The organism is Streptomyces sp. NBC_00287 (assembly GCF_036173105.1).
In the GTDB taxonomy this organism is placed as follows: Bacteria; Actinomycetota; Actinomycetes; order Streptomycetales; family Streptomycetaceae; genus Streptomyces.
In genome coordinates, this window is sequence record NZ_CP108053.1 from 4,162,331 (window position 1) to 4,220,001 (window position 57,671).

The 57,671-nt window shown below is 70.8% G+C and carries 44 protein-coding genes and 2 tRNA genes (1 of these 46 cut by a window edge); 22 read left to right on the forward strand and 24 right to left on the reverse strand.

Annotated elements, in window-relative coordinates; all coding sequences use genetic code 11:
* From OHT76_RS18810 to galU, 10 genes are all read right to left on the reverse strand, one after another.
* Positions 1–192: the 5' portion of an acyl carrier protein gene (locus tag OHT76_RS18810; protein ID WP_328872000.1), read on the reverse strand. It extends 78 nt beyond the left edge of the window; only the first 192 of its 270 coding nucleotides appear in the window; its start codon is at positions 190–192; its stop codon lies beyond the left edge, outside the window.
* 142 nt (positions 193–334) lie between these two features.
* Positions 335–1,366, reverse strand: coding sequence for a LuxR C-terminal-related transcriptional regulator (locus OHT76_RS18815; protein WP_328872001.1), 1,032 nt, complete (start codon positions 1,364–1,366; stop codon positions 335–337).
* Between the two features lie 174 nt (positions 1,367–1,540).
* Positions 1,541–1,717, reverse strand: a complete 177-nt coding sequence (locus OHT76_RS18820; RefSeq protein WP_328872002.1) for a hypothetical protein — start codon at positions 1,715–1,717, stop codon at positions 1,541–1,543.
* A 410-nt stretch (positions 1,718–2,127) separates the two neighbouring features.
* Positions 2,128–2,201: transfer RNA gene (locus tag OHT76_RS18825), tRNA-Ala, on the reverse strand.
* Positions 2,202–2,270: 69 nt separating this feature from the next.
* Complete coding sequence (sepX, locus tag OHT76_RS18830) at positions 2,271–3,521, reverse strand: divisome protein SepX/GlpR (RefSeq protein ID WP_328872003.1); 1,251 nt, start codon at positions 3,519–3,521, stop codon at positions 2,271–2,273.
* Positions 3,522–3,697: 176 nt separating this feature from the next.
* Complete coding sequence (locus tag OHT76_RS18835; RefSeq protein ID WP_328876570.1) at positions 3,698–4,333, reverse strand: GNAT family N-acetyltransferase; 636 nt, start codon at positions 4,331–4,333, stop codon at positions 3,698–3,700.
* Positions 4,330–4,845 carry a MogA/MoaB family molybdenum cofactor biosynthesis protein gene (locus OHT76_RS18840; RefSeq protein ID WP_328872004.1) on the reverse strand — a complete coding sequence of 172 codons (516 nt, stop codon included), beginning with the start codon at positions 4,843–4,845 and terminating at the stop codon, positions 4,330–4,332. The genes OHT76_RS18835 and OHT76_RS18840 overlap by 4 nt, the downstream gene beginning before the upstream one ends.
* Positions 4,842–5,321 carry a cyclic pyranopterin monophosphate synthase MoaC gene (moaC, locus tag OHT76_RS18845; RefSeq protein ID WP_328872005.1) on the reverse strand — a complete coding sequence of 160 codons (480 nt, stop codon included), beginning with the start codon at positions 5,319–5,321 and terminating at the stop codon, positions 4,842–4,844. Before moaC ends, OHT76_RS18840 begins: the two co-directional genes overlap by 4 nt.
* Before the next feature lie 129 nt (positions 5,322–5,450).
* A complete protein-coding gene (gene glp, locus OHT76_RS18850; protein ID WP_328872006.1) occupies positions 5,451–6,773 on the reverse strand; it encodes a molybdotransferase-like divisome protein Glp in 1,323 nt (440 codons plus the stop codon).
* 5 nt (positions 6,774–6,778) lie between these two features.
* Positions 6,779–7,681, reverse strand: a complete 903-nt coding sequence (galU, locus tag OHT76_RS18855; RefSeq protein WP_328872007.1) for a UTP--glucose-1-phosphate uridylyltransferase GalU — start codon at positions 7,679–7,681, stop codon at positions 6,779–6,781.
* A 93-nt stretch (positions 7,682–7,774) separates the two neighbouring features.
* Here galU and OHT76_RS18860 point away from each other — a divergent pair, with 93 nt between their 5' ends.
* Entirely contained in the window at positions 7,775–8,395 is a 621-nt protein-coding gene (locus OHT76_RS18860; protein WP_328872008.1) for a 5-formyltetrahydrofolate cyclo-ligase, read from the forward strand.
* An 82-nt stretch (positions 8,396–8,477) separates the two neighbouring features.
* Here OHT76_RS18860 and OHT76_RS18865 read toward each other — a convergent pair whose 3' ends face one another.
* Positions 8,478–11,252 carry a penicillin acylase family protein gene (locus OHT76_RS18865; RefSeq protein ID WP_328872009.1) on the reverse strand — a complete coding sequence of 925 codons (2,775 nt, stop codon included), beginning with the start codon at positions 11,250–11,252 and terminating at the stop codon, positions 8,478–8,480.
* A gap of 238 nt (positions 11,253–11,490) precedes the next feature.
* Here OHT76_RS18865 and OHT76_RS18870 point away from each other — a divergent pair, with 238 nt between their 5' ends.
* The 6 genes from OHT76_RS18870 to mscL all read left to right on the forward strand — a co-directional run bounded on the left by OHT76_RS18870 (position 11,491) and on the right by mscL (position 17,266).
* On the forward strand, positions 11,491–13,029 hold the full coding sequence (locus OHT76_RS18870; RefSeq protein ID WP_328872010.1) for a potassium/proton antiporter: 1,539 nt from the start codon (positions 11,491–11,493) through the stop codon (positions 13,027–13,029).
* A 279-nt stretch (positions 13,030–13,308) separates the two neighbouring features.
* Positions 13,309–14,601 carry an MFS transporter gene (locus OHT76_RS18875; RefSeq protein ID WP_328872011.1) on the forward strand — a complete coding sequence of 431 codons (1,293 nt, stop codon included), beginning with the start codon at positions 13,309–13,311 and terminating at the stop codon, positions 14,599–14,601.
* A 67-nt stretch (positions 14,602–14,668) separates the two neighbouring features.
* Positions 14,669–14,968: an FmdB family zinc ribbon protein gene (locus OHT76_RS18880; RefSeq protein ID WP_328872012.1), complete on the forward strand. Its 300-nt coding sequence runs from the start codon at positions 14,669–14,671 to the stop codon at positions 14,966–14,968.
* A gap of 99 nt (positions 14,969–15,067) precedes the next feature.
* Complete coding sequence (locus OHT76_RS18885) at positions 15,068–15,901, forward strand: S-methyl-5'-thioadenosine phosphorylase (protein ID WP_328872013.1); 834 nt, start codon at positions 15,068–15,070, stop codon at positions 15,899–15,901.
* A gap of 183 nt (positions 15,902–16,084) precedes the next feature.
* Positions 16,085–16,651, forward strand: a complete 567-nt coding sequence (locus OHT76_RS18890; protein WP_443049808.1) for a hypothetical protein — start codon at positions 16,085–16,087, stop codon at positions 16,649–16,651.
* A gap of 138 nt (positions 16,652–16,789) precedes the next feature.
* Positions 16,790–17,266: a large conductance mechanosensitive channel protein MscL gene (gene mscL / locus OHT76_RS18895; RefSeq protein ID WP_328872015.1), complete on the forward strand. Its 477-nt coding sequence runs from the start codon at positions 16,790–16,792 to the stop codon at positions 17,264–17,266.
* A 40-nt stretch (positions 17,267–17,306) separates the two neighbouring features.
* On the opposite strand, the gene OHT76_RS18900 is transcribed toward mscL, so the two are convergent.
* Positions 17,307–17,489: a hypothetical protein gene (locus OHT76_RS18900; protein ID WP_328872016.1), complete on the reverse strand. Its 183-nt coding sequence runs from the start codon at positions 17,487–17,489 to the stop codon at positions 17,307–17,309.
* Between the two features lie 140 nt (positions 17,490–17,629).
* Here OHT76_RS18900 and OHT76_RS18905 point away from each other — a divergent pair, with 140 nt between their 5' ends.
* The 4 genes from OHT76_RS18905 (at position 17,630) to OHT76_RS18920 (ending at position 22,267) form a co-directional block, all read left to right on the forward strand.
* Positions 17,630–18,877 (forward strand): low temperature requirement protein A, encoded by a 1,248-nt coding sequence (locus OHT76_RS18905; RefSeq protein ID WP_328872017.1) that lies wholly within the window; start codon positions 17,630–17,632, stop codon positions 18,875–18,877.
* Between the two features lie 40 nt (positions 18,878–18,917).
* Positions 18,918–19,955 (forward strand): P1 family peptidase, encoded by a 1,038-nt coding sequence (locus OHT76_RS18910; protein WP_328872018.1) that lies wholly within the window; start codon positions 18,918–18,920, stop codon positions 19,953–19,955.
* Between the two features lie 190 nt (positions 19,956–20,145).
* A complete protein-coding gene (locus tag OHT76_RS18915) occupies positions 20,146–21,363 on the forward strand; it encodes a L,D-transpeptidase (RefSeq protein ID WP_328872019.1) in 1,218 nt (405 codons plus the stop codon).
* Positions 21,364–21,520: 157 nt separating this feature from the next.
* The gene (locus tag OHT76_RS18920; protein WP_328872020.1) at positions 21,521–22,267 is read left to right on the forward strand and encodes a DUF6227 family protein; all 747 of its coding nucleotides are present in this window, start codon (positions 21,521–21,523) and stop codon (positions 22,265–22,267) included.
* Positions 22,268–22,287: 20 nt separating this feature from the next.
* On the opposite strand, the gene OHT76_RS18925 is transcribed toward OHT76_RS18920, so the two are convergent.
* The 5 genes from OHT76_RS18925 to OHT76_RS18945 all read right to left on the reverse strand — a co-directional run bounded on the left by OHT76_RS18925 (position 22,288) and on the right by OHT76_RS18945 (position 28,314).
* Positions 22,288–22,542 carry a hypothetical protein gene (locus OHT76_RS18925; RefSeq protein ID WP_328872021.1) on the reverse strand — a complete coding sequence of 85 codons (255 nt, stop codon included), beginning with the start codon at positions 22,540–22,542 and terminating at the stop codon, positions 22,288–22,290.
* Between the two features lie 106 nt (positions 22,543–22,648).
* Entirely contained in the window at positions 22,649–24,736 is a 2,088-nt protein-coding gene (locus tag OHT76_RS18930) for a PTS fructose transporter subunit IIABC (RefSeq protein ID WP_328872022.1), read from the reverse strand.
* Between the two features lie 163 nt (positions 24,737–24,899).
* A complete protein-coding gene (gene pfkB / locus OHT76_RS18935) occupies positions 24,900–25,847 on the reverse strand; it encodes a 1-phosphofructokinase (protein WP_328872023.1) in 948 nt (315 codons plus the stop codon).
* Positions 25,844–26,605: a DeoR/GlpR family DNA-binding transcription regulator gene (locus tag OHT76_RS18940; protein ID WP_328872024.1), complete on the reverse strand. Its 762-nt coding sequence runs from the start codon at positions 26,603–26,605 to the stop codon at positions 25,844–25,846. The genes pfkB and OHT76_RS18940 overlap by 4 nt, the downstream gene beginning before the upstream one ends.
* A gap of 197 nt (positions 26,606–26,802) precedes the next feature.
* On the reverse strand, positions 26,803–28,314 hold the full coding sequence (locus OHT76_RS18945; RefSeq protein WP_328872025.1) for an MFS transporter: 1,512 nt from the start codon (positions 28,312–28,314) through the stop codon (positions 26,803–26,805).
* Between the two features lie 63 nt (positions 28,315–28,377).
* On the opposite strand from OHT76_RS18945, the gene OHT76_RS18950 reads away from it, so the two are divergent.
* Positions 28,378–29,343, forward strand: coding sequence for a helix-turn-helix transcriptional regulator (locus OHT76_RS18950; RefSeq protein ID WP_328872026.1), 966 nt, complete (start codon positions 28,378–28,380; stop codon positions 29,341–29,343).
* Between the two features lie 38 nt (positions 29,344–29,381).
* On the opposite strand, the gene OHT76_RS18955 is transcribed toward OHT76_RS18950, so the two are convergent.
* Both OHT76_RS18955 and OHT76_RS18960 read right to left on the reverse strand, forming a co-directional pair.
* Positions 29,382–29,999: a TetR/AcrR family transcriptional regulator gene (locus OHT76_RS18955; RefSeq protein WP_328876571.1), complete on the reverse strand. Its 618-nt coding sequence runs from the start codon at positions 29,997–29,999 to the stop codon at positions 29,382–29,384.
* Positions 30,000–30,441: 442 nt separating this feature from the next.
* A complete protein-coding gene (locus OHT76_RS18960; RefSeq protein WP_328872027.1) occupies positions 30,442–31,437 on the reverse strand; it encodes a sigma-70 family RNA polymerase sigma factor in 996 nt (331 codons plus the stop codon).
* A gap of 179 nt (positions 31,438–31,616) precedes the next feature.
* Between OHT76_RS18960 and OHT76_RS18965 the strand changes: the two genes are divergently transcribed.
* Positions 31,617–32,147, forward strand: a complete 531-nt coding sequence (locus tag OHT76_RS18965; protein ID WP_328872028.1) for a GNAT family N-acetyltransferase — start codon at positions 31,617–31,619, stop codon at positions 32,145–32,147.
* 21 nt (positions 32,148–32,168) lie between these two features.
* Here OHT76_RS18965 and OHT76_RS18970 read toward each other — a convergent pair whose 3' ends face one another.
* A complete protein-coding gene (locus OHT76_RS18970; RefSeq protein ID WP_328872029.1) occupies positions 32,169–32,954 on the reverse strand; it encodes a dioxygenase family protein in 786 nt (261 codons plus the stop codon).
* A gap of 101 nt (positions 32,955–33,055) precedes the next feature.
* Here OHT76_RS18970 and OHT76_RS18975 point away from each other — a divergent pair, with 101 nt between their 5' ends.
* Positions 33,056–33,571: a MarR family winged helix-turn-helix transcriptional regulator gene (locus tag OHT76_RS18975; RefSeq protein WP_328872030.1), complete on the forward strand. Its 516-nt coding sequence runs from the start codon at positions 33,056–33,058 to the stop codon at positions 33,569–33,571.
* A gap of 98 nt (positions 33,572–33,669) precedes the next feature.
* Here OHT76_RS18975 and OHT76_RS18980 read toward each other — a convergent pair whose 3' ends face one another.
* Positions 33,670–35,199: an MFS transporter gene (locus OHT76_RS18980; RefSeq protein ID WP_328872031.1), complete on the reverse strand. Its 1,530-nt coding sequence runs from the start codon at positions 35,197–35,199 to the stop codon at positions 33,670–33,672.
* An 83-nt stretch (positions 35,200–35,282) separates the two neighbouring features.
* Positions 35,283–35,930: a TetR/AcrR family transcriptional regulator gene (locus tag OHT76_RS18985; RefSeq protein ID WP_328872032.1), complete on the reverse strand. Its 648-nt coding sequence runs from the start codon at positions 35,928–35,930 to the stop codon at positions 35,283–35,285.
* 249 nt (positions 35,931–36,179) lie between these two features.
* Here OHT76_RS18985 and OHT76_RS18990 point away from each other — a divergent pair, with 249 nt between their 5' ends.
* From OHT76_RS18990 to OHT76_RS19015, 6 genes are all read left to right on the forward strand, one after another.
* Complete coding sequence (locus OHT76_RS18990; protein ID WP_328872033.1) at positions 36,180–37,457, forward strand: M6 family metalloprotease domain-containing protein; 1,278 nt, start codon at positions 36,180–36,182, stop codon at positions 37,455–37,457.
* Between the two features lie 349 nt (positions 37,458–37,806).
* On the forward strand, positions 37,807–39,363 hold the full coding sequence (locus tag OHT76_RS18995) for an IclR family transcriptional regulator domain-containing protein (protein WP_328872034.1): 1,557 nt from the start codon (positions 37,807–37,809) through the stop codon (positions 39,361–39,363).
* Positions 39,364–39,424: 61 nt separating this feature from the next.
* Entirely contained in the window at positions 39,425–40,705 is a 1,281-nt protein-coding gene (locus OHT76_RS19000; protein ID WP_328872035.1) for an MFS transporter, read from the forward strand.
* Complete coding sequence (locus OHT76_RS19005) at positions 40,683–51,368, forward strand: non-ribosomal peptide synthetase (protein ID WP_328872036.1); 10,686 nt, start codon at positions 40,683–40,685, stop codon at positions 51,366–51,368. Before OHT76_RS19000 ends, OHT76_RS19005 begins: the two co-directional genes overlap by 23 nt.
* Positions 51,361–52,377, forward strand: coding sequence for a serine hydrolase domain-containing protein (locus OHT76_RS19010; protein ID WP_328872037.1), 1,017 nt, complete (start codon positions 51,361–51,363; stop codon positions 52,375–52,377). The genes OHT76_RS19005 and OHT76_RS19010 overlap by 8 nt, the downstream gene beginning before the upstream one ends.
* Before the next feature lie 74 nt (positions 52,378–52,451).
* Positions 52,452–52,527, forward strand: a tRNA-Arg gene (locus tag OHT76_RS19015).
* 286 nt (positions 52,528–52,813) lie between these two features.
* On the opposite strand, the gene OHT76_RS19020 is transcribed toward OHT76_RS19015, so the two are convergent.
* Entirely contained in the window at positions 52,814–54,688 is a 1,875-nt protein-coding gene (locus tag OHT76_RS19020; protein ID WP_328872038.1) for a sensor histidine kinase, read from the reverse strand.
* Complete coding sequence (locus OHT76_RS19025) at positions 54,685–55,359, reverse strand: response regulator transcription factor (protein ID WP_328872039.1); 675 nt, start codon at positions 55,357–55,359, stop codon at positions 54,685–54,687. Before OHT76_RS19025 ends, OHT76_RS19020 begins: the two co-directional genes overlap by 4 nt.
* Positions 55,360–55,535: 176 nt before the next feature.
* Between OHT76_RS19025 and OHT76_RS19030 the strand changes: the two genes are divergently transcribed.
* Together OHT76_RS19030 and OHT76_RS19035 are read left to right on the forward strand one after the other, a co-directional pair.
* Entirely contained in the window at positions 55,536–55,937 is a 402-nt protein-coding gene (locus OHT76_RS19030) for a hypothetical protein (protein WP_328872040.1), read from the forward strand.
* Positions 55,938–56,067: 130 nt separating this feature from the next.
* Entirely contained in the window at positions 56,068–57,225 is a 1,158-nt protein-coding gene (locus OHT76_RS19035; RefSeq protein WP_328872041.1) for a DUF6777 domain-containing protein, read from the forward strand.
* The last annotated feature ends 446 nt before the right edge of the window (positions 57,226–57,671 follow it).

Here is a 57,671-nt window from a genome sequence, read left to right on the forward strand (position 1 = left end):
GGTGACCTTCTGGGTGCGCTCCAGCGCGGCGAGGATCTCGATGGCACGCAGCGAGTCCGCGTCGTGCTCCTCCTTGAAGAGGCTGGTCTCGGTGACCTCGTCCTCATCGATCTCAAGGATGTCGCAGACGATCTCCTTGATCTCCTGCTTGCGGGCCTCGTCCAGAACGGTCGTCACGTTCGCGTTGGGCATCTCGACTCCAATGAGGGATCGGTATCGGAGTCCGGGTCCGGTGACTCGGTCCTCCATGCGTTGATCCGAGAGTGGAATCGACCGCTATACGAGGCCTATACGGTGTCTTCGCGAGGCGGGCGCCGGGGCATCGCCAGTACGGCTACACAGCCGTACTGCTGCTCTCCGGCTCCGCGCCCTCCAGCCAGCCGAGCTGCGCGGCCCGCAGCCCCGCCTGGAAGCGGCTGCGGGCGCCGAGCCGTCCCATTAGCTCGGCGGTGATACGCCGGCCTGTGCGCACCGAGACGCCGAGCTTGCGGGCCACCACCTCATCGGTGAGCCCTTCACCGAGCAACCGCAGCACGGCCTGCTCCTGACCGGACAGCTCCTCGCCACCACGGTCGCGCGGTTGCGGCCGCCCTCCGCTGAAGGGCAGCGCGTTCTCCCACACCCGCTCGAAGAGCTCGTTCAGGATCGTGATGATCCCCTGCCCGTGCAGCACGAGCGCCCCCGCCGCCGACGCGTCGGGATCGATGGGCAGCACCGCGCGCGTGCGGTCGAACACCAGCATCCGCGACGGCAACGACGCCGTCGTCCGCACCTGGTCACCGTGCGCGTGCAGCCAGCGCAGATGCTCGACCGTCGCGGGGTCGTTGTACACGCTGTCCAGGTAAATGCTGCGCATCACCACGCCCCGCTTGGCGAGCTTCTCGCACAACGGCCGGCTCGCCTCCCGGCTGGCCTCTGTCTGTGGCCCACCTGTGGCAAAAGCGAGAAGCTCCTTTTCGCATTCCTGGGTGAATTCCTCGATGCGGGTTCGGATCTCGTCGATTCCGATGAGCCGCTCGATGACGGTGTTGCGCTGCCGTTGCTGGGCCGCGGTGTACTCGTCGATGAACCGGGCCACTTCGATACGCGCCTCAGCTATCCGCTTCTGCCGTTCCAGGAATTCGTTCTCCTGGCGGGTGAGAAGTGCCTGCAGGCCGACCTCGGGGCTCACGACGCGCAATTCGCCGGGTGCGTCCCAGGACGGCTTGATGAGCGCGAGTCGTACACATTCGTCAAGGGCCGATCTGACCAGCTCGGGCTGCCAGCCCAGGCTCGCCACCAGATCGTCAAGGCTGAAATCCGGCCTCTTCAGCATGGCCCGGTAGACCTCGGCCGCATGGGCCCCCAACCCCAGCGGTTCCAGCACGCGCGCCCCCTCGCCTCCGTGATGCACCCGTCAGGTCTCGGCCAATTATGTGGAGGGAGAAACGGTTCCGCAATGAATGCGTGATCAAACTGGGGAGTAACAAAGGGCCCACCCCTGAGGGGTGGGCCCTTTTCGGACAAGTTTGGCCGAAAGCTTGCTCGACCGGGGAGAAAATCAGCCCCAAATGGGGTCTGCTACCTGGGTCTCGGGCGCCGCCCCCCAGATCGGGTCCTTGTACTCGGCGACCGCCGTGACCCCGCCCGCGGTCACGTCCGACGCGCTCTCCACACCGACGCCGGCGAGGACGAGACCCAGAGCGACGACCGTGGCGCGCAGCAGATTCTTGCCCATGAAAATAATTCCCCCTCGGAATTACGAATTCCCCATTTAGTTTCCCGGTCAACTCCCCGTCGCCCGGTGATTAAATTCTGGAGGAGCACCCCACGGATATCCAGGAAAAAGGAATGCAGGGACCTGCGCTGGCAGGGTGCTGACAGCGGAACCGCACGTCCCACTTGCCGCGGCAGCGCCCTGAGCTGCACCGCGGCCCACCACACACCCCTCGGCGGGCTCCGCCCCTTGCCGGGGCACCGGACGCGCCCGCGCATCCTCGGTGAGCGGTGCAGCATGATGCCATCTGACACCACGTCAGCCGAGCGCCTGTTCCGGTCCGTGTGAGGGCAAAACAAAGATCCCGCCCGATCAACCGATCGGACGGGATCTCATCAACTGCCCTGATTCCTCAAGGACAGTTGTTGCGGTGGACCTGAGGGGATTTGAACCCCTGGCCCCCTCGATGCGAACGAGGTGCGCTACCGGACTGCGCCACAGGCCCTTGCAACGAGTGAAACTCTAGCATCCCGATCCGCCCGCCTGGAAATCCGTTCCCCCCGGGCCGGCCCGCCTACTCGTTGGCCGCCCGCGGCCGCCCGCCGTCCTCGTACTGGTCGAACAACGGCGTGCGTCCGCGCTCACGTGCCCGCCGGGCGGACGCGGCCCGGCGGGCGTCACTGCGCCCGCCGCCGTCCGCCCTGTCCTCATCACCGTCGTCCGCTTCCGTCGGCTCGCCCGCGGCGGCGCGGGACTCCGCCTCCTGCTCCGGCGCGACGGCACTGGAGCGCGCCGAGCTCCACGCGTCCGGCGCCCCCAGATCCACATCCGACGTGGCCCGTGGCGCGACCGGAGCGGTCACATACGTCGGCAACGGCACCGGCACCGGATCCCAGCTGTCGCCCTGCCCCGGCCGCCGCTGACGCTCGCGCTGCTGATCGACCCACTCGGCGTGGTCCGTCTGCTCGACGAGCGCCCGCCGGTCCGCGGCGAGCGCCGACAGCCCCGGGTCGGTCTGCGATCCGGGGCCTTCGTGGGGCTCCTCTGCGTCCGCGCCGGCGTCAGCAGCCACGCGCCGACGCGACTGGCGCGCGCGCTCCCTGAGCCGCTGCGCGGCGACTTCGGCACGGCGGCGGTCCATCTGGTACGCGAAGCGGCGGCGCTCCTGGGAGCGCAGGTAGGCGATGTACGCGCTGAGCAGTACGGCGGGCACACCGGGCGCCCACAGGAAGGCGAGCCCCCCGACGGCGGCGACGACCGCGCCGAGCGTGAAGGCGATGAAGAGCACCACGGTGGTGCGCCGACGGCGCGCGAGCACCTTCGTGCGCCGGGCGCGCGCGGCGGCGGCCTCCGCGGCGGCTGTGGGGGGCGTGCGCCGTGCGGCCGGGGCCGGTTGCTGCGCCGCCTGCGCCTTCTGTGCTTTCTGTGCCTTCTGTGCTTTCCGCTCGGGCGCGGGTTCGGGCGCCGGCGCGGACGCCTGTGCGCGCGCCGGTTCGGAGCGCTCCTGCTCCTCCGCGCGCGTGGGCACAACCGCCTGCGCCTGTGGGCGCGTCGGGGGCATGGCGAAGGCCCGGACGTCCACCGATGCGGTGACGCCGTCCGGGTCGTCGGCGCTGGGCTCCCCCTCGTCGGTGGAGCGCGCCCGCAGGTCCTTGGCGTACCGGCGCTCCATCCCCGCCCGTCCGGACAGCAACCGGATGGCTGTGCTGAAGCGTTCCGTCGGACGGGCCTCGTTCAGCTCGTCCTGCCTACGGAGCCACATCGGCACCAAGTAGGCGGCCCAGGCCCCGACAATGACTGCGTAGATGAGGCCGCTGCTGCTCACGCCTCACACGGTAGAGGGGTTTGCGTGAGGCCATCTGCCAATTGAGCCGGTGTGTCGCACGATCTGGCTGATATTTCGAAATTTTTTTGTGACCGATGCGATCAGCAGGCCGCAGAGGATGCGAATTCTGGGCTTCAAGACGGTCGCGAGGCGATCAATTTCGAACATTTATTCAATTACCCGGGCTGGGCGGGGTTCCCCCCGGAGTGTGCCCGGTGCCAGCGGTTCAGCAACCCGTCGGGCACCTCTTCCGCCGTGAGCGCGAAGACGAGATGGTCGCGCCAGGCCCCGTCGATGTGGAGATAACGGGGCCGCAGCCCCTCGTCGCGGAATCCGAGTTTCTCCACCACCCGGCGGCTCGGCGCGTTCTCCGGGCGAATGCAGACCTCGATGCGGTGCAGTCCGACGGTGCGGAAACAGTGGTCCACGACGAGCGCCACGGCCGTCGGCATCACCCCACGGCCGGCCACCGCCTCGTCCACCCAATAACCGACGTGCCCCGAGCACATCGAGCCCCAGGTGATCCCGGCGACCGTCAACTGCCCCACCAGCCGCCCCTGGTACTCGATGACGAACGGCAGCATGCGGCCCGCGTTCGCCTCGGAGCGCAGATGCCGGACCATCTGGCGGTAGGTCGGCCGGTGCGCGATCGGCCCGCTGGGCGTGGGCGGCGGAATGGTGGCCTCCCAGGGGCGCAGCCAGTCCCGGTTGCGCCGGTTGACCTCGCGCCAGGCCCGCTGGTCGCGCAGCTTTATCGGCCGGAGGACGACATCGCCGTCCGCCAGTACGACGGGCCAGGATGGGCTGTTCAGCTCGCACCCCCACTGCCTGCGCCGGGTCTGGGGTGATCGCCGCCGCGGACTTGGTCGACGGCGTGGACCAGCAGGGCCTCCAGGACGGCGAGACCGTCCTTCACCCCGCCGGTAGAACCCGGCAGATTGACGATCAGCGTGCTGCCCGCCACCCCGGCCAGTCCCCGGGAGAGCGCGGCGGTCGGCACCTTCTCCCGTCCGAACGCCCTGATGGCCTCCGCGATGCCCGGCACCTCGTAGTCGATCACCTTGCGGGTCGCCTCGGGCGTGCGGTCGGTCGGCGAGATGCCGGTGCCGCCGGTGGTGACGACGACGTCGTACCCGGCGTCCACGGCGGCGCGCAGCGCGGCCTCCACGGGGTCGCCGTCGGGGACGACCTGCGGCCCCTCGACGGTGAAACCGAAGCTCTTCAGCCCGTCGGCGATCAGCGGGCCGCCCTTGTCCTCGTAGACGCCCGCGGCGGCGCGGTTGGAGGCGGTCACGACCAGGGCGCGGCGGGTCCCGGCGCTCACGCCCGGCTCCAGTCGCCCGACTTGCCGCCCGTCTTCTCCTCCACCCGTACGTCGGTGATGACCGCTCCCTTGTCGACTGCCTTGACCATGTCGATCACGGTGAGCGCGGCGACGGAGACCGCGGTGAGGGCCTCCATCTCGACGCCCGTGCGGTCCGTGGTCTTGACGGTGGCCTGGATCTCCACGGCGTCGTCCGCGACCGACAGATCCAGTTTCACACCCGACACCGACAATGGGTGGCACAGCGGGATCAGGTCCGGGGTGCGCTTGGCGCCCATGATGCCCGCGATCCGTGCCGTGGCCAGCGCGTCGCCCTTGGGGACGCCCTCGCCGCGCAGCAGCTCGATCACGCGGGGCGAGACCAGGACGCGCCCGCTCGCGCGGGCGGTGCGCGCCGTCACGTCCTTCTCCGATACGTCGACCATGCGGGCCGCGCCCGCCTCGTCGATGTGCGTCAGTCGGTCCTGCGTACTCATGCTGTGTGGCGCTCCCGGTCCGGGCCCGTAGCGGTGCGGCGCTGGGCCTGCTGTGCGCGACACGGTACCGCCAAGTCGGCGCGCGCACCGGAGCAGGACCGGCCTGCGGACCGGCACACGCGCGTGCGCTCAGCCGAGCAGCACGACCTCGACCTCGGCGCCGGGCTCGACGGACTCGGTGTCCTCGGGGACGACGATCAGCGCGTCGGCCTGCGCGAGGGCGGCGACCAGGTGCGATCCGGCGCCGCCGACCGGGGTCACGGCGCCGTCGGCGTATGCCCCGCGCAGGAACTGCCGACGCCCCTTCGGCGAGGTCAGCGCCTTGTCCGCCGTGAGGGTCGCGGTCGTGCGCGGCCGGTGGACGTCCTCCAGGCCCATGAGCGTGCGGATCGCGGGGCGCACGAACAGCTCGAAGGAGACGTACGACGACACCGGGTTGCCGGGGAGAGCCAGCAGAGGCGTGTGGTCGGGGCCGATGGAGCCGAAGCCCTGGGGCTTGCCGGGCTGCATGGCGAGCTTGCGGAAGTCGATGCCGCTGCCCGCCTCGTCCTCGTCGGCGACCGACTGCAGCGCCTCCTTGACGACGTCGTACGCGCCGACGCTCACGCCGCCGGTGGTGACCATGAGGTCGGCGCGCACCAGCTGGTCCTCGATGGTGGAGCGCAGCGTCTCGGCATCGTCGGCGACGGCGCCCACGCGGTAGGCGATGGCGCCGGCGTCCCGGGCGGCCGCGGTGAGGGCGAAGCTGTTGGAGTCGTAGATCTGGCCGCTGCGCAACTGCTCGTCGGGCTGGACGAGTTCGCTGCCGGTGGACATCACGACCACGCGCGGGCGCGGGCGTACGCGTACGGTGCCGCGGCCGATCGCAGCGAGCAGGGCGATCTGCGGCGGGCCGAGGACAGTGCCGGCGTCCAGGGCGCGGTCACCGGCCTTCACGTCGCTGCCCTTGGCGCGCACGTGCGCGCGTGCCTCTGCGGGCCGGTACACGTGCACATGCCCGGAGGCGCCCTCGGGGGCGAGGCTGCGGGCGCGCATCCCGGCCACCGGGCCCTCGCCGAGGCCGCCGTCGGTCCATTCGACGGGTACGACCGTTTCCGCGCCCGGCGGCAGCGGGGCACCGGTCATGATGCGGGCGGCCTGGCCGGGGCCCACCTGCAGCAGCTCCGCCTGGCCCGCGGCAACGTCCCCGACGACCTCCAGGACCGCCGGGAACTCCTCGCTCGCGCCCGCGACATCGGCGACCCGCACCGCGTACCCGTCCATGGAGCTGTTGTCGAACGGCGGCAGGGACACCGGCACCGTGACGTCCTCGACCAGGACGCAGCCCTGGGCGTCGAGGAGTTGCAGCTCGATGGGTTCGAGGGGGCGGACGGTCGCGAGGATGTCCTCCAGGTGTTCGTCCACCGACCAGAGGTGGTCCCGGCCGGTGGTGCGGGGCGCGGCGCTGCTCAAAGTGGCTACATCTCCTCGGCTACGTAACTGCGAAGCCAGGTCCGGAAGTCCGGGCCCAGGTCTTCACGTTCGCATGCGAGTCTGACAATGGCACGCAGGTAGTCGCCACGGTCACCGGTGTCATAGCGGCGGCCCTTGAAGACGACGCCGTGCACCGGGCCGCCCACCTTCTCGTCCTCGGCGAGCTGCTGGAGGGCATCGGTGAGCTGGATCTCGCCGCCGCGACCGGGTTCGGTCTTGCGCAGTATGTCGAAGATGTGCGGGTCGAGGACGTAGCGGCCGATGATCGCGTAGTTCGACGGGGCGTCCGCGGCGTCGGGCTTCTCCACCATGCCGGTCACCTTGACGACGTCGCCGTCCTCGGTGGGCTCCACGGCCGCACAGCCGTAGAGGTGGATCTGCTCCGGCGCGACCTCCATGAGCGCGATGACGCTGCCGCCGCGCTGCTCCTGGACCTCGACCATGCGCTTGAGCAGCGGGTCGCGCGGGTCGATGAGGTCGTCGCCGAGGAGCACGGCGAAGGGCTCGTGGCCGACGTGCGGGGCCGCGCACAGCACCGCGTGGCCGAGTCCCTTGGGGTCGCCCTGGCGCACGTAGTGCATGGTGGCGAGGTCGCTGGACTCCTGCACCTTGGCGAGCCGGCTGGCGTCGCCCTTCTTCTGAAGGGCCGATTCCAGCTCGTAGTTGCGGTCGAAGTGGTCCTCAAGGGGGCGCTTGTTGCGACCTGTGATCATGAGGACGTCGTCGAGGCCCGCGGAGACGGCCTCCTCGACCACATACTGGATCGCCGGCTTGTCGACGACCGGCAGCATCTCCTTGGGAGTGGCCTTGGTGGCCGGCAGGAACCGGGTGCCGAGACCTGCTGCGGGAATGACAGCCTTGCTGATCCGAGGGTGCGACTGAGTCATGCCCGCAACCTTATCCGGTGCCTTTGTAGGGAATCTGTGGCTCCGGTTAATTGGCTCTCATATGAGCGTATTGAAAGGGTACGGGTACGACCTTTGAGTCACATCGGACGTCCGGCTGAGCCTGACAAGCGAACGTTTCGGCGAGAGTTCCTCGCGGCGAGGAACAGGTTGACGGCTGATGACGTGCGGGAATCCGGGGTCGCGCTGGCGGGGCGCGCGCTGGAGCTGCCCGAACTGGCGCGGGCGCGCACGGTGGCGGCGTACGTATCCGTGGGGAGCGAACCGGGCACGCTCGCGCTGCTGGACGCGCTGCGCGCGCGGGGCGTGCGCGTCCTGCTCCCCGCGCTCCTGCCCGACAACGACCTCGACTGGGGCGCCTACACCGGCGAGGGCTCCCTCGCGCAGGTCCAACACGGCGGAAAGATGGCCCTCTTCGAGCCCGTCGGCGAACGCCTCGGACCGGACGCCGTGACCACCGCCGACGTGGTGCTGCTGCCCGGCCTCGCCGTGGACGCGCGCGGCATGCGCCTGGGGCGCGGCGGGGGCTCGTACGACCGCGTGCTCGCACGCCTGGAACGCGCGGACGCACACCCCGCGCTGGTGGTGCTGCTGTACGACGCGGAGGTCGTCGAGCGCGTCCCGGCCGAGGCGCACGACCGGCCGGTGCACGCGGTGGTGACGCCGTCGGGCGTGCGCCGCTTCCGTGCGGACTGAGCCCGCTCCCGCGTCCCCGCGCAGATGAAAGGGCCCTCCACGCGCGCGTGGAGGGCCCTTTCGTGCGTTCACCGTGAGCGGCTCATGGCTTGAGCACCAGTGTGTCGCTCGTGCTCTCGTCGACCGCGCCGTCGGAGAAGGACCAGTCCAGCAGCTCGCCGTCGGCCCACTTGTCCGTCTGATCGGTGTAGTGGGCGCTGTAGGCGTGCCCGGAGGCACCGGTGAGGTTGATCCACTTCGACTTGTCGAGGTCGCCGAGGTTGACCACCATCCGCATCGACGGCACCCAGACGACGCCGTAGCCGCCGGCGGCGTTCCAGCCGGTGGCGTTGACCGTCGCCTCGCCGCCGCTGAGCTTCCAGGGGCCGCGGTTGAGGACGTACTGCAGGAAGCCGGGGCCGTCGGTGCCGAGGGTCTGGTTCTTCAGGAACAGGCGGTGCAGCCTGCCCCAGCTCCAGGTGTCGATGTCCTTGCCGAGCTTGGCGGTCAGCTCCCAGCGGGCGTCGATCATGGCGCGCTCGAACAGCTCGTCGCGGTTGTCGGCCTTGGGGCGGGTGCCCGACTGGGGCGTCTTCCACCAGTCGCTGTCCTCGTCGTCCATGAGCTTGCGCACGACCTCGAACCAGCGGTCGCCACCGTCCGGCTGCGCCTGGTCGGCGTCGCGCTGGCCGCACTCGCGGACCTTCTCGACCTCGTCCGCCGGACCGGTCGTGTTGACCGGGTCGACCCACAGGCACTGGCCCTTGACCCGCAACTCCTTGGGCAGCTTGTTGCCGAAGGAGAGCTTGAGGATGTTGCGCCAGACCGAGTTGAAGTAGGCGGCGGCCGCCGAGTCGGCGTCCTGGGTGTAGTCCCAGCCCTCCAGGAGCTTTTGCGCCTCGCGGACGTCCTTGTCGGCGATGTCCAGCTTCAGCAGCTTCGGCACCAGCAGCTTGGCGATCTCGCTGCTGTTGTCGAGCTGCATCTGGCGCATGTCGTCGGTGGAGATCTTGCCGCCGTCGTCGATCTTCGACTTGATCAGGTCGGTGATGCGCTGGCTGCGCGTGCCGTAGCCCCAGTCCTCGGTGAGGGTGTAGGGGTATTTGTCCTTGTCGACCACGGCCTGGTTGGCGGTGACGATGTACCCGCGCGCGGGGTCGAACTCGAAGGGCAGCTCGTCCTGCGGGATGTAGCCGGTCCAGCGGTACTTGGAGTCCCAGCCCGGCTGCGGGATCGAGCCGTCGGCCTTCGCCCCGCGCGTGGGGATCTTTCCGGGCAGGGTGTAGCCGATGTGGCCCTCGGTGTCGGCGTAGATCAGGTTCTGCGAGGGCACGTCGAACAGGGCGGCGGCGGCGCGGAAGTCGCTCCAGTTCGCGGCCTTGTTCATCGCGAAGACGGCATCCATGGAGGTGCCCGGGTCCAGCGCGGTCCAGCGCAGGGAGATGCCGTAGCCGTCGCCGCGGTCGGGTGCGGAGGCGTCGACGGCGGCCTTCTTGCCGACCTTCACCAGCTCGTCGCTGCGGTCGGAGAGCAAGGGCCCGCTCCCGGTCTCGCGGACGACGATCTTCTTGGACGTGCCGCCGGCGACCTTGATGGTCTCCTCGCGCGTCTTGAACGGCTTGACCTTGCCGTCGTAGAGGTAGCCGTCGCCGGTGAGCTTCTCCAGGTAGAGGTCGGTGACGTCGACGCCCGAGTTGGTCATGCCCCAGGAGATGTTCTGGTTATGGCCGATGATCACACCGGGCATGCCGGCGAAGGTGTAACCGGTGACGTCGTACTGGCACTTGCTGGAGACGCTGCGGCAGTGCAGGCCCATCTGGTACCAGACGGACGGCAACGACGCCGACAGGTGCGGGTCGTTGGCCAGCAGGGGCTTACCGGTGATGGTGTGGTCGCCGGAGACGACCCAGGAGTTGGAGCCGATGCCGTTGCCGTTCACGCCGACGGCCGTGGGAAGGTCCTCCAGGACGTCGTACAGGCCCGAGAGCTGGCTCTCCAGGCCCGTGGTGCCTCCGGTGGACGATCCGGCCGTGGAGGTGCCGTCGGTGGACGCGCTGCCGGTGGAGGTGCCGCCGGTGGAGGTGCCGCCGCCCTGCTCGAACGTCCCGGTGAGCTCGTCGTACTGGCCCTCCTGGACGATCGCCTTGTTCCGGTCGTACGGGTACTGCGGGTAGAGGTCGTCGATCTGCTGCGGGCCCAGACGACTGGTCATCAGGGCGCGGTCGATCTCGTCCTCCATGTTGCCGCGCAGGTCCCAGGCCATCGCCTTCAGCCACGAGACCGAGTCGACCGGGGTCCACTCCTCGGGCTTGTAGTCGTTGGCGAAACCGAGAGCGGCGTACTCCAGGGAGAGCTCCTCGCCTTCCTTGCCTTCCAGGTAGGCGTTGACTCCCTTGGCGTAGGCCTGGAGGTACTTCTTGGTGGCGTCCGACAGCTTGCTGTCGTACTCCTCCTGCGCGATGCGGTCCCAGCCCAGGGTGCGCAGGAACTCGTCGTTGTCGACCTGGCTCTTGCCGAACATCTCCGACAGGCGCCCGGAGGTCATGTGACGGCGCACGTCCATCTCGTAGAACCGGTCCTGCGCCTGGACGAAGCCCTGCGCCATGAACAGGTCCTCGTCGGAGGAGGCGTAGATCTGCGGGATGCCGTAGCCGTCGCGCTTCACGTCGACCGGGCCCGACAGGCCATCGAGCGTGATCGAACCCTTGGTCTGCGGGAAGGAGGCACGGACTGTACTGATGGACCAGTACGCCCCGTACGCGACGCCGCCGATCATGGCCAGCACGAGGACGAGGACGATCAGACGGGCTCTGCGCCCCTTCTTCCTGCCGGACTTGCCGGGCTGCTGACCCGTAGAGGCGGTGGTGTTGGGGGGCATCGCTGTCCTTGCTGTCCTAACGCGAGCGGCAGGCGGGCTTATCCATTTGACTGAGCGCTGGAGCAACCATAGGCGCAGGGCCCCGCGCCACTTGACGCGGAGTAGGGAACCACGGCGCACGAGCGTTCGATCATGCCCGGCGAACGTCAAGAAATCGTCAAGAGTTAGGTAAGGTAACGAAGTAGTTGGGTGCGGAGTTCAGCCACTTCGTGTCCTATGTACGTGAGCTCACGCGCGCGTGCCCGTGAGCCAGGGAAGGGAACGGCCGCTGACTGTCCACGACCTCAACCAGCTCCTGCTCGTCTGCTCGCTCGTCCTGCTCGTCGCCGTCGCAGCGGTCCGGATCTCCTCGCGCAGCGGGCTCCCCAGCCTGCTCGTGTACATGGGCATCGGCGTCGCCATGGGGCAGGACGGCATCGGCGACATCAAGTTCGACAATGCCGAGCTGACGCAGGTCATCGGGTATGCGGCCCTGGTCGTGATCCTTGCCGAGGGTGGTCTGGGCACGAAGTGGAAAGAGGTCAAGCCGGCCCTTCCCGCCGCCACCACGCTGGCGCTGGCGGGCGTCGCGGTGAGCGTCGGTGTGACGGCGACGGCCGCGCATTACCTGACCGGTCTCGAGTGGCGTCAGGCGCTCATCGTCGGTGCCGTCGTCTCCTCCACGGACGCCGCCGCGGTCTTCTCCGTACTACGGAAAATCCCCCTCCCCGCGCGCGTGACGGGCACCTTGGAGGCGGAGTCCGGCTTCAACGACGCCCCCGTGGTCATTCTGGTGGTCGCCTTCTCGCACGCCGGCCCCATCGAGCACTGGTACGTGCTGGTGGGCGAGATAGCGCTGGAGCTGGCCATCGGCGCCGCCATCGGCATCGCGGTGGGCTTCCTGGGCTCCTGGGGACTGCGGCACGTGGCACTGCCCGCCTCCGGCCTCTACCCGATCGCCGTCATGGCCATCGCCGTCGTGGCGTACGCGGCGGGCGCCCTGGCCCACGGCAGCGGCTTCCTGGCGGTGTACCTCGCCTCCATGGTGATGGGCAACGCCAGACTGCCCCACTGGCCGGCCACGCGCGGGTTCGCCGACGGGCTCGGCTGGATCGCCCAGATCGGCATGTTCGTCCTGCTCGGCCTCCTGGTCACCCCGCACGAGCTGGGCGACGACATCCTGCCCGCCCTCGTCATCGGCCTGGTGCTGACGATGATCGCGCGCCCGCTGAGCGTCGTGCTCTGTCTGACGCCGTTCCGGGTGCCGTGGCAGGAGCAGACGCTGATGTCCTGGGCCGGCCTGCGCGGCGCCGTCCCCATCATCCTGGCGACGATCCCGATGGTCGGCGGCGTCGAGGACAGCCGCCGCATCTTCAACGTCGTCTTCGTCCTGGTCGTCGTCTATACCCTGGTCCAGGGACCGACCCTGCCCTGGCTCGCCCGCAAGCTGCGGCTCGGCGAGGACGCGGAGGCCGCCGCCGACCTCGGCATCGAGTCGGCGCCGCTGGAGCGGCTGCGCGGGCACCTGCTCTCCGTCACGATCCCCGAGGGCTCGAAGATGCACGGCGTCGAGATCAACGAGCTCCGGCTGCCCGCCGGCGCCGCCGTCACCCTGGTCGTGCGGGACGGGAAATCGTTCGTCCCGCTTCCCACGACAGTGCTGCGGCGCGGCGACGAGCTGCTCGTGGTCGCCACGGATCCGGTACGGGACGCCGCGGAGCGGCGGCTTCGGGCCGTGGGGCACGGGGGCAAGCTGGCCGGATGGCTGGGGACGAACGGCGAGGGCCCCGGTAGTTAAGGGCGCGTTTCGCACCGTTCACACCCCATTCATTCACAGGCGCCCCGGCGCCATGGTGCTCGTTTTCACAGGTGCACTTGCGGTTGCCCCCTGTACGATGAAGGCGCACCTAGATCGAACCAACTCTGCCTGACGCAGAGCTGGCGCGACCGTATGGCGGCCGGGACGCCCTCCCGCAGTGGCGCCGGTATCTACCGCAGTTCCGCGCAAGAGGACAGCTCTCGGCGCCGCCTCCCATCTGCAGGGGCCGCGCTACCAGGTGGCAGAAAGGCACGGGCCGTGGAATCCACGGTCACCACCGAGCCGTCGAAGACCTCGCCGGCATCCTCCCGCCCGGGATACGGACAGCTGCTGCGCACCCGCGGCGCCTGGACGTTCCTGCTCCCCGGCTTCGCGGCGCGCCAGCCGTTCGCGATGCTCACCATCTCCATCGTGCTGCTCGTGCAGCACACCACCGGCTCGTACGGCGCCGCGGGCGCCGCCGCCGCCGTCACCGGCGTCTCCATGGCGCTGTTCGCGCCCTACACCGGGCGCCTCGCCGACCGGTACGGGCAGCGTTCCGTCCTGATCCCCGGCGTGCTGGTGCACGCGCTGGCGGGTCTGACACTGACGGCGCTCGCGCTGGCGGACGCGCCCCTGTGGGCGCTGTTCGTGGCGGCCGTGCCCACCGGCGCCTCGGTTCCGCAGGTCGGTCCGATGGTCCGCGCCCGCTGGGGCGTGAAGCTCCAGGGCTCGCCCCTCAAGACCACCGCGGCGGCCTTCGAGTCCGTCACCGACGAGCTGACCTTCGTCGTGGGCCCGCTGCTGGCGACCGCGCTGTGCACGGCCGTCGACCCGGCCGCCGGCCTGGTCACGGAGGCCGCGCTGACGCTGATCGGCGGTCTGCTGTTCGCCGCGCAGAAGAGCACGCAGCCCTCCGTCGCCGTCGACGGGCACACGCGCGTGGAGCGCACCTCCGCGCTGCGCATCCCCGGCGTGCGCGTGCTGATCGTGACCTTCCTGGGCATCGGTTCCGTCTTCGGCGGCATGCAGGTCTCGCTGGCCGCGTTCACCGAGTCGATCGGCGAACCGGGGCTGAACGGCGTCCTGTACGGCGTCTTCGCCGCCGGCAACATGATCTCCGGCATCGCGTGCGGCGCCATCGCGTGGAAGGTTGCCCCGCAGCGGCGCCTCGTCCTCGGCTACGCCGCCCTCGCGCTCGCCGCGTCCGGTCTGTGGGCCGCGCACTCCGTGCTCGTCCTGGCCGGCCTCGGCCTCCTGGTCGGCATGTGCATCGCGCCCGCCCTGATCACCGGCTACACGCTGGTGGAGGGCCTGGTCCCGGCCGGTGCCCGCACCGAGGCCTTCACCTGGCTCACCGGCGCGGTGGCACTCGGTCAGGCGGGCGCCGTCACGGTCGCCGGACAGCTGGAGGACCGCTTCTGGGGCGGCGCCGGATTCCTGGTGCCGACGGTCGGCACGCTGCTCGCCCTGGCGACGCTTCTGGCGCTGCGTTCCCGGCTGGCGGCACGCCCCCGCAGCCGTACCGTCGCACGTGGCGTCGGTCACCGCGTGCCGGTGACGGTGGACTGATCCCGAGGAATACGTCACTATGGACCGTCGTTAGCACTCATTGAGTGAGAGTGCCAGGAGGAAGACAGTGCCGACCTACCAGTACCAGTGCACCGAGTGCGGCGAGGGCCTCGAGGCGGTGCAGAAGTTCACCGACGACGCCCTGACCGAGTGCCCCAGCTGCAGTGGACGCCTGAAGAAGGTGTTCTCCGCGGTCGGCATCGTCTTCAAGGGCTCCGGCTTCTACCGCAACGACAGCCGCGGCTCCTCGTCGAGCAGCTCGCCCGCGTCGTCGTCGTCGAAGTCGTCGACGCCCTCTACCTCGACGTCCTCGGACTCGAAGTCGTCGGGTTCGGGCACCTCAACCAGCAGCAGCTCCGCCGCGTAGCACCTCGCTCACGGGACCCCGCCGTCGTAGGACGGCGGGGTTTTCCGCGTTCGCCGCAGCCCCTCTCGGCCGCGAACGGCCGCCAGCTAGTGTGACCGCATGGCGAACGCAGAGATCGGTGTAATCGGCGGCTCCGGCTTCTACTCGTTCCTCGACGAGGTGACCGAGATCCAGGTGGACACCCCGTACGGGCCGCCCAGCGACTCCCTCTTTCTCGGCGAGATCGCCGGCCGGCGGGTCGCCTTCCTGCCCCGGCACGGGCGCGGCCACCATCTGCCGCCGCACCGGATCAACTACCGGGCCAACCTGTGGGCCCTGCGCTCGGTGGGTGTGCGCCAGGTTCTGGGCCCGTGCGCGGTGGGCGGTCTGCGCCCCGAGTACGGTCCGGGCACGCTGCTCGTGCCGGATCAGCTGGTCGACCGTACGAAGTCCCGGGCGGGGTCGTACTTCGACGGGCTGCCGCTGCCCGGCGGCACCGTGCCGAACGTGGTGCATGTGTCACTGGCCGATCCCTACTGCCCCGCCGGCAGGGCTGCGGCGCTGAAGGCGGCGCGCGGGCAGGACTGGGAGCCTGTGGACGGCGGCACGCTGGTCGTGATCGAGGGGCCGCGCTTCTCCACCCGTGCCGAATCGTTGTGGCACCAGGCGCAGGGCTGGTCGGTGGTGGGCATGACCGGTCATCCCGAGGCGGCGCTCGCCCGTGAACTCGAGCTCTGCTACACGTCGATGACGCTGGTCACCGACCTCGACGCGGGCGCCGAGACCGGCGAGGGCGTCTCGCACGACGAGGTGCTGCGGGTGTTCGCGGCGAACGTGGACCGGCTGCGGGGCGTGCTCTTCGACGCGGTGGCCGCGCTGCCCTCGAACGAGGAGCGGGACTGCCTGTGCACGTCGGCGCTCGGCGGTATGGACCCCGGGTTCGAGCTGCCGTAGGGCCGGGCCGCGGGTCCCCTGTGGATTCGCGGCGCCGCATTTCCCGGGCGGAAGCCGGAACCTCACATTCGGGTGAGGGAGTTTTCCACAACCCGTCGGCCGTCCACCGGCCTCAGCGAGCGGCGGCGCGAAGCCTCATCGTGGGCTCGCAAGCCGTTCCCTCGTGGCAGGTGGTGGTTCCCCGTGTCCTTCGGTCCGTCTCCGACTCCTTCTCCCTTCTCACCCGCGTCCGCCGCCCCCCTTCCTCCGCGCCCGCTCGGCACGGACGCTCCTCCGACGTGCGAGGTGCCGCACTTCGCACCGGTGCGGGTGCGCGGCGGGCGGTTCCAACTGCGCCGGCTCGTACGGCATCGACGGCGGGCCGTGGCCGCGGGGCTCGCGGTCACGGCGGCGGCGCTCGTGGCGGCGGGCCCGCTGGACACCGACCGTGCGCGCGGGCATCCGGCGGCGGAGCCCGTACGCGAGCGGCGCGCCGTCGAGATGGTGACGGCGCCGGTGCGGATCGCCGACGGGGCCACGGTGCGGCTGCTGCGGCCCGGTGACCGGGTCGACGTCATCGCGGCCGAGGAGACGGCGGCGGGCGGGGACGCGCGGGTGGTCGCGCGCGGGGTGCGGGTGACGAAGGTGCCCGAGGCCCTGGACGACGCGGTCGACAGCGGCGCGCTGGTCGTGCTCACGGTGCCGCGGTCCACGGCGGCACGTCTGGTGGGCGCGAGTGCGACGGCACGACTGGCGGTGACACTGTGCTGAGCCGTGTCTTTCGCCTGGTGCGTGACTGCCTGTCAAGTCCCTCGATCGAGCGATCGGATTGGACAGAATGGCCCAGCCCTGACGTAGGTTGCGGAGCGGCCTGTTCCACAACTTGCGCGTGCGAGGAGAGTCCCCGAGGTGAGCGAGAAGAAGGAACCGAGCATCGTGGACGGCTTCAAGGCCTTCCTGTTGCGCGGGAACGTCGTCGATCTGGCAGTAGCGGTGGTCATCGGCGCCGCCTTCACCAACATCGTCAACTCGGTGGTGAGGGGCGTCATCAACCCGCTCGTCGGGGCGATCGGGACCAAGAACCTCGACAGCTACAGCTCGTGTCTGAAGGGCCCCTGCGAGAAGGCCGCGGACGGCACGGTCACGAGCGGCGTGATGATCCTGTGGGGCTCGGTCCTGGGGGCGACGCTCAGCTTCGTGATCACCGCGGCGGTGGTCTATTTCCTGATGGTGCTGCCGATGTCGAAGTACCTGGCGCGCCAGGAGGCGCGCCGGAAGGCGAAGGAAGGCACCCACGAGGTGATCGAGATCACCGAGCTGGAGGTGCTGAAGGAGATCCGCGACGCGCTGGTCGCGCAGCGCGGCTCGGGGCACAACGAGTCGTAGCGGCCCTCGAAGGGGCCGTGCGGGCGGGGGCCCGCCGGACTCAGAGGTGGTGGGGCGGCTTCTCGTCGAGGAAGCGCTTCAGATCGGCGGCGCTGTCGCTCGTGGCGCTCGGCCGCTCGCCCCACCCACGGTCCGTGTCGTCCGAGGACTGCTGGTCCAGCGGGTCGTCGAAGATCAGCGCTGCCTTCGGCTCGCGCGGCTCGGGGTCGGGGGCGGTGTCCATGCCTCAAGGGTACGGCCCTGGCGGTGACGGCCTCGGCGGGCCGTCCGGCGGCTCCGACCGCGTACAGGCCGTGCGCGAGACGACGCCCTGCCCCTCCTACAGCGAGCCAATTCGGCGCCTCATCTGCTGTGCTTGGACTCATGACGTCCAGCTCGGCACACGCGTCGCCCTCGCCCGGTGCGCCCGGAAACAACGGCCCCCTGCGCAGACTCACGGCCCGGGGCCGCGACGAGGCGCACCGCGCCTCCACACCACTCGAGCTCTTCTTCGACCTGTGCTTCGTCGTGGCCATCGCGCAGGCCGGTGTGCAGCTGGTGCACTCCGTGGCCGAGGCGCACACCGGCGAGGGCATCCTCAACTACGCGATGGTCTTCTTCGCCATCTGGTGGGCCTGGATGAACTTCACCTGGTTCGCCTCGGCCTACGACAACGACGACGTCCTCTACCGGGTCGTGACCCTGGTGCAGATCGCCGGTGTGCTGGTGCTCGCGGCCGGGGTGTCCAAGGCGTTCGACGACCACGAGTTCCTGGCCGTCTGGCTGGGCTACTTGATCATGCGGCTCGCGATGACGGCCCAGTGGCTGCGCGTGGCACGCTCCAGTCAAGGGCCGGAGAGAACAACGGCTCTGCGGTACGCCGGCGGGATCTCCCTGTGCCAGATCGGCTGGCTGGGGCTGCTGATCCTGCCCGAGGACGGCAGACCCTGGCTGTTCCTGGTGATGGCGATTCTGGAGATGTGCGTGCCGGCGTACGCGGAGAAGGACCACGCCACGTCCTGGCATCCGCGCCACATCGCCGAGCGGTACGGCCTGTTCACGATCATCGTGCTCGGCGAGACGATCGCCGCGGCCACGGTCGCCGTGAAGACAGCGCTCGACGAGAGCGACGTGCTCGGCGAGCTGTTGCCCATCGCCACGGGTGGACTCCTGATCATCTTCTCCGCCTGGTGGATCTACTTCGTGGTGCCGATCCACGGCCATCTGCGCTCCAACAGGCAGTCCTTCCTCTGGGGCTACGGCCACTACCTGATCTTCGCGTCGGCGGCCGCGATCGGTGCCGGCCTGGAGGTGGCGGTCGAGCAGGCCGTCGGCAAGGCGCACATCTCCACGCTGTCCGCCTCGGCCGCGGTGACCCTGCCGACGGCGCTGTATCTGCTCACGGTGTGGGCGCTTCACTCGCGCCACTTCAAATACGGCATCGCCCAGCAGCTCGTGCTGCCGACGACGGCGCTGCTCGTCATCGCCTGCACGTTCCTCGGCGACTGGGCGGTGCTCGCGGCGGGGATCGTCTCGGCTCTGGCGGTGGCGACAGGTACGACGCTGACGGCGCGCAGGGCCGCGCGGGAGCGCAGGACTACGGCGCACTCGTCGGCGACGCCGGCCGGCTGATGTCACCGGGCCGCGCCCGCGGCTGGACGACACTGGCTCCATGACAGTTGACGCATTGACGGACGTCGCCGGCGTGCGAGTGGGACACGCGACGCGCACCGGCGACGGTTGGCTCACCGGCACCACTGTCGTCCTCGCTCCGGAGGGCGGGGCCGTCGCCGCGGTGGACGTACGGGGCGGCGGTCCCGGCACCAAGGAGACCGACGCCCTCGACCCGCGCAACCTCGTGCAGAAGGTCGAGGCGATCGTCCTGACCGGGGGCAGCGCGTACGGGCTCGACGCGGCCTCCGGTGTGATGGCCTGGCTGGAGGAGCAGGGGCGCGGGGTGCGCGTCGGGCCGGATCCGGCGCATGTCGTGCCCGTGGTGCCCGCGGCGTGCGTCTTCGACCTGGGGCGGGGCGGCGACTTCCGGGCCCGGCCGGATGCGGCGACGGGGCGCGCGGCGGTCGAGGAGGCCGCGGCGAGCGCGGTCGGCGCCGGGGTGCGGCAAGGGTGCGTGGGCGCCGGTGCGGGGGCGGTCGTCGGGGAGTTGAAGGGCGGGGTCGGGACGGCGAGCGTCGTGCTCGACTCGGGGATCACGGTCGGCGCACTGGTGGTGGCGAACGCGGCGGGGGGCGCGATGGATCCGCAAACCGGTGTGCTGTACGGCGAGTTGTTCCAGGGGCGTGTGGAGTATCCCGAGGCGCGCGTACACGAAGCCGCGCGTCTGCGCCTCGCCGAGACCTCGTCGACGAATGCGCCGCCCCCGCTGAACACGACGCTCGCCGTCGTCGCCACCGACGCGGACCTCTCCAAGGCGCAGGCGCAGAAGCTGGCCGGTACGGCGCACGACGGCATCGCGCGGGCCGTGCGGCCGGTGCATCTGCTCAACGACGGCGACACGGTGTTCGCGCTGGCGACGGGGGCGCGCTCGCTCGACGCCGCGAGCCCGCTCGCGCTGAACGAGATCCTCGCCGCGGGCGCGGATGTGGTGACGCGCGCGATCGTGCGCGCGGTGCGCGCCGCGGAGTCGGTGGACGGGCCGGGTGGGGTGTGGCCCTCGTACGGGGAGTTGTACGGGGGTGCCGGGCGGTCCTGAAGAGGGGGCCAGCGGTGTCCCCAACGGGCGTAGAACCCAGGCACATCCACCCCACCCCCACCGCAGAGTGTCCCGGTTCTGTCACGTGATGGCGTTCACGGCAAATGGAGGGAACCCGCCCCCTCGCGGATTCCCTCTTTCTGCACGCACCGGATCGGACCACGCACATCACACGAACTTGGAGCAGCCTGTGACAACGCCGGACAAAGCAGCGCGGCGCGCACTGGGGACCTGTGCCGTCCTGATGGTCGGCGCCCTCACCCTCACCGCCTGTGGCGGCAGCGCCAACGCGAAGAACGACGACGACAAGGGCGGGGACTCCGCCAAGTCATCGGCCGCGAAGATCGTGATCTCGGCGAAGGACGGCTCGGCGGGCGCGTCGATCAACTCGACCGGCGTGAAGGTCAGCGACGGCGAGCTCACCGACGTGAAGATGACGGTGGCGGAGACGGGACAGGCCGTACCGGGGGCGATATCGGCGAACGGCGGGAGCTGGAAGCCGAAGGAGCAGCTGGAGCGCGGGACCAAGTACGAGATATCGGCGAAGGCGAAGGACTCGGACGGGAAGACCACCGCGGCCGGTTCCACCTTCACCACGGTCTCGCCGGAGAACAGCTTCATCGGGACGTACACGCCGGACAACGGCGCGACGGTGGGCGTCGGGATGCCGGTGTCGTTCACCTTCGACAAGGCGATCAGCGACCAGAAGGCCGTGCGGTCGGGCATCACCGTCACGTCGAGCAGCGGGCAGAAGGTCGTGGGCCACTGGTTCGGGGCGCAGCGGCTCGACTTCCGGCCCGAGGAGTACTGGAAGGCCGGTTCCAAGGTCACGATGAAGATCGACCTGGACGGGATCGAGGGCGCGAACGGCGTCTACGGGGTGCAGAAGAAGACCGTGACCTTCACCATCGGGCGCTCGCAGGTCTCCACGGTGGATGTCAACACGCAGACGATGACGGTCACGCGGGACGGCAAGACGCTCAAGTCGGTGCCGATCTCGGCGGGCAGCGCGGAGTTCCCGACGTACAACGGGCAGATGGTGATCTCCGAGAAGCTCGCGGGGACGCGGATGAACAGCCGGACGGTGAATCTGGCCGACGCGTACGACATCCCCGATGTGCCGCACGCGATGCGGCTGACGACGTCGGGGACCTTCCTCCACGGCAACTACTGGTACAACAAGGGCAACCCGCCCTTCGGGCGGCAGGGGACCAGCCACGGCTGTGTCGGGCTGCAGGACGTGCGGGGCGCGCAGGGTGACACGACGGCGAAGTGGTTCTACGACAACTCGCTGATCGGCGATGTGGTGATCGTGAAGAACTCCCCCGACAAGTCGGTGGCGCCGGACAACGGGCTCAACGGATGGAACATGCCGTGGAGCGAGTGGACCGCCGGAAGTGCCGCCTGAGCAGGGCCTTCTGACGGTTCGTAGGGCCGCGTGGGAACCATCCGCGCGGCCCGAGCGTTTTACGTGCGTACGTTTTCTCGGTTCCCGGACATGATGTCCGACCGAGGGGCTACGGTATGCACCCACAAGGTGACATGCAGCAACGCCGGGAGAAGCCTTGAGCGTTCCGTACGAGACGGCAGCGTACGAATCCCACGAGTCGCCGGAGTCTCCGGAGGAGCACCTCGCGCGACTGCTCGGCCGTGCCCTGAACTCCTTCGAGCTGCCCGACGAGGTGATACGGCGGCTCGACTGCGCGCTGGCGCACGACAGTTCGCTGCACTCCGCGCACCACAGCGCGGGCCGGCACCGTGAGACCTACCGGCACACCTGGCTGCTCGCCGACGGCTCGGCGCTTACCCTGTGGGAGCTCGTCCACAACACCGCGCGGGGCAGCGCGCCGCAGCACGAGGTGTACGTCGACGAGGAGGAGCTGCGCGCCGCGACCGCGCGCCTGCCCCTGCCGCCGGACGCCCCGGACTTCGAGCTGCCGGTGACGGTGCAGCTGTCGCCGGTGCACACGCCGCGCCACGCGTACGTGCCGGACGACTCCGCCGACCACGCGCGTCGGCTCCTGCGCCGTGCGGAGAACGCCGACCGGCCGGGCCCGGACACCGCCGCGCTGCTGACCACGGCGTTCGCGCACCAGATCACACAGGCCTTCGGGCGCCCGTGCCGCGCGGGGCGCGCCGGGCTGTGCTTCTCGCTCTACGAGCACGCTTTCCTGCTGCGCGACGGCGCGGAGATCTCCCTGTGGGAGGTCGAGCACACGGCGACGCCGGACGGGCGGCACATGTGCGAGGTGTACGTCAGCGAGGACGCGGCGCGAGAGGCGATGGAGCGCCGGGCGGCGCAGATGTCGTAGCGTGCGCCGGCGCGCGCCGCTCAGCGCCCGTCGCTGAGCTGCCGTACCAGTCCCGCGAACGCGTCCTGTTCGGCCGGGGTGAGCTGCACCGACTCCAGGTGCGGGCCCGCCTGCTGCTGGTGCGGGAGGGCGGACAGAGCCGGGCCGGTGGGCCACGGGGCGGCGCCGGGGCGGGTGGCGCGCAGGACGCGGGCGAGGCCGATCACCCAGGCGACGGTCAGCAGGACGAGCAGGCCCACGCCCAGCAGTTGGAAGATCGAGACGTGCTCAGGCATGCGCCCCAGTACACACCACGGTCCGGGACTTTGGCCCCGGACCGTGACGTATCTCGCAGGTGCCGTGAACTACTCACAGCTTCCTAATAGGGGCGACTCGGCGCGCTCAGGCCGCCACCGGCTGCTTGGATTCCGCGGTCGCGGCCGCCGTGCCGGCGCCGGGCTCGGCGGGCGCCGCGCCCGGGACCGGCTTGCGCATGCCCTTCAGGACGACCACCAGGGCGGTGGTGACGCAGACGCCCGCCGCGATGGCGACCAGGTACAGCAGCGGGTTGCCGATCAGCGGGACCACGAAGATGCCGCCGTGGGGGGCGCGCAGGGTGGCGCCGAAGGCCATCGACAGGGCGCCGGTGACCGCACCGCCCGCCATCGAGGCCGGGATGACGCGCAGCGGGTCGGCGGCCGCGAAGGGGATCGCGCCCTCGGAGATGAAGGAGGCGCCCAGCACCCAGGCGGCCTTGCCGTTCTCCCGCTCGGTGTGTGTGAAGAGCTTGCCGCGGACCGTGGTGGCCAGGGCCATCGCCAGCGGCGGGACCATGCCCGCGGCCATCACGGCGGCCATGACCTTCATCGCGGAGTCGCTGGGGTCGGCGACGGCGATACCGGCCGTGGCGAAGGCGTACGCGACCTTGTTGACCGGGCCGCCGAGGTCGAAGCACATCATCAGGCCGAGCAGGATGCCGAGCAGGATGGCGTTGGTGCCGGAGAGGCCGTCGAGCCAGTCCGTCATGGCCTCCTGGGCCTCGGCGATGGGCTTGCCGATCACGACGAACATCAGGAAGCCGACGATCAGCGTGGAGATCAGCGGGATCACCACCACCGGCATGATGCCGCGCAACACCGGCGGGATCTTCACCCGCTGGATCGCCATCACCACGCCACCGGCGATCAGACCGGCCGCCAGGCCGCCGAGGAAGCCGGCGTTGATGGTGAGCGAGATCGCGCCGCCGACGAAGCCGGGCACCAGGCCCGGCCTGTCCGCCATGCCGTAGGCGATGTAACCGGCCAGGACCGGGACGAGGAAGCCGAAGGCCACGCCGCCGATCTGGAACAGCAGGGCGCCCCAGCTGTCGACCTGGGTCCAGTCGAAGTGCTCCATCACCGAGGGAGCCTTGTTGATCTCCCAGCCGCCGATCGCGAAGCCGAGCGCGATCAGCAGACCGCCCGCGGCGACGAACGGGACCATGTAGCTGACGCCGGTCATCAGCCACTTGCGGAGCTTGGTGCCGTAGCCCTCGCCGGGCTCACCGGCGCGCTCGACCGGCGTGCCCGTGCCCGCGGGCGCCCCCGCGCTCACCTCGCCGCGCGCCGCCTTCTCGCGCACCTCGGTGATGAGTTGGGCCGGGCGGTTGATGCCCGCCTTCACACCGACGTCGACCGTCGGCTTGCCGGCGAAGCGGTCCTTGTCCCGTACGGGCACGTCGTGCGCGAAGATCACGCCGTCCGCCGCCGCGATGGCGGCCGGGTCGAGCCGGGTGAAGCCGGCCGAGCCCTGCGTCTCGACGACGAGCTCGACGCCCGCGTCGCGGCCGGCGCTCTCCAGGGACTCGGCCGCCATGTAGGTGTGGGCGATGCCGGTCGGGCAGGAGGTGACGGCGACGATACGGAAGGGCCGCGCGTTCCCTCCGGGGGTCTGCGGGGTGGTGTCCGGGGTGTCCTCGCTGGTGCTGACCGCTGCGGTGTCGGCGGAGGCCGCCGCCGACACCGCAGCGGAGTCTGCGGAACCGCTCGTCTCCTCGGCCGCGCCAGGAGTCTCATCCCCACGGATCAGCGCCGCCGCAGCACCCGCATCCCCCGCCGCCCGCAGCGCATCCGTGAACTCGGAGTTCATCAGCTGCCGCGCGAGCGAGGACAGGATCGTCAGGTGGGCGTCGTCCGCACCGGCGGGCGCCGCGATCAGGAAGATCAGGTCCGCGGGACCGTCCGCCGCACCGAAGTCGATCCCGGCCGCGCTGCGCCCGAAGGCGAGCGTCGGCTCGGTGACGTGCTCACTGCGGCAGTGCGGGATGCCGATGCCGCCGTCGAGGCCGGTCGGCATCTGGGCCTCGCGGGCGGCGACGTCGGCGAGGAAGCCTTCGAGGTCGGTCACCCGGCCCAGGGCCACCATGCGCTCGGCGAGGGCACGGGCCGCCGCTTCCTTGGTATCGGCGGACAGGTCGAGATCGACCAGGTCCGCGGTGATCATGTCGCTCATCGCGGGCTCCTTCGCACGCGTATCGCCCGGGGAGTGGGGTGGGCGGGGGTGGGGACGGGGGTGTGGTGGGGGGAGGGGGTGGCGGAAGCGAGTAACGGGGAGCCTCGCCACTTCAGAGGCGGTGCCACGGGCACATCCGATACGACCGGCACAGCGAAGTACGTCATGACACCGGCTCCTTCAGTACGCGATCCACCGGCACCTCGGCCGTGACCGTGACGGCCGACGGGTCCAGGTCGCCCGGCGACGGCATCACACTGCCGGGCAGCTGTACGGCGGCGGCGCCGTGCGCCACGGCGGACGCGAGCGCCTCCGGACCACTGCCGCCCGCGATCAGGAAGCCGGCGAGCGAGGAGTCACCGGCGCCCACATTGCTGCGTACGACATCCACGCGCGCGCTGCCGAACCAGGCGCCCGCGCTGTCCACCAGCAACTGCCCGTCCGCGCCCAGGCTCGCGAGCACGGCGCGTGCGCCCATCTCGCGCAACTCCTCGGCCGCCTTCACCGCGTCGCCCACCGTGGACAGGGGGCGCCCGACGGCCTCCGCGAGCTCCTCGGCGTTCGGCTTCACCACATCGGGCCGCTCGCGCAACGCCTCCAGCAGCGCACGCCCCGAGGTGTCCAGTGCGATCCGAGCGCCCCCCGCGTGCGCTCGCGCGACGACATCGGCGTACCACGCCGGCGCGAGCCCCCGCGGCAGGCTCCCGCAGCAGGCGATCCAGTCCGCGTCCCGCGACTGCTCACGCACCGTCTCCAGCAACAGCTCCTGCTCCGCGGCCGTCAGCTCGGGACCCGGCGCGTTGATCTTCGTCAGCACCCCGTCCGACTCCGCGAGCGCGATGTTCGAGCGGGTGGCTCCGGCGACCCGCACCGCCGTGACCTCGATGCCCTGCGCGTCGAGCAGATCGGCGACGAGCGCCCCCGGCGCACCACCCAGGGGCAGTACCGCGACCGTGCGCCGCCCGGCGGCGGCGACGGCGCGCGAGACGTTCACGCCCTTGCCGCCCGGGTCCATGCGTTCGCCGGTGGCTCGGATGACCTCGCCGCGCTCCAGGGACGGGACCTCATAGGTGCGGTCCAGCGACGGGTTGGGGGTGACGGTGAGGATCATGCGCGCACTACTTCCGTGCCGCCGCGCTCGATCGCGGCGGCGTCTTCGGGGCTCAGCCCGCTGTCGGTGATCAGCAGGTCCACATCGCTCAGGTCGCCGAAGCGGGCGAAGTGCTCCTGGCCGTGCTTGGAGGAGTCGGCGAGCAGCACCACACGGCGGGCCGCGGCCACCGCCGCGCGCTTCACCGCGGCCTCGGCGAGGTCGGGGGTGGTCAGGCCATGGTCGGCGGAGAAGCCGTTGGCCGCGACAAAGAGGACATCGGCCCGGATCTCGCCGTACGCCCGCAGCGCCCAGGCGTCCACGGCGGCGCGCGTGCGGTGTCGTACGCGCCCCCCGACCAGATGGAGCTGGATGCCGGGGTGGTCCGCGAGGCGGGCCGCGATCGGCAGGCTGTGGGTGACGACGGTGAGCGAGGCCTCCAGCGGGATGGCGCCCGCGACCCGCGCGACCGTCGTACCGGCGTCGAGGATCATCGTGCCCTCGGCCGGCAGTTCGGCGAGGGCGGCCTTCGCGATGCGGTCCTTCTCGTCGGCGGCCGTGGACTCGCGCTCGGTGAGGTCCGGCTCGAAGTCGAGACGGCCGACCGGGATGGCCCCGCCGTGCACCCGGCGCACCAGGCCGGCCCGGTCCAGGGCCTTCAGGTCCCGGCGGATCGTCTCCGCCGTCACCTGGAACTCCTCGGCCAGCGACAGCACGTCCACCCGGCCGCCGTCACGGGCGATCCGGAGGATCTCCTGCTGCCGCTCCGGTGCGTACATGTCCGTTCGCCTCCGACCAGTGCCCGAACTTGTGGTTTCGCCTGGAGGCTACGCCGCGATTTCCGGAAAGTAAACAGGTTCGGGCGTGATTCGGGCATGAACGGACTTCGGGACACAGGTAGGAGGGTCTTGCCGCACATACGAGGAAGGGCCCCGCGCCGGAAGCGCAGGGGCCCTTGGTCCGGACGATCGGTGGCTCAGGCGACGGACACCGGCTCCCGCAGCTCCGGCTCATCGCCGCGCAGCTCGGCCTCGTCCGCCCCCTCCACATGCTGCGCAGGCTTGCGAGGCAGCGCGAACATCAGCAGAAAGATGACGCCCATCACCGCGGCCACCCACCCCAGCGCATGCTGGAACGCGTCCACGAAGGCCGGCTCCACAGCGGTCCCGGCAGCCACCCGGTCGTCCAGCACCCCGAAGAACACGACCGACACAAGACCGAGCCCCAGCGCGTTGCCCATCTGCTGCACCGTGTTGATCAGCCCGGACGCCGAACCGGCGTGCTCGCGCGGCACCTCCGAGAGGATCGCATCCGTCAGCGGGGCGACGATCAGACCCATGCCCGCGCCCATCACGACCAGCGGAAGCGCCATCTGCCAGGGCGCGATGCCGAGGCCGTACCGCTCGGACTCCCACAGGTAGAGCAGGACACCGAGACCGAGCACCAGCGCACCCGCCTGCAGCACCTTGCGCCCGAAGCGCGGGACCAGCTTCTGCACGGACAGCCCCGCAGCCGTGGAGACCGCGAGCGAGAACGGCACCCCGGTCAGCCCCGCCTTCAGCGGGCCCCAGCCAAGACCCATCTGCATGTACAGCGTCCACACCAGGAAGAAGATGCCGAGCCCGACACCGAACACGGTCTGTACGGCGATACCGGCGGCGAAGCTCTTCACCTTGAACAGGGACAGCTCGATCAGCGGGGAGCCGTCCCGTGCGCTCTTGCGCCTCTCGTACGCCACCAGCACCGCGAGCACGACCAGCGAGCCGGCCATCGACACGTACCCCCACAGCGGCCAGCCCGTCTCACGGCCGCGGGTCAGCGGGTAGAGCAGCATCAGCAGCCCGAGCGTCACCAGGGCCACGCCCACCAGGTCGAGCCTGGGTGCCTTCGCCGCCTTGGACTCGGTGATGTAGCGGCTGCCGAGGATCAGGCCCGCGATGCCGACGGGGAGGTTGATCAGGAAGATCGGGCGCCATTCCAGGCCGAAGAGGTTCCACTCGGTGAGCAGCGCGCCGAGCAGCGGACCGCTGACCGCGCCGAGCCCCACGACCGCGCCGAACAGCCCGAACACCTTGCCGCGCTCGTGCGCCGGGAAGGTGGCGTGCACGATCGACAGCACCTGCGGCACCATCAGCGCCGCCATCGCGCCCTGCAGAATGCGGGAGGCGACCAGCATGTCCGGGTTCGCGGCGAAGCCGCACAGCGCGGAGGCGATCGTGAAGCCGCCGATGCCGATGAGGAACAGCTTCTTACGGCCGTGGATGTCGCCGAGGCGGCCGCCGGTGATCAGGCCCGCGGCGAAGGCGAGGGCGTAACCGGCCGTTATCCACTGGATCTGGCTCTCGGAGGCACCGGCGTTCTGCGTGATGGACGGGATCGCGATATTGACGATCGTCACGTCCACGAGGTCCATGAAGGCCGCGGTCATCACGATCGCCAGCGCGAACCAGCGCCGCTTGTCTCCGACGGGAGTCGTCTCTTGGGTCATGTGAGAGAAGTTAGAGCCCAAGTAGGTCAGATCATGTCCTAGTTCTACGGCATTCTCGGATGCATGACGACAGACACCCCGGCCCGCCTCCTCCAGCTCCTGTCCCTCCTCCAGACGCCCCGCGAATGGCCCGGCGGCGAGCTCGCCGGCCGGCTCGGGGTGTCGCGGCGTACCGTGCGGCGGGACGTCGACCGGCTGCGTGAGCTCGGCTATCCCGTGCAGGCGACCAAGGGCGCCGACGGCGGCTATCGGCTCGTCGCGGGGAAGGCGATGCCGCCGCTCGTCCTCGACGACGAGGAGGCGGTGGCCATCGCGGTCGGCCTGCGCGCCGGCGCCGGGCACGCGGTGGAGGGCGTCGACGAGGCGTCCGTACGGGCGCTGGCCAAGCTGGAGCAGGTGCTGCCCAGCCGCCTCCGCCACCGCGTCTCCACGCTCCAGGCCGCGACCACCCCGCTGACCAGCGGCGACGGCGCGAGCATCGCTCCGGAGACGCTCACGGTGATGGCCTCGACGGTGGCCGGCCAAGAGCGGCTGCGATTCGCCTACCGGGCGGGCGACGGCACGGAATCCCGCCGTATCACCGAGCCCTACCGCCTCGTCTCCACCGGCCGCCGCTGGTACCTCGTCGCCTACGACCTCGACCGCGACGACTGGCGGACGTTCCGCGTCGACCGGGTGAGCGACCCCTTCGCGACCGGCGCCCGCTTCACCCCGCGCGAGCTGCCCACGGGCAACGCGGCCGAGTATCTGCGCCAGTCCATGTACCGCCGCCAGGAGACCTACGAGTTCTCCGTCACCTTCGCCGCCCCCGCCCATTTCATCGCGGCCCGCCTGCCCAAGTGGCTCGGCGCACCCGAACCGATCGACGACCACACCTGCCGACTGCGCGCCACGACCGGCGACGCCGTGGAGTGGATGGCGGTACGGCTGGCCATGGCCGACTGCGAGTTCACCGTGCACGAGCCGGAGGAACTGGTGCGATGCGTAAGGGACTTGGGCGGCCGCTTGAGCAGGGCGGCGAAGGGCTGAGCGAAGCGTCGGGCTGCTACGGCCCACCCCTCACCCTTCTACGACCCACCCCGCGCCGAACCCGCAATCTCCCCCCACGGAAAGTCCCGCACCACCGCAAGATTCCGCAGCGCCAGAGCAGCCGGCCCCTCCGGCCCTTCCGGCCGCGCCTCCCCCACCGCCCACGACTCGACGGCCACCCGCACCGCGGCGCCCGCCACCGCCGCCGCGAACCGCAGCTCGGCAGAAGGACCGGCAACGTTGTCCACGCCACCACGACCCAACCGCTCCCCCAACACCTCCGCCAGCGCCCCCTCCGACGCATGACAGACCTCCGCCCACACCTTCCCCAGCGCGGGACTGGCCACGGCGAGACGGATCAGCGTGCGGGCCCACTCCCAGGAGGAGGCCGAAACCCCCACCCCCGGGCTCAGTGTGTGACGCACCGCGTGTTCCAGCGCCTCGGGGACGGACAGTTCAGCGGGAGCCAGCCGTACCGCCTGCGCCCACCGCTCGGCCCCCGCCGCGTAGAGGGGGGCGACGGCCTCCTCCTTCGTGGCGAAATACCGGTAGAAGGTGCGCGGAGCGATACCGGCGGCCTGGGCGATGTCTTCGGCGCGGGTGGCGCGCAGGCCCTGTCTGGCGAAGAGGGCGGCCGCGGAGCGGGCGATCTGCATCCGGGTCTCCGCCTTGCGCCGCTCCGTCAGGGAGAGCGGTACGGCGGAGTTTGGTGCTGGGGTGGGGCTACTCACGTTCGGCAGGCTATGCCCATGTGGCACAATCTGCCATTCGGCGGGCCACCCCGGGGTTCAGGTACGGGGTGGCCTGCCTTCCAGCATGCCCTGAAAGAGCCGGACCCCGGCGCCCAGGGGGGGAGGGCGCCGAGGTCCGGCTTGGGAGAGTCCCGGCGCCGGGGGGGATAGCGGCGGGACTTGGTTCAGGAGGGCCCGCGAGGGGGGATCGCGGGGAACGAACTCCTGGACCCTGAAAGGTTGTTCCCAGGGCCCTGGGAGTTGAAGCGGCGTTACATCGCCATGTTTGCGCGGTCTTTCGCCACCGGGCGTACGCGCCTACGACTCACGTACGCCCTTGTGTCTACGACTCACGCATGCCCCGACTTCACGCCGCCGCGTCGAACCCGGTGTCCCGGGCCAGCTTCTTCAGCTCCAGCAGCGCGTGCTTCTCGATCTGCCGGATGCGCTCGCGCGTCAGACCGTGCTCCTTGCCGACCTCGGTCAGGGTGCGCTCGCGGCCGTCGTCGATGCCGTACCGCATCTTGATGATCGAGGCCGTGCGCTGGTCGAGGCGGCCGATGAGGTCGTCGAGTTCCTCGCTGCGCAGGAGGGTCAGGACGGACTGCTCCGGGGAGACGGCCGAGGTGTCCTCCAGCAGGTCGCCGAACTGGGTCTCGCCCTGGTCGTCCACCGCCATGTTCAGCGAGACCGGATCGCGGGCCCAGTCCAGGACGTCGATCACCCGGTCCGGGTTCGAGCCGAGCTCGGCGGCGATCTCCGCGGGCTCCGGGTCGCGGCCGTGCTCACGGTTGAACTCGCGCTGCACACGCCGGATCCGGCCGAGCTCCTCCACCAGGTGGACGGGGAGCCGGATGGTCCGGGACTGGTCGGCTATCGAGCGGGTGATGGCCTGACGGATCCACCAGGTGGCGTACGTCGAGAACTTGAAGCCCTTGCGGTAGTCGAACTTCTCGACCGCGCGCACCAGGCCGGCATTGCCCTCCTGGATCAGGTCCAGCAGCGGCAGTCCGCTGCGCGGGTAGCGGCGGGCGACGGCGACGACCAGGCGGAGGTTGGAGCGGATGAAGACGTCCTTGGCACGCTCCCCCTCGGCGACCAGCGCCTCAAGCTCCTCGCGGGAGGCGTCCGCCTTGGACTCCTCGTATCCTTCGAGGACCTGTCGCGCGAACACACCCGCCTCGATGATCTGTGACAGCTCGACCTCCTTGGCGGCGTCGAGCAGCGGTGTGCGCGCGATCTCGTCGAGGTACATGCCGACCAGGTCGCGATCGGCGATCTCGCCATTGGCGCGAACACTGCTTGCCGCATCGGTCGTCCCGCCGGTGGCGGACTGACGACGGGCGACGGCACGGGTTGCCATGCGTGCTCCCTTGCGATGGTGGGCTGGCGGGTTGTCCTTGGTTGCCCGGCACTCTGGTGACTCTGCTCGGGTGCCCTGCATCCGATGGAAACAACGACTGGAATCAGGACAGAATTCCCAACCCGTCCCCCTATTTTTCTGATCATGCAGTACCCTGTCCGGCCACACGAGGAGGCGGGATGTCGGCGTCACATACAGAGGTGCAGGTCAGGCCGGGAGTCGAGGCCGACCTCGAAGCCCTCACGGACATCTACAACCACTACGTACGTGAGACGCCGATCACCTTCGATACCGCGGTCTTCACGCCGGAAGAGCGCCGCCCTTGGCTGCTCTCCCACCCTGAAGACGGGCCGTACCGCCTGATGGTTGCCGTGGAGAGGGACTCCGCAGGGAACTCACAGCGGATTCTTGGCTACGCCACATCCAGCCCTTATCGGCCGAAGCCCGCGTACGCGACCTCCGTGGAGGTCACGATCTACCTCGCCCCGGACGCCGGCCGCCGAGGCGTGGGCACCCTTCTCTACAAGGCCCTCTTCGAGGCCCTGTCCGGCGAGGACCTCCACCGCGCCTACGCGGGGATCGCCCAGCCGAACGAGGCCTCGACCAGGCTGCACGAGCGCTTCGGCTTCCAGTACGTCGGCACGTACCGCGAGGTGGGCCGCAAGTTCGGCCGCTACTGGGACGTGGCCTGGTACGAGAAGGCCCTCTGAGCCCCGCCCGACCCCGAAACCTCAGCCGAACTGCACCGACCGCTTCGCCAGCCCCATCCAGAACCCGTCGATCACCGACCGCTGCGCGTCCAGCTCACCGCCCGCCTCCGCCGCGCCCATGGTCACGAACAGCGGGGCGAAGTGCTCGGTGCGCGGGTGGGCGTACCGGCCGGCCGGGGACTTGTGGAGGAAGTCCAGCAGCGCGTCCCAGTCGTGGCTCTCCAGCGCCCGTCGGCCCCAGTCGTCGAACTCCGCCGACCAGGCGGGGATGCCGGGCTGTCGGAGCGCGGCCAGATTGTGAGTGAAGAAGCCGGAGCCGACGATCAGCACGCCCTCGTCGCGCAGCGGCGCCAGCTTCCGGCCGATCTCCATGAGCCGGACCGGGTCGAGCGTCGGCATGGAGATCTGGAGAACGGGGATGTCGGCGGCGGGGAACATCTCCACGAGCGGGACGTAGGCGCCGTGGTCGAGGCCCCGGTCCGGGATGTCCTGTACGGGGATGCCGGGGGCGCGCAGCAGTTTCCGTACGGACTCGGCGAGTGCGGGGGCGCCGGGGGCCCCGTACGTGACCTGGTAGTAGTGCTCGGGGAAGCCCCAGAAGTCGTAGACGAGGGGGACGGTCTCCACCGCGCCGAGGGCCAGCGGGGCCTCCTCCCAGTGGGCGGAGACCATGAGGATCGCCTTCGGGCGGGGCAGGTCCGCGGACCAGGCCGCGAGTTCGGCAGGCCAGACGGGGTCGTCGGCGAGGGGTGGGGCGCCGTGGCTGAGGTAGAGCGCGGGCATGCGTTCCTGGGTGGCGGCGGACATGGCGGCGACTCCCTCTGAGCAGTTACTTGAATTCTAAACCTCTACGCCAGAATAAGCCCCGTTGTTTCAACTTTCAAGCAGACGGCTCGTACAGTGGAGCCATGAACACGGCATCCGCATCCGCATCCGCTGAAGAGCCCCGCTGGCTCACCGCCGAGGAGCAGCGCGTCTGGCGCTCCTACATCCAGGCCACCACGCTGCTGGAGGACCATCTGGACCGCCAGCTCCAGCGTGACGCGGGGATGCCGCACATCTACTACGGTCTGCTCGTCAAGCTCGCCGACTCCCCCCAGCGGCGGCTGCGGATGACCGAGCTGGCGATGTACGCGAAGATCACCCGCTCCCGGCTCTCCCACGCCATCGCGCGTCTGGAGAAGAACGGCTGGGTGCGCCGCGAGGACTGTCCCTCGGACAAGCGCGGCCAGTTCGCGGTGCTGACCGACGAGGGGATGGCGGTGCTGAAGCGGACCGCGCCGGGCCATGTCACCGCCGTACGGGGCGCGATCTTCGACCGGCTGACTCCGGAACAGCAGAAGTCCCTCGGCGAGATCATGCAGATCGTCGCCGAGGGACTCGAGCCGAGCGAAGCGGGTGCGGATCTGCCCTGGCTCCGCTGAGCCGCTCACTCAGCTGGGCCAGGGCAGATCCTGGGTCGTACGTACGGGGCGTCCCCTTCCCCGTACGTACGGGTCGGTCGTCCCGAAGAGGTCCGTCGTCAGTGGGCGACGACCGGTACCGCCAGTTCCTCCTCGGCGCCGTCCTCGGACGAGGCCACCGGGCTGTTGTCCGGCTTGCCGGCGTTGACGAAGGTGAAGGCGATCAGCGCGGCGGCGACCAGGATGCCGACGGCCGCCCAGATGGCGGTGGTGTAGCCCTCGACCATGCCCTCCAGCTGGACCAGCTGCTGCTGGGACCGGGTGGCGGCACCGCCGATGTGGTCGGCGATGTAGGTGGTGGTGGCCGAGGCGGCGATCGTGTTCAGCAGGGCCGTACCGATCGCACCGCCCACCTGCTGGGAGGTGTTGACCATCGCGGAGGCGACACCGGAGTCCTGCGGCTTGACGCCCATGGTGGCCAGGGACATGGCCGGCATGAACGCCGTACCCATACCGAGGCCGAGCAGCAGCATCGCCGGCAGCAGCAGGGCGGTGTAGGAGGAGTCGACCTCCAGCTGGGTCAGCATCAGCATGCCGACCGCGGCGAGCAGGAAGCCGGGGCCCATCAGCAGCCGCGGCGCGACCCGGGTCATCAGGCGGGTGCCGATCTGGGTCGAGCCCACGATCATGCCCACGATCATCGGCAGGAACGCGAAGCCGGTCTTGACCGGCGAGTACTCCTGGACGATCTGCAGGTAGTAGGTCAGGAACAGGAACAGACCGAACATGCCGATGATGGCGAGGCCCAGCGAGAGGTAGATCCCGCCGCGGTTGCGGTCGGTGATCACGCGCAGCGGCAGCAGCGGGGCCTTGACCTTGGCCTCGGTGACGACGAACGCGAGCAGCAGAACGACGGAGGCGACGAACATGCCGACCGTCACCGTGTCGCCCCAGCCCTCGGACTCGGCGCGGGTGAAGCCGTAGACCAGCGCGACCAGGCCCAGGGTGGAGAGCAGGACGCCCGGGATGTCGAGCGGGTTGCGGTTGCGGGCGCCCTCGGGCTCACGGATGACGAACCAGGCACCGGCCGCCGCGATCACGGCGAACGGGATGTTCACGAAGAACGTCCAGCGCCAGTCCAGGTACTCGGTGAGGAAGCCGCCGAGGATCAGACCGACAGCGCCGCCGGCACCGGCGATGGCGCCGTAGATACCGAACGCCTTGGCGCGCTCCTTGGCGTCCGTGAACATCACGGCGAGCAGGGAGAGCGCGGCGGGCGCGAGCAGGGCACCGAAGACACCCTGCAGGGCGCGGGCGCCGAACATCATGGCCTCGTTGGTGGCGGCGCCACCGAGCGCGGAGGCCGCGGCGAAGCCGGCGAGACCGACGACAAAGGCGCGCTTACGGCCCCACAGGTCGGCGATCCGGCCGCCGAAGAGCAGCAGACCACCGAAGGCGAGGGCGTAGGCCGTGACGACCCACTGCCGGTTGCCGTCGGATATGCCGAGGTCCTGCTGGGCTGAGGGGAGCGCGATGTTCACGATGGTGGCGTCGAGGACGACCATCAGCTGGGCGAGCGCGATGAAGACGAGCGCTTTCCAGCGGTTGGAATCCGGTACGGATGGAGCCTTTACGGCTGCTTGAGACATGGGGGTACCCACTTCGGGACTTCGTGACGGAAAAAGAGTGTGAGTAAAGGTGTTGCGAGTAGGGACTGGCGTCGGGCGCTCGACTAATCGGCTTGGCGCAGGTCCTCCAGGGTCACGGCCGTGCCGGGGAGTTCGGAGCGGGCCGGGGCCCGCAGTCCGTCCAGGAACAGCTGAAGATGGCGGTGGACGAAGCGATCGACGCTCGTGCAGCCCGCGCCGGCCGGGGGCCGGCTGAGCTGGGCCACGGCGACCATCAGATCGCCGACACCGACGTCCGTGCGGAGCTGTCCGGCTGCCCGGGCGCGCTCCATGACCGCCTCGATGACCTGCTCACTGCGCTCGCGCGCGGCCTCCAGATCCGGGTGGTTCTGGTCGAAGGTGCTGGAGATCATCGGGCACAGGGCGCTGATCCGCTCGTCCGCGGAGGTGTGCACAAAGCGCTCCAGCGCCTCGAAGGCGTCGCCGTGCTCGGCGAGCGCGGTCTCGGCCGCGGCCACCGTACGGTCCATGACGGAACAGACGACCTCGCGGACGAGTGCGTCGCGGTCCGGGAAGTTGCGGTACACCGTGGCATTGCCGACGCCCGCCCGGCGGGCGATGTCATCGAGCGGTACGTCAGGACCGTGCTCGACGAACATCTCCCGGGCGGCGGTGACGATCCGCTCCCGGTTGCGCAGGGCGTCGGCGCGCGGCCGGGTCACCTTGCGCTCTACGGGGATGGCGGTCTGCACGGCGTACTCCTTGAAGAGTGCTGGGTGCGATCCGGGGAAGCTCTCCCCGTTTCGCGTGGGACACAGGTCTAAACGGGGAGACGATCCCCGGTTATTTCCCCTCCCGGACGAGTTTTCCTGTGACCTGAGTCACAGCTCTTCCGGGTGCCACGTTCGGGCTCCTCCAGCGCGCGCCCGCGCTCCCCTCGGCCGAGGGTGATCGCAAGGGTGCAGCCGGTCCGGCGGCTGCCGCGGACGAAGGGCCCCTGCATGCAGCCGTCCAGCCGTCGGATATGCCCCCGCCGCATCGCCGCCCTCGCCTCCGTGACCGCGCTGACCTTCGCGGTCAACACCGCGGCCGGCTCGGGACAGCTCTCGGCGGGCGGTACGACGGCGAAGGCGGGCCCGATCGCCCCGGCCCGCAGCTCCGTGCTCGGCCCCTGCATGATCAGCGGCGATCCGTCGGTGCAGATGTCGGAGGGCGTACCGACACCGGGCGGCTACTCCCGCTCGACCGGCACGGTCAGGGCCCTCACCTTGATGATCGACTTCTCCGACGCCCGCGGCCAGGGCCGCGCCCGGGACCGCTTCCGCGAGTTCTTCCCGCAGACCCAGAACTGGTTCCGCACCAGCTCCTACGGCCGCCTCGACTACCGCGCCGAGACCCCGATCCCCGGCTGGCTGCGGATGCCGAAGTCGTTCGAGGAGTACGGCATAGAACGCGGCGCCCCCTTCGACCCCGGCTACCGGGATCTGGTCCAGGACCTGGTGGCCGCGGCCGACCCGAAGGTGGACTTCCGCCGCTACGACTTCCTGAACGTCCTGGTGACGCCGAACGCCGGGCCCTCGGCCCTGGACACGGTCCTCTCGGTCACCTTCGCCGGAAATACGGAGGCCCCGGTCGCCGACGGCGTCCCCGTCGCCAACGCCTCCTTCGTCTACTCCCGCCAGGACGACGGCTCCGGCACCTACGACCGCACCGGCTACCGCGTCCTCCCCCACGAGAACGGCCATGTCTTCGGCCTGCCCGACCTCTACACCCAGGAGGGTGGGGGCGCGGTCGGCCACTGGGACATCATGAGCGAGGACTGGGGCGCCAACAACGACCTGCTCGGCTGGCACAAATGGAAGCTGGGCTGGCTGGACATGGCCCAGATCAGCTGCGCGACGGCCCCCGGAACGACGGAGTACCGGCTGACCCCGCTGGCCCGCACCGGCGGCCCGAAACTGGTCTTCGTCCCGCTGGACGGCCGCACCGGATACGCCGTGGAACTGCGCACCCGCGAGGGCAACGACGAAACGGTGTGCCGGCCGGGGGTGCTGATCTACAAGGTCGACGCGGACGTGGACACCGGGCAGGGGCCGGTACGGGTGTACGACAGCGCGCGGGACAGCGGGGGCTGCACCCGGAGCCCGAACGTCCACGCGGAACTGTCGGACGCGCCGTTCATGCCCGGCGAGGACTTCAAGGATCCCCGGCGGGGAATCCGGATCGCGGTGGCGGCGGAGCTGTCCGGTGATCACGTGGTGCGGGTGACGCGGGGCTGAGGGCTCGCGGGGGGTTTGGGGCGGGACCTGCCGAGACCCTCGGGTGACGCGGGGCCGGGGACTCGCGCACGGGACTACCGCGGGACCTGCCCGGACTCGCAGATGACGCGGGGCCGAGGACACGCGCACGGGACTACCGCTCGACCTGCCCGGACTCGCAGATGACGCGGGGCCGAGGACACGCGCACGGGACTACCGCTCGACCTGCCCGGACTCGCAGATGACGCGGGGCCGAGGACACGCGCACGGGACTACCGCGGGACCTGCCCGGACTCGCAGATGACTCGGGGCCGGGGACTCGCGCACGGGATTACGGTTGGGCTGCCGAGACCGCCGTACCGGAGAGCCGATGCCCGCACAGATCACGACCGCCGTCCCTCCTGCCGAGGCGGTCGCGCCCTTGATCCGGGGGGTCGCCGTACTGCGGGAGCTGACGGAGGCGGGCGGGACGATGAGCCCGAGCGGTCTGGAGCGCGCCACGGGCCTCGCCCGCTCGACGGTCGACCGCATCACCTCCACCCTCGCCCGCATGGGGTACGTCCGTCTCGACGGCCGGGACGCGGTCCTGACCCCCCGTCTGATGGAACTGGGCAACGCCTATCTGGCGGCCCTGGGGCTGCCCTCGCTGTTGCGCGGGCACGCGGACGCGCTGGCCGACGAACTGGACGAGTCGGTCTCCCTGGCGGTGCCCGACGGCGACGGCATCCGCTTCATCCACCAGGCCACCCGCCGCCGGGCGATGTCCCTCAGCTTCCGCATCGGCGACCTGCTCCCGGCCGAACGCACCGCGCCGGGACCGCTGTTCGCCCTGGAGTGGACGCAGGAGGAGTGGCGTTCGTGGCGCGACCGCAGGGCGCGGGATCCGCAGGACGGGGCCTTCTCGGCCGTACCGCCGAGGGAACGGCCGGACGGGGACGAGGAGTTCACGGAGCGGGTGGCGCGGGCGCGGGAGGACGGCTGGGCGCTGGACGACCAGTTGATCGAGCCGGGGCTGGTGGCGCTGTCGGTGCCCGTACGGGAGCCCGGCACGCACCGGATCGCCTGTGTGGCCAGCGTGGTGAGCCACACGAGCCGCCACACGGCGACGGACTTGCGTGAGGCGCTGCTGCCGAGGCTGCGGCGGGCGGTGGCGACGATGGAGCGGGAGCTGAGAAGGGCACCCGCCGTGGAACCGGCCGCGCCGCCCTCCGCCCTGGCGGCCTGGACGGGCGGGTCGAAGCAGGAACTGGGCCGGGACTTCGTGGAGTCGCTGGCCCGGGGTCTTACGGTGCTGACGGCGTTCGGCGAGGGCAGGGCCCGCCTGACGCTGACGGAGGTGGCCCAGGCGACGGGACTGGCACGGGCGACGGCACGGCGAGCGCTGATCACGTACGAGTACCTGGGCCTGGTGACCCGCCCGGACGAGCGCACGTACGCCTTGACGTCCCGGGTCCTGTCCCTGGGCTTCCCCCCGCTGTCCCGGACGACACTCCCCCGCCTGGCGACTCCCCACCTGGCGGACCTGACCGCCCGGATCCAGGAGTCGACGTCGCTGGCCGTACTGACCCCGGACGGTTCGGAGATCCACCGCACGGCCGGGATCGCCGCGCACCGCGTCATGAGCGTGCACGTCCAGGCGGGCACCCGCCTGCCCGCGCGGGAGACGGCGCAGGGCCGCGTCCTGCTGGAGGACTTGGGGCACGTCCTCGTCGACGACGAACAGGAACGCGGGCTGCGCGCCCTCGCGGTCCCCGTCCACGACCGTGCGGGCCGGGCGGTTGCCGCGGCGGGCGTGGCGATGCACGCGGCCCGCCACACCCCGGAGGACTGCGAGCAGCGCATCCTCCCGGCCCTGCGGGCCACGGCGGACGCCATCGCGACGGACCTCCGCGCGGCGTCCCGCTTCACCCACGTGCCCCTGTCCTGACCCACGGTGTCAGGGACGGACCGTATAGATCGCGTATAGGCGCCGATCTCACCGTCGCCCCATGACCGCGATCGAAACGACCGGTCCGACGCCTCTGCGGCGGAACCGGGACTTCCTGCTGCTGTGGTCCGGTGCCGCCGTGTCCTTTCTGGGCACCAGGGTCGCGGGGGTCTCGTATCCGCTGATCGTGCTCTGGCACACCGATTCGCCGCTGGTGATGTCGGCGGTGTCGTTCGCGGCGCTGCTGCCGCTGCTGCTGGTGCAGTTGCCCGCCGGTGTCCTCGTCGACCGCTGGGACCGGCGACGGCTGATGATGGTCTGCGAGGGCGCACGGGCCGTGGCGCTCGGCAGCGTCGTCGTCACCCTCGCCGCCGGGCACTTCTCCGCGGTCCAGCTGGCCACCGTAGCGTTCCTGGAGACCAGCCTCGCCATCCTGTACCGGCTCGCCGAGCGCGGAGCCGTACGCAATGTCGTCGACGCGGGCCAACTGGCGGCGGCCCTCTCGCAGAACGAGGCGCGCGGGCGCGCGGCCGTGCTGCTCGGCCAGCCCGGCGGCGTCCTGCTGCAGAGCGCGGCGCGCTGGGCGCCCTTTCTCTTCTCGGCGCTGGCCGGGCTCGCCTCGCTCGGCAGCCTGCTGCTGATCCGCAAGGAGTTCCAGCAGCGCCGCAAGGGGCCGCAGAAGTCGCTGCGCACCGAACTCGTGGAGGGACTGCGCTGGTTGGCGCGGCAGCGGTTCCTGCGCACGGCGCTCGCCTTCGTCGCCGGCAGCAATCTGCTCCTGCAGATCCTGCCGCTCGCGCTCTTCGTGCTCGTCAAGGAGGAGGGGCGAGCGCAGAGTGCGGTCGCCGTCATCGTGGCCGCGGGCGGAATCGGCGGCATCGTCGGGGCGCTGAGCGGCAATTGGTGGCAGCGCAGGATCAGCCTCCGTACGGTCCTGGTCGGCGGGCTGTTCGGCTGGGCGGCCCTGATCACCGCCATGGCCCTCGCCCGGGAGCCGGTCGTACTCGGCGTGCTGTTCGCCGGGACGGGATACATCACCGGCGTCTTCAATGTCGCCGCCGCCGTCTACCAGGTCCGCACCACCCCGGACGCCCTCCAGGGCCGGGTCGCGGGCACCTCGCATCTCATCGCCACCGGAGCCAATGTGCTCGGCGTCCTGCTCGGGGGTCTTGCCCTCTCCTCCTTCGGCACGGGCCTCGTCTTCCTGCTGATCGGCGGCGCCGTGGCGGCACTGGCCACGGCGGCGACGACCACCCCGGCGCTGCGGGACGAACACGCCGCCACGACCGAGAAGTCCACCGAGACAAGGGAGACCGATCATGGGCACGAGCGCACACGGTGACCGGGACGCCCTCCGCGCCGAACTGCTCAGGCGCAGGCTCGCGGGAAAGGGCCGCGGCCACCGGCGCAGGGACCCGGTGCGCGCCGACCGCAACGGTCCGCTGCGGCTGTCCCACGGCCAGCAGCAGATGTGGTTCCTGAACCGTCTTGAACCCGGCAGCCCCGAGTATCTGGTCCCGCTGGCCCTGCGGCTGCGGGGCCCTCTCGACGTCCCGGCCCTGGCGCGGGCCTGGGACCGCTTCCTCGCGCGGCACGAGATCCTGCGCACCCGGTACACCTGGCAGGACTCGGAGCCCCTCCAGGTCATCGACCCCGTGCGCCCGGTGGAGCTTCCTGTCGAGGACATCTCCCAACTCCCGGATGCCGAAAGGGAGTCGGCGGTTCTGGAGCGCATCGCTCGGGCCTCCAAGCGACCCCTGGACCTGGAGCGGGAGTGGCCGGTGCGCGGACAGCTGCTGCGCTGCTCGGCCGACGAGCACATCCTGATCGTGGTCGTGCACCACATCGCCTGCGACGCCTGGTCGACGCACCTGTTCGCCGAGGACATCAGCGCGCTGTACGAGGCCGGTCCCGGAGAGGGCCCGGAGCCGCTCGGCTTCCAATACGCGGACTACGCGGCCTGGGAGCGCGAGCAGCTCACGGGCGAGACCGGACAGCGCAGTCTCGCCTACTGGCGACGGCAGCTGGCCGGCCTGACCCCGCTCGCCCTCCCGACGGACCGGCCACGCCCCGCCGTGCGCGATCCCCGGGGCGACTCGGTCGTCCGCGCGCTGCCGGCCGAACTCGCCGACGCCGTACGGGATCTGGCCAAGCGCCATGACACGACACCGTTCACCGTGCTGCTCACCGCCTTCCAGGTCCTGCTGGCCCGGTACACCGGCGAGGACGACATCGCCGTCGGCACCCTGCTCTCGACCCGGAACCGCCCGGAGTGGCAGCGCCTGTTCGGCTACGGCATCACCAGCCTCGTCCTGCGCGGCCGCCTCGACGGTGATCCGGCCTTCGACGAGCTGCTGTCCGCCACCCGCGGCACGGTGCTCGACGCCTTCGAGCACCAGGAGGTGTCGTTCCGCCACCTGGTCACGGAACTCGAACCGGAACGCGACCGGTCGCGCACCCCGCTCTTCCAGGTGCTGTTCACCCTGCGCGAGGAGACGGTCGACGACTACCGGCTGCCGGGCGTCTTCATGACCCGTATCCCGCCCGCCGACCCCCCGGCCCGGTTCGACCTCTCCCTGGTGATGAACGAGGGCCGGGACGGAGCGCTGTCCGCACAACTGGAGTTCGCGACAGCCCTGTTCGACCGTACGACGGCCGAACGGATGCTGAGCCATTTCGTCCGTCTCCTCACCGCCGCCACCGCCCGGCCGGAGACCCCGATCTCCCGTCTGGAGATCCTCACCGAGCAGGAGCGCACGGCGCTGCTGGAGGCCGCGGGACCACGCGGCGGGCGTCCCGTCACCCGGCGGGTCCATGAGCTGTTCGAGGAGCAGGTGAGACGTACGCCGGATGCCGCGGCGGTCTCGTACGGCGGGCAAACGCTGTCGTACGGGGAGCTCAACGCCCGTGCCAACCGCATCGCCCATCTGCTGCGCGCGAAGGGTGTGGGCCCGGAGGACCTGGTCGGGCTTTGTCTGGAGCGGGGCATCGAGCTGATGCCCGCGCTGCTGGGTGTGCTCAAGTCCGGCGCCGCCTATGTCCCACTGGATCCGGCGAACCCGCCCGAGCGGCTGGCCTACATCGCGGCGGATACGGCGGCCCCGGTGGTGCTGAGCACTTCGGCGCAGTCTCTGGAGGGCCTGTACGACGGTGAACTCGTCCTTCTGGACCGGGACGCGGAGCTGATCGCCGCCCAGCCCGACACCGATCCGGCCGTGGAGGGCAGCCCGCAGAACCTGATCTACACGATCTACACGTCCGGCTCGACCGGGAAGCCCAAGGGCGTCGCGCTCACCCACGCCAACGTGGTGCGGCTGCTGGAGGAAGCGCGGCAGCATCTCGCGTACGGCGAGAGCGATGTGTGGTCGCTGTTCCACTCGTACGCCTTCGATGTGTCGGTCTTCGAGATGTGGGGTGCGCTGCTGCACGGCGGTCGGCTGGTCGTGGTGCCGGCCGAGGTCACGCGCTCGCCGGAGGAGTTCCTGGACCTGCTGGTGGCTCAGGAGGTGACCGTCCTCAGCCAGACGCCGTCCGCGTTCCGCGGTCTGGCGGTGGCTGCGGGAGAGCGTGAACTCGCCGTACGGGCCGTGGTGTTCGCGGGCGAGCGACTCGACGTCCACGAGCTGAGGCCGTGGACCGAACGGCGGGGCCTGGACCGGGTCGCCCTGGTGAACATGTACGGGATCACCGAGACCACCGTCCACACCACCTACCACCGGCTGACCGAGCGGGACCTGGAGGCCGGAGCGGGCAGTGTCATCGGCCGCCCGCTGGATGACCTCTCCGTCCATCTGCTGGACCGCGAGGGCTGGTTGGTGCCGGTCGGGGTGCCGGGCGAGATCCATGTCGGCGGCCCGGGTGTGGCCCGCGGCTATCTGAACCGCCCCGAGCTGACCGCCGAGCGTTTTGTGCCGGACCCGTTCGGCCCCGCGGGCTCCCGGCTGTACCGGAGCGGTGACCTGGCCCAGCGGCTCCCGGACGGGCGGCTCGAGTTCCTCGGCCGGATCGACGACCAGGTGAAGATCCGTGGCTTCCGCGTCGAGCTCGGCGAGATCGAGAGCGCGCTGGCCACCCATCCGGCGCTGCGCGACGCCGTCGTCCTCGTCCGCGACGAACAGCTGGTGGCGTACGTCCTGCCGATGGAGCACGCGCCGAGTCCGGCCGAGCTGCGGGCCCACCTGGCGACCTCGCTGCCCGAGTACATGGTCCCCGCGGCCTTCGTCGCCCTCGACCGGCTCCCGCTGACCACCAACGGCAAGCTCGACAAGCGCGCCCTGCCCGCACCCGGCCGGGACGCGCTGGCCGGGGAGCGGGCGTACGCCGCTCCGCGCACCGTCGTCGAGGAGCGTGTCGCCGAGGTCTGGCAGGAGGTGCTCGGCCTGGACCGGGTCAGCGTCGAGGACAGCTTCTTCGACCTCGGCGGCGACTCCATCCGGGCGGTGGCACTCGTCGGCGCCCTGCGCGCGGCCGGATTCGACGTCGCCGTACGGGACGTCTTCGATCACCGCACGGTGACCGGTCTTGCCGGGATCGTGGCGGGGCGGGGGCAGGCCGTCGTACGGGAGGCGGTGCGGCCGTTCGAGCTGCTGGCCGACGAGGACCGGGAGCGGCTGCCGGCCGGGCTCGCCGACGCGTATCCGATGGCGCAGACGCAGATCGGCATGGTCGTCGACATGCTCGCGCACGACCGGCACAGCAACTACCAGAACGTCGCCTCCACCAGGATGCGCGACAAGGTCCCCTTCGACCTCGACGCCCTGCGCACGGCCGCCGCCGTGGTCGTCGAACGGCATGACGTCCTGCGCACCTCCTTCGATCTCAAGACGTGTTCGTTACCTGTGCAGTTGGTGCATCCGACGGCCGAGATCCCGACCGTGGTACGTGATCTGCGCGGCCTCGGCGCGGACGAGGTGGAGCGCAGCCTCGATGCCTTCCACGCCGAGGAGAAGGCCCGCCTCTTCGACCTCGCGAAACCCCCGCTGTTCCGGCTGACCGCACACCTGGTGGACGGCGGCTGGTGGCTGTCGGTGACCGAGTTCCACGGCATCGTGGAGGGGTGGAGCTACCACTCCCTGGTCCAGGAACTGCTCGCCCGTTACCAGGAGTTGTGCGAGGGCCGGGCACTGTCGCCCTACACGCCGCCCACTGTCAGGTTCGCCGACTCCATCGCCGGGGAGCTGCGCGCCCTGGCCTCCCAGGAGGACCGCGCCCACTGGGCACGGACGATCCACGGCACGCCGAAGTTCTCCCTGCCGGAGAGCTGGGGCGATCCGGAGCGGCCCGTCGAGCACTTCTGGGTGTCCGTGCCCTTCGACGATCTGGAGGAGGGGCTGCGCGCCCTGGCCGCCGAGGCCGGTGCCTCGCTCAAGAGCGTGCTGGTCGCGGCGCACGGCAAGGTGCTGAGCCTGCTCACCGGTGAACCCGAGTTCACCAGCGGCGTCGTGGTGCACACCCGGCCGGAGGCAGTGGACGCCGACCGCATCTACGGCATGCACCTCAACACCGTTCCGTTCGCCTTTGGCGGTACGTCCGGCACCTGGCGCGAACTCGTGGCGCGGGCCTACGCCCAGGAGGCCGGACTCTGGCCGCACCGGCGGTTCCCCATGCCGGAGATGCAGCGCATGGCGGGCGGCCGGCGCCTGGTGGACGTCCTGCTCAACCATGTGGACTTCGACCGCCTGGAGAGCGACGCGGTCGACCTGGACACCGTGCTGGCCCCCGGGACGACGGAGTTCGACCTCGCCGTCACCACCATTTCCCGGCGCATCGGGCTGAAGACCAACACCCGTGCCCTGAGCCGACCGAACGCGGCCCGGGTGGCCGCGCTGTACCGGTCGGTGCTGGAGGCGATGGCGGCGGATCCGGAAGGGTCGGCGCAGGAGTCCCATCTGCCGGAGCGGGAGCGTCGGCGTCAGCTGGTGGAGTGGAACGACACGGGGTCCGAGGCGCCGGCGGCGTCAGTGCTGGAGCTGTTCGAGCAGCAGGCGGCGAGGACTCCGCAGGCGGTGGCGGTACGCGGCGAGGACGGCACGATGTCGTACGCGGAACTGGATGCCGAGGCCAACCGGATCGCGCACTGCTTGCGTGGCCGCGGAGTGGGCGCGGAATCCCGGGTCGCGGTCATGCTGGACCGGGGTCCGGCGCTGGTCGCCTCGCTGCTCGGGGTGTGGAAGGCGGGGGCGGCGTATGTGCCGGTGGACCCGTCGTATCCGGCCGAGCGAGTGGCCGCGATCGTCGAGGCGGCGGGCGCGAAGGTGCTCGTGGACGAACCCCTGTCCGTGACGGACTTCCCCGCCTCGCCGCCGCCCCGCGTCGACGCTCTCGACCAGCTCGCCTATGTGATCTTCACGTCCGGTTCGACCGGCATGCCGAAGGGGGTGGAGGTCACCCACCGAGGCCTGGCCAACCATGTCGCCTGGGCAGCCCAGGAGTTGGCATCCCAGGGAACCGGCGGCGCCCCCCTGTTCTCGTCGGTGGCCTTCGACCTCGTCGTCCCCAACCTGTGGGCGCCGCTGGTGACGGGACAGACGGTGCACACGGTTTCCGCCCGGGTCGACATGGCCGATCTCGGCAGCCACCTGTCCGCCGGGGCGCCGTACAGCTTCATCAAGCTCACCCCCGGTCATCTGGAGGTGCTCACCCACCAGCTCACGCCCTCCGAAGCCGCCGCCCTCGCCACGGTCCTCGTCGTCGCGGGCGAGGCGTTCACGCGGGCGACGCTCAAGCGCTGGCGTGCTCTCGCCCCGAAGACGCGGCTGGTCAATGAGTACGGACCGACCGAGGCGACCGTCGGCACCTGCGTGTACGAGGTACCGGCCGAGCCCGAGGAGGAGATCCTGCCGATCGGCAGACCGCTGCCCAATATGACGATGTACGTCCTGGACGCTCAGCTGCAGCCGGTCCCCGTGGGCGTGGCGGGCGAGCTGTACGTCGGCGGCACGGGCGTGGCCCGCGGCTATGCGAACCGCCCCGACCTCACGGCCGAGCGGTTCCTGCCCGACCCGTACGCCGTCGCACCGGGCGCTCGTCTCTACCGCACCGGTGACCTGGTGCGGCAGCGCGAGGACGGGAACGTGGAGTTCCTGGGCCGCCTCGACGACCAGGTCAAGATCCGTGGGTTCCGGGTCGAGCCCGGCGAGATCCGGGCCGCCCTGGCCCAACACCCCGCCGTCCACGAGGCGTTCGTGACGACCGTCGACGGCGAGCTCGCCGCGTACTGCACCCCTCGGACGGTCAAGGCCGACGCCCTGCGCGAGCACCTGGCGGCCAGGCTGCCCGACTACATGATCCCCGCCACCTTCACCGCCCTGGAGGCCATGCCCCTCAACGCCAACGGCAAGATCGACCGCCGCGCCCTGCCCACCCCCTCCGGGCCCGCCTCGGACACCTACATCGCCCCACGCCCAGGCACAGAGGAGCAGATCGCCGCCGCCTGGCGCAGGGTCCTGGAACGCGAACGCGTCGGAGCCGAGGACAGCTTCTTCGATCTCGGCGGCGACTCGATCCGCGCCGTCGCCCTCGTCGGCGCCCTGCGCGCTAGCGGGTTCGACCTCGACGTACGGGATGTCTTCGACTGCCGTACGGTCGCCGCGCTCGCCGTCCTCGTCGCGGACCGCGCACCCGCGGCCGTACAGGCCCTTGTGCAGCCGTTCGAGCTGCTCACCGCCGAGGACCGGGAGCGGCTGCCGACCGGGCTCGTCGACGCCTACCCGATGTCGCAGACCCAGACCGGCATGGTCGTGGAGATGCTGGCCGACGAGAGGCTGCGCCGCTATCACAGCGTGACGTCGTTCCGGGTCCGGGACGCGGGGCCCTTCGAGCCCGCCGCCCTGATCGCCGCCGCGCGGACGGTCGTACGGCGGCACGAGGCGCTGCGGACCTCCTTCGACCTCAACTCCTATTCGGTGCCTGTGCAGTTGGTGCACCCGGCTGCCGAGATCCCGGTGTCCGTGCACGACGCCGCGTCCCTGTCCCTGGACATCCAGCGGGCCCTGCGCGACTTCCAGGCCGAGCAGCGGTCCCGTCCGTTCGCTCTCTCCTCCCCGCCGCTGCTCCGCCTCGCCGCCCATGTGGAGGGCGAGGGGGCGTGGTGGCTGTCGATGGTCCGCTGCCATGCGATCACCGAGGGCTGGAGCCACTACAACCTGCTGATGGAGCTGCTCGACTGCTACCGGCGGTTCCGCGACGGCGAGGCCGTGGAACCGGCCGACGAGACCCAGCTGCGGTACGCCGACTTCATCGCGGCCGAGCAGCGTGCCCTGGCCTCGGACGAGGACCGGGCCTACTGGGCCGGGGTCGTCGAAGAGCATCCCGCCTTCTCGCTGTCGACCGGGTGGGGAACACCGGAGGAGGACGGCCAGGTCAGGCTCCGTATCCCGATCCACGACCTGGAGCCCGGACTGCGTACGCTCGCGAGCCGGGCCAGGGCCTCGCTCAAGAGCGTGCTGCTCGCCGCCCACCTCAAGGTGCTCAGCGCTCTCACCGGGGAGCGTGCCTTCACCACCGGACTCGTCTGCGACGCCCGGCCGGAGGCGGTCGGCGCGGACCGGGTGCACGGCATGTACCTGAACACCGTGCCGTTCGTCCACGACCGCTGCCGGGCGACCGGCAGTTGGCTGGACCTCGTGCGGTCGGCCTTCGACCGCGAGGTGGAGCTGTGGCCGCACCGCCGCTTCCCGATGCCGGAGATGCAGCGCATGGCGGGCGGCGGCCGACTGGTCACCGTGTCCTTCAACTACCTCGACTTCCACCAGGTCGACCAGGAACTCATCGACGTGGCGCCCACGCTCGCCGAGGGCAGCACCGAGTTCGACCTCGCCGTGACGACCCTCGCCGGACACCTGGCTCTCAGCACCGGCGTCCTGAGCCACGCCGCCGCACAGCGGATCGGGGCGATGTACCGACAGGTGCTCGAAGCCATGGCGGCCGACCCCGACGGGGACGCGGGCAAGGAGCTGTTCCTCTCTGCCGAAGAGCGGTCCCTGCTCACGGAACTCGGCTGCCCGGCGGCCCCGGCCGACCCGCAGGCCACCCTGCCCGACCTCTTCGAGCGCCAGGCCGCCCGCACCCCGGACGCGCCGGCCCTCGTCCATGGCGCGGCCACCGTGTCGTACGCGGACTTGGAGGCCCGCGCCAACCGCATCGCCCACCACCTACGGGACCGGGGCGTGTCCACCGGGTCGCCCGTGGGCGTACTGCTGGACCGCGAACCGGACCTGGTGGCCTGCCTGCTCGGCGTGTGGAAGGCGGGCGGGGCGTACGTCCCGCTGGATCCGGCGTCGCCCCTGGACCGGCTGGAGTTCATGCTCGCGGACGCGGGCGCGGGGGTCCTGCTGACGCGGCGCGAGAGTGTCCCGCGGGGCTTCGACCATCCGGGAACCCTGTACCTGGAGGACGCTTCCTTCGACACGTACCCGGCCACGGCGCCCACCCGGGAGACCTACGGCGAGCACCTTGCGTACGTCATCCACACCTCCGGCTCCACCGGCCGCCCCAAGGGCGTCCAGATCACCCACCGCGGACTCGCGCACCGGGTCACCTGGGCGCTGCGTGAGCAGGGCCTCGGCCCCGACGACCGCGTCCTCCACAAGACGTCGATCGGCTTCGACGCGGCCGGCTGGGAGCTGTTCGCCCCGCTGGTCTGCGGCGGTGCGGTGGTGCTCGCCCCTGCCGGGGCGGAACGGGACCCGGCCGCGCTGCTGCGTTCCGTCGCCGACCATCGGGTGACGGTGCTGCAAGTCGTACCGTCGGTGCTGCGTCTGCTGGTGGAGACGGAGGGCTGGGGCTCGTGCACGGAGCTGCGGCTGTTGTGCTCGGCGGGCGAGCAGCTCGACGGTGAACTGGCCGGGCGGGTGCGGGCGTTGAGTCCGTCCGTGGAGCTGTGGAACACCTACGGCCCCACCGAGTGCACCATCGACGCCACCGCGTACCGGGTCCCGTCCGGCCCGCTCACGGGGTCGGTGCCGATCGGCCGTCCCCTCCCGCACGCCGGTGCGCGAGTCCTGGACGCCGATCTGCGCCAGGTCCTGGTCGGAGTGACCGGTGAGCTGTACATCGGCGGCGCCGGCCTCGCGCGGGGCTACGCGGGCCGACCGGACCTGACCGCCGACCGGTTCGTACCCGATCCCTACGGCGGCCCCGGGGAGCGGCTGTACCGGACCGGTGACCTGGCACGGGTGCTGCCGGACGGCACGCTCCAGTACGTCGGTCGGACGGACGACGAGGTCAAGATCAACGGGGTTCGGGTGGCCCCGGCGGAGACGAGGGCCGCGCTGCTTGCCCTGCCCGGCGTGCGGGACGCGGTCGTGGTTCCGTGGCGGGACGGGCAGGGCGAACAGCGGCTGGTGGGTTATGTGGTGGGCGAGGGGGCGGCGTGTGCGGTGGGCGAGGGGGCGGCGTGTGCGGTGGCCGAGGAGGCCGGGTATGCGGTGGGCGAGGAGGCCGCCTTTGTGGTGGCCGAGGACATCGATCCGGCCCGACTGCGCCGCCTGCTCTCCGCCACCCTGCCCGCCGCCCTCGTCCCCGGCCTCTTCGTCGCGCTCGACCGCATCCCGCTCACGGTGAACGGCAAGCCGGACCGGGCCGCCCTCCCGGCGCCCGCACCGGCCGAGGATCCCGCAGGTCCGGCCCCGAGCACCCCCGTCGAACGGGCGATCGCCGACATCTGGACCCAGGTGCTCGGCCTGGAGTGGGTGAGCGCGCACGACAACTTCTTCGATTACGGCGGGGACTCCCTGATGGTCATCAGGGTGATCGGCGCGGCACGCAAACGGGGCCTGCCGCTGACCCTGCGGATGCTGTACGAGTACGACACCCTGGCCGCCCTGGCCGAGGCCGTCGACTCGTTGATGGGAGGACAGGGCATGACTACCGACGTACAACCGACGCCTGAGCCGACACGGGCCGTGCTCCTGCCAGGGACATTCCGGCGGGAACTGGAGGAGGTCATGGCGGCCCACCACGTTCCCGGGGTGAGCATCGCGTTGCTGCGCGGCGGCGAGGTGATGTCCCTGGAGGGATACGGGGTAACGGCGGCCGACCGCCCCGAACCGGTCACCCCCCACACCCCCTTCCAGGTGGCCTCGGTGAGCAAACACGTCACGGTGCTGGCCATGCTCCAGCTCGTCGGCGACGGCGTGCTCAACCTGGATGCCGACATCAACCGGTACCTCACCATGTGGCAGGTCCCGGACGGCGCCCGGATCACCCTGCGCGAGCTGATCAGCCATCAGTCGGGCCTGAGCCACGTCCCCCCGACCAACTACCTGCCCACCGAGCCGATGCCGTCGATCCCCGAGATCCTCTTCGGCCGCCCGCCCGCCACCAACGCGCCGGTCCGGGCCGAGCACCCGGCGGGCACCGTCTTCAAGAAGACGAACATCAACTTCTCGGTGCTGGAGCAGCTGCTCCTCGATGTCACCGGCGAGCCTTTCGGGGCGATGATGCGGCGCCTCGTCCTCGACCCGCTGTCCATGACCGACAGCACCTTCGACCAGAACCACCCCGCCGTCGCACCGGCCCCGGTGGCGGTCGGCCACGATCCCGACGGGGCCCCGATACCCGGCCGTTGGCGCGTCCGCAACGAGGTCGCGGCCGGCGGATTGTGGGCGAGCGCCTCGGACCTCGCCAAGGTGGCGCTGGAGATCCGCCGCGCGTACCTCGGTGAACCCGGCACCCTGATCGGCCGCCCGCTGGCACAGCAGATGCTGACCATGTGGCATCCGGGCAGCTTCTACGGCCTCGGCACCGTCGTCGACACCACCGCGGGCGAGGTGGAGTACGGGCACGGCGGCCGTACCGTCGGCTACCGCGTCGGCACCTTCACTCGGGTCGACAGCGGCGAGGGCCTGATCGTGCTGACCAACTCGGAGAACGGCAAGCAGATCAACACCTTCGTCGCGGACACCGTCCGACGGGCGGGCGGCGGCTTCGGCACCGGAGAGATGATCGCGACCTGGACGGACGCCGAGGACGAGCCGGTGGAGCGGGTGGCGTCCGGTGAATGAGGCGCTGGAACAGACGGTGGGCAATCGCCCTGACAACGAGGCCACCGCCGTACTCCTACGGGCCGAAGGCCCCGACGGCCCCTGGTCGGCGGCGTCCGGCGTCGCCGACCTCATGACCGGCGAACCGGCCGGCCACGACCACCGCTTCCGCATCGGCGGAGTGACCAAGACCTTCGTCGCGGCGGTCGTGCTCGGGCTGGTCGACGACGGCCTGATCGACCCGGACGAACCGGTGGATCGCCAGCTCCCCGGGCTGCTCCAGGCGCCGGTGACCGTACGCCAACTCCTCGACCACACCAGCGGCCTGGCCGACGACAGCGACGTCCGCTACAACGACACCCCCTGGTTCCTACGCCACCGCCTCGACGTCTTCACCCCCGCGCAACTGATCGACCTCCCCCTGCGGGAACCGCTCAGCTTCACCCCCGGCACCCGGCAGCAGATCACCCGGGCCAACTACGTACTGGCCGGAATGCTGATCGAGCAGCTCACAGGACGCCCGTACGCGCAGGAGATAGAGGAACGCATCCTGCGCCCGTTGGACCTGACCGCGACGACCATCCCCGGCACCGACCCCACCATGCCGGCACCGCACATCCGCGGGTACGAGAACGGGCTCGACATCACCGAGCACAGCCCGACGATCCACGGCGCCGCAGGCGAGATGATCTCGACCGTCCCCGACCTGGACCGATTCCTGACGGCCCTGTTCGGCGGCGAACTCCTCACCCCGGAGAGCCTCGCCCACATGTTCCGGGTCCCGGACGTCCCCTACGTCAAGGGCGGCCGGGCCTTCTGCGGCGCGGGACTCGACAGCATGGTCCTACCCGGCGGCACCACGGCATGGGGCATGGCAGGCGTCGTCCACGGCTACCTCAGCGGCCTGGGCGCCACCCGCGACCTGAAACGCCGAGTCGTCTACATGATGAGCCCCCGCACCCGAGGAACCATGCGCGTACCCCCCACGGTCCAGTCCCTCCTCACCACAGCCCTCACCCCCACCCACTGACCGGCCCCGCAACCAACCCACCCGCTACACTGTCGGCGGTGACGCAACCGCATCCGGCCGCGCCACCACAGAACGCCTTCGTAGCTCAGGGGATAGAGCACCGCTCTCCTAAAGCGGGTGTCGCAGGTTCGAATCCTGCCGGGGGCACCATGCGTTACCGCTCTGACCTGGGGTTTCTCCCCAGGGATGGGCTCTCTTCGGCCTCGGACTCCTCGTTCGGGGCCGTTTGCGTGAGCGGAGGGGGCCGATCACGACCTCGTGGAGACCTTGGGGACAGGTGGCCCCAGTCCTCGCAGACCCTCCCGGGATCACGCTGTCGGCGGCGCGTACAGCGGTCCTCGGTTGGCCCTGCTGATCCGTGCCAGTCGCTGACCGACACTCACGTCTCCGATCAACGCGGGGCGGTTCAGACATGGCAAGTTGTGAAGGGGCACCGTCAGGCAGGAAGGACGAGGGGCAGGTCGGCGGTGATGGTGGCGCCCTGAGGGGTGGTGCGGATGGTGAGGGTGCCGCCGATTTCCTCGACGCGTTCGTGCATGGATTGGATGCCCACGCCGGGTGTCCACGTCTCGGTGCACTGGCCGCTGTCGGCGACGGTCACGCGCAGGAGCGCGGGGTCCGCGAGCTCCAGGGTGAGGTGGGCGGTGGTGCCGTCGGAGTGCCGGGCGATGTTGGTCACGGCCTCCACGGCCACCCGGTACGCGGCCACCTCGACGGCCGCGGAGAGCGGCGGCAGGCGTTGCGGAACGTCGACCGTGACGGTCAGGGGTCGGCCGTCCGCGGCGCACAGCGGGGCGATGCGCTGGCGTACGGCGTCGACGAGGCCGAGTTCGTCGAGGGCACGGGGCCGCAGGCCGTAGACGATCCGGCGGATCTCGGTGATCGCGTCGCCGATGTCGGCGCGCAGCCCGCGCAGCGTCTCCACGGCGCGCTCCGGGTTGGCGGCGATGAGGTTGACGGCCGCGTCGGCGGTGTAGGCGATACCGGTCAGGGCCGGGCCGAGACCGTCGTGCAGATCCCGGCGCATCCGGCGGCGCTCCTCCTCCAGCGCGGTCACCACCCGGCCGCGGGAGACGCGCAGTTGCTCGCTGAGCCGCGCGGCGTGCAGGGCCTGGGCGAGCGGCGCCGCCACCAGCTCGAGCACCGCCGTCGCGGCCCGGGGCAGCCGCAGGTGCCCGGGCGGGAGGCACACCACCAGGTCGCCCACGTGCTCGGCACCCGCGCGCAGGGCCACGCGCGTGGTGTGGCCGTCGTCCATGGTGCCCACTGTGGCGACCGCGGTCCCGTCTTGGCGCAGGGCGATGCCGGGCACGCCGAGCGTGGACCGCAGGGTGTGAAGCCACAGCGGCGGCGGCGCACCTGCGGTGAGGTCCGTGCCGAGCCGGGTCAGCGTCTCGACCGGGTCGGCCGACCTGCCGAACAGCATCTCGTCCATGCTCGCCTCGACCCGCAGCCGTACGGGCTGGTACCCGGCGGCGATCGCGGCTGCCAGCAGTGCCGGCACCCCCTTGCCGGGCCGGGCGCCCACCACTAACTCCCACACCGCCGCGACACCCTCGTAGACCGCCGCGCTCAGCGCGAGCATGACGATCAGTACCGTGGCCCCGCGGATCACGACCCGTACGTCGGCCCGTCGCGGCGCGAGAAGCGCGACAGTGATGGCGAGGGGCAGCGGGAGCGACAGCGCACTCGTCGCGACGACGGTGTCCACTGGCCCCATGGGCAGGGAGTTCTCGGCGGCGAACAGCAGCATGCCGCCCAGCGTCGTCGCAGCGGCGCCCAGTACCAGCCACAGCACGCGGCGCCGGTCGTCGCCGGTGGTGACCTCGAAGAGCACCCATGTGCCTGCGAGCATCACGGTCCCGGCGGCGATCGCCGCGGCCACCTGAGCGGCTGCCGTGCCGGCCACCGCCGCGGCCGCGCAGCCGGCGCCGCTGCCGACGACGGCCGCGTCCACGTAGGCCAGCAGCCGGGACGGTGGCCGCTTCGGCACGACGCGCAGGGCCGCCAGCGGCAGGGCCACCGTCGACGCGAGGACGGCCAGGACCACGGCGAGGGCACGGGCGCCGGTGGCGAGCGCGAGCGGGGCGGCCAGCAGGACGGCCGCGGACGCGCAGAGGTACGGGGACGACGCTGAACCTGGGCGGCGGGCGGTGACCACCCAGCAGCACAGCGCCAGGAACGTGCCGACGATCACCGCCCAGATCGCCCACTGCTCGGAGGAAGAGGGCGGGTCGAACGCGAGAGAGGCGAAGGCCGCGGTGACGAGAAGCGTGAGAAGGACCCACGTGCTCAGGCGTCGTACCGTCACGGCCCGGCCTCCGGCTCGCCGCCGCCCAGGCCGTGCTCCCGGGCCAGGATGACTGCCTCCGTCCGCCCGCTCACGCCCAGCTTCAGGAAGATCGCGGACAGGCGGTTTGCCACGGTCTTCTCGGCCAGCGCCAGGTCGGCCGCGACCCGGGCGTTTGTGTAGCCGCGGGCCACGCGGTCGAGCACCTCCCGCTCGCGGGCGGTCAGTTCGGGGAAGGGGGCGGCCGCCGGGGTCGCCGGGGAGAGACGGCCGAGGAGGCGTGCTGCGACACCGGGCGCAATTACGTACTGCCCGGCCGCGACAGAGCGCAGGGTGGTGAGGATCTCCGCCTGCTGGGCGCCCTTGAGGAGGTAGCCGCGGGCACCGGCGCGCATCGCGGACACCACCGTCTCGTCGTCCTCGAACATCGTGACTACGAGCACCGCCACGTCCGGCAGCAGGGCGGTCAGTCGCCGGGTCGCCTCCACACCGTCCAGCGCGGGCATCTGGATGTCCATCACGACGACATCCGGCCGACTCAACTGGGCCTCCCGGAGCGCCTCTTCACCGGTCGCCGCCTCCGCCACCACCTCCACGCCGTCCAGCGAGGCCAGCAGCGCGCTCATACCGCGGCGTACAACGGGATGGTCGTCGGCGATGAGCACCCGGATCGGGCCGGCGGGGGAGGTCATGTCCCGATGATGGCCGAACGGGTCTCCCGGCCGGGAGAGTTCGCCTTCCCTGCGATCGGGAAATCCTCCCGGACGGCCGGGAGGATCTGACGATGCGCGCCGAGGGGTCCGGACGCGATGCTCGGTGCACCGGGTCGCCGCACCGGCGGCCCCAACACCCTTACGGGGGAACCGACATGGGCGCGACACAAGCGGTGGGTCCCACGCTCAGCCGCAAGAACAAGGTGGGCCTCGGGCTCGCCGCAGCACTCGGGCTGCTCGACATGACCAACGTGGCCGGCATTCCGGCGTCGGACAGCGACACGCCCGGACCGCCGACCGGCGTCCTCGTCGCCGACGTCGTCCTCGGACTGATCACGGTCGTCGCCGTCGTCTACACCTGGCGCACCGCCAACCGCACCGGCTCCCGCGTCGTCGCAGGGTCCCGGATCCTGTCGGCGATCACCGCGCTCCCGGCGCTGTTCGTCACCGGCGTCCCGGCCTGGGTCGTGCCCGTCGTCTCGGTCCTCATCGTGGTCACCGTCGTCGTGATCGCCCTGGTCCTGTCCCGCCCGGCCCCGGAATCGGCCACCACGTGACGTGACGTCACCCGAGACGCGCCTCGACGCGTCCGGCACCGCGAGGGGAGTGCCGAACGCGTCAGGCCGCGGGCCGGCATGCGCCGGGGCGGAAACCGCCCGAGAACCAATCTCTCAGTGAAGGAGAACCATGAATCACAAACGGGGGATCACCAGGATCGCGGTCCTGGTCGCCGTGGTCCTGAGCATCGTCGGACCGGCCGTCACCGGATGCGGGTTGTTCACCAGGGTCGCCGTCAAGGCGGTCGCCCGCGGGGCCCCGGCCGCTGCGCCCTTCTTCGCGGAGGCCGTCGGAATCGCCGCCGACCGCGCGATCGGCGACGGACTCACTCTCGGGGGCGGCGTGCAGAAGGGCGACCAGCCCGGCCTCTATGGCGGGACGCGGAACGGCAAGAGCTGTGACAAGGCGAAACTCGTCGGATTCCTCAAGAACCCCGCCAACCGGCACAAGGCCCTGGAGTGGGCCAAGGCGCAGGGCATCGACGTCGACGAGATCGGCGGCTTCGTCGGGAAACTGACGCCCGTTCTGCTGCGCAACGACACGCTGGTGAAGAACCACGACTACAGGAAGGGCAAGGCGGTCGCCTTCGACGCGTTGCTGGAGGCCGGCATCGCGGTCCTGGTCGATCTGTACGGCAAGCCCGTGGTGCAGTGCAGCTGCGGCAATCCGCTGGGGGCGTTCGAGCACGATGTCGACAAGGTCGACGTCGAGTTCAAGGGAACGAACAAGAAGTGGATGTCGTACGACCACGACAAGGTCGTCAAGGTCGAGCCCACTGACGTCGGGAACGAGGTCGAGGCGTACCGGCTGGTGGACGTCCAGGAGCCGGACGCCGGGCTGGAACGGCCGGCGGGCTCGGACGGCGCGCAGGACACCTCCCTGCCCGAGGATCCGGGTGAGGCCGGCGCCGCGGACGACGGCGAGGACAACGGCGGATACGTCGAGGTGCCCGACGTGACTCAGTCCTCCGTCGAGGAGGCTTCAAGGATCCTGGAGGATCAGGGCCTGGCCGTGGAAACCACTCAGGAGCCCTCCGAGACGGCGGGACCCGGCACCGTCCTCGGCCAGAGCCCCGCCGCAGGCGAAGAGGTCCCGGCCTCCAGCACGGTGACCCTCACGGTGGCCACCGCTCCGGTCACGACCGACCCACAGGCGACCGACCCGCAAGTGACCCCCACGCCCGGCGAACTCGCCACTCCGACGCCGACGGACGTCGCCACACCAGGAGACACGCCCCCTGTACCGGAACCCCCGCCCTCGGACGGCCTGTTCGGCAGCACCTCCTGAAGCCCCGGCCCGCCGCCGCACTCCCCCCCCTGCTTCTGCCCTGATCGCGGAGGCAGGGGGCGGCTCAGGTCTTACGGGGACAGATCCGCCGCACTTGAGCACCGGGGCCATCCCACAGGAAACATCGATCGCTTGCTGGCCCACTCATGCCCGTCCCCCGCAGGCAGAATGCCTCCGTTCGCGTGAGCGATGCGTGAGCGGATGGCAGAGCACCACCCGGCATGAGCGGAATCAAGCGTCGTGCCGGGATGGCGCTGACCTGCGGGGACAGCACCGCCCGGCATAAACCACCACCGCCGATCAAGAATTCGCCCCCACTCCTAAAGCGGGTGTCGCAGGTTCGAATCCTGCCGGGGGCACCACGCATTACCGCTCTGACCTGGGGTTTCTCCCCCCTGGGAGGCACTCTATTCGGCCTCGGACTCGCCGTCCGGGGCCGTTTGCGT

Bases quoted from the DNA above. Each gene is read 5' to 3' on its own strand.
- OHT76_RS18820 (WP_328872002.1), bottom strand. From the start codon at position 1,717: ATGGGCAAGAATCTGCTGCGCGCCACGGTCGTCGCTCTGGGTCTCGTC.
- moaC (WP_328872005.1), bottom strand. From the start codon at position 5,321: ATGAGTACGCAGGACCGACTGACGCACATCGACGAGGCGGGCGCGGCC.
- galU (WP_328872007.1), bottom strand. From the start codon at position 7,681: ATGACTCAGTCGCACCCTCGGATCAGCAAGGCTGTCATTCCCGCAGCA.
- OHT76_RS18865 (WP_328872009.1), bottom strand. From the start codon at position 11,252: ATGCCCCCCAACACCACCGCCTCTACGGGTCAGCAGCCCGGCAAGTCC.
- OHT76_RS18885 (WP_328872013.1), top strand. From the start codon at position 15,068: ATGGCGAACGCAGAGATCGGTGTAATCGGCGGCTCCGGCTTCTACTCG.
- OHT76_RS18900 (WP_328872016.1), bottom strand. From the start codon at position 17,489: ATGGACACCGCCCCCGACCCCGAGCCGCGCGAGCCGAAGGCAGCGCTG.
- OHT76_RS18905 (WP_328872017.1), top strand. From the start codon at position 17,630: ATGACGTCCAGCTCGGCACACGCGTCGCCCTCGCCCGGTGCGCCCGGA.
- OHT76_RS18910 (WP_328872018.1), top strand. From the start codon at position 18,918: ATGACAGTTGACGCATTGACGGACGTCGCCGGCGTGCGAGTGGGACAC.
- OHT76_RS18925 (WP_328872021.1), bottom strand. From the start codon at position 22,542: ATGCCTGAGCACGTCTCGATCTTCCAACTGCTGGGCGTGGGCCTGCTC.
- OHT76_RS18930 (WP_328872022.1), bottom strand. From the start codon at position 24,736: ATGAGCGACATGATCACCGCGGACCTGGTCGATCTCGACCTGTCCGCC.
- pfkB (WP_328872023.1), bottom strand. From the start codon at position 25,847: ATGATCCTCACCGTCACCCCCAACCCGTCGCTGGACCGCACCTATGAG.
- OHT76_RS18940 (WP_328872024.1), bottom strand. From the start codon at position 26,605: ATGTACGCACCGGAGCGGCAGCAGGAGATCCTCCGGATCGCCCGTGAC.
- OHT76_RS18945 (WP_328872025.1), bottom strand. From the start codon at position 28,314: ATGACCCAAGAGACGACTCCCGTCGGAGACAAGCGGCGCTGGTTCGCG.
- OHT76_RS18950 (WP_328872026.1), top strand. From the start codon at position 28,378: ATGACGACAGACACCCCGGCCCGCCTCCTCCAGCTCCTGTCCCTCCTC.
- OHT76_RS18955 (WP_328876571.1), bottom strand. From the start codon at position 29,999: ATGCAGATCGCCCGCTCCGCGGCCGCCCTCTTCGCCAGACAGGGCCTG.
- OHT76_RS18960 (WP_328872027.1), bottom strand. From the start codon at position 31,437: ATGGCAACCCGTGCCGTCGCCCGTCGTCAGTCCGCCACCGGCGGGACG.
- OHT76_RS18965 (WP_328872028.1), top strand. From the start codon at position 31,617: ATGTCGGCGTCACATACAGAGGTGCAGGTCAGGCCGGGAGTCGAGGCC.
- OHT76_RS18970 (WP_328872029.1), bottom strand. From the start codon at position 32,954: ATGTCCGCCGCCACCCAGGAACGCATGCCCGCGCTCTACCTCAGCCAC.
- OHT76_RS18975 (WP_328872030.1), top strand. From the start codon at position 33,056: ATGAACACGGCATCCGCATCCGCATCCGCTGAAGAGCCCCGCTGGCTC.
- OHT76_RS18980 (WP_328872031.1), bottom strand. From the start codon at position 35,199: ATGTCTCAAGCAGCCGTAAAGGCTCCATCCGTACCGGATTCCAACCGC.
- OHT76_RS18990 (WP_328872033.1), top strand. From the start codon at position 36,180: ATGCAGCCGTCCAGCCGTCGGATATGCCCCCGCCGCATCGCCGCCCTC.
- OHT76_RS18995 (WP_328872034.1), top strand. From the start codon at position 37,807: ATGCCCGCACAGATCACGACCGCCGTCCCTCCTGCCGAGGCGGTCGCG.
- OHT76_RS19000 (WP_328872035.1), top strand. From the start codon at position 39,425: ATGACCGCGATCGAAACGACCGGTCCGACGCCTCTGCGGCGGAACCGG.
- OHT76_RS19005 (WP_328872036.1), top strand. From the start codon at position 40,683: ATGGGCACGAGCGCACACGGTGACCGGGACGCCCTCCGCGCCGAACTG.
- OHT76_RS19025 (WP_328872039.1), bottom strand. From the start codon at position 55,359: ATGACCTCCCCCGCCGGCCCGATCCGGGTGCTCATCGCCGACGACCAT.
- OHT76_RS19030 (WP_328872040.1), top strand. From the start codon at position 55,536: ATGGGCGCGACACAAGCGGTGGGTCCCACGCTCAGCCGCAAGAACAAG.
- OHT76_RS19035 (WP_328872041.1), top strand. From the start codon at position 56,068: ATGAATCACAAACGGGGGATCACCAGGATCGCGGTCCTGGTCGCCGTG.